46 protein-coding genes, 1 rRNA gene, 1 other RNA gene, 4 pseudogenes and 1 other annotated feature (2 of these 53 cut by a window edge) are annotated in these 57,671 nt (G+C 36.8%); of the genes and pseudogenes, 40 read left to right on the plus strand and 12 right to left on the minus strand.

From position 1 onward, the window contains the following. The 5 genes and pseudogenes from rrf to EHR_RS06230 form a co-directional block, all read left to right on the plus strand. Positions 1-17 (plus strand): 5S ribosomal RNA (gene rrf, locus EHR_RS06210) (it extends 99 nt beyond the left edge of the window). A gap of 623 nt (positions 18-640) precedes the next feature. Next, positions 641-1,861: a metallophosphoesterase family protein gene (locus EHR_RS06215; RefSeq protein ID WP_010737063.1), complete on the plus strand. Its 1,221-nt coding sequence runs from the start codon at positions 641-643 to the stop codon at positions 1,859-1,861. Continuing rightward, a pseudogene (locus tag EHR_RS06220) lies at positions 1,858-4,577 on the plus strand (ATP-binding protein). Before EHR_RS06215 ends, EHR_RS06220 begins: the two are co-directional and overlap by 4 nt. Beyond that, a pseudogene (locus tag EHR_RS06225) lies at positions 4,561-5,505 on the plus strand (3'-5' exoribonuclease YhaM family protein). Before EHR_RS06220 ends, EHR_RS06225 begins: the two co-directional pseudogenes overlap by 17 nt. Before the next feature lie 151 nt (positions 5,506-5,656). After that, on the plus strand, positions 5,657-5,872 hold the full coding sequence (locus tag EHR_RS06230) for a hypothetical protein (protein ID WP_010720908.1): 216 nt from the start codon (positions 5,657-5,659) through the stop codon (positions 5,870-5,872). A gap of 175 nt (positions 5,873-6,047) precedes the next feature. On the opposite strand, the gene EHR_RS06235 is transcribed toward EHR_RS06230, so the two are convergent. The 3 genes from EHR_RS06235 to EHR_RS06245 all read right to left on the minus strand — a co-directional run bounded on the left by EHR_RS06235 (position 6,048) and on the right by EHR_RS06245 (position 7,999). After that, the gene (locus tag EHR_RS06235; protein ID WP_052312482.1) at positions 6,048-7,112 is read right to left on the minus strand and encodes a peptidylprolyl isomerase; all 1,065 of its coding nucleotides are present in this window, start codon (positions 7,110-7,112) and stop codon (positions 6,048-6,050) included. A gap of 121 nt (positions 7,113-7,233) precedes the next feature. Beyond that, the gene (locus EHR_RS06240; RefSeq protein WP_010737067.1) at positions 7,234-7,572 is read right to left on the minus strand and encodes a YtxH domain-containing protein; all 339 of its coding nucleotides are present in this window, start codon (positions 7,570-7,572) and stop codon (positions 7,234-7,236) included. Beyond that, positions 7,565-7,999, minus strand: a complete 435-nt coding sequence (locus EHR_RS06245) for an HIT family protein (RefSeq protein ID WP_010720905.1) — start codon at positions 7,997-7,999, stop codon at positions 7,565-7,567. Before EHR_RS06245 ends, EHR_RS06240 begins: the two co-directional genes overlap by 8 nt. Before the next feature lie 135 nt (positions 8,000-8,134). Between EHR_RS06245 and EHR_RS06250 the strand changes: the two genes are divergently transcribed. The 4 genes from EHR_RS06250 to trmB all read left to right on the plus strand — a co-directional run bounded on the left by EHR_RS06250 (position 8,135) and on the right by trmB (position 11,830). Continuing rightward, complete coding sequence (locus EHR_RS06250) at positions 8,135-8,872, plus strand: ABC transporter ATP-binding protein (protein WP_010720904.1); 738 nt, start codon at positions 8,135-8,137, stop codon at positions 8,870-8,872. Continuing rightward, the gene (locus tag EHR_RS06255; RefSeq protein ID WP_010737068.1) at positions 8,865-10,076 is read left to right on the plus strand and encodes an ABC transporter permease; all 1,212 of its coding nucleotides are present in this window, start codon (positions 8,865-8,867) and stop codon (positions 10,074-10,076) included. The genes EHR_RS06250 and EHR_RS06255 overlap by 8 nt, the downstream gene beginning before the upstream one ends. A gap of 179 nt (positions 10,077-10,255) precedes the next feature. Continuing rightward, positions 10,256-11,038, plus strand: coding sequence for a phosphotransferase family protein (locus EHR_RS06260; RefSeq protein WP_010720902.1), 783 nt, complete (start codon positions 10,256-10,258; stop codon positions 11,036-11,038). A 138-nt stretch (positions 11,039-11,176) separates the two neighbouring features. Continuing rightward, positions 11,177-11,830 (plus strand): tRNA (guanosine(46)-N7)-methyltransferase TrmB, encoded by a 654-nt coding sequence (gene trmB / locus EHR_RS06265; RefSeq protein WP_010737069.1) that lies wholly within the window; start codon positions 11,177-11,179, stop codon positions 11,828-11,830. A 111-nt stretch (positions 11,831-11,941) separates the two neighbouring features. Here the strand turns inward: trmB and ade are convergent, their stop codons facing one another. Continuing rightward, a complete protein-coding gene (gene ade, locus EHR_RS06270) occupies positions 11,942-13,678 on the minus strand; it encodes an adenine deaminase (RefSeq protein ID WP_010737070.1) in 1,737 nt (578 codons plus the stop codon). 127 nt (positions 13,679-13,805) lie between these two features. Here ade and comGA point away from each other — a divergent pair, with 127 nt between their 5' ends. The 11 genes from comGA (at position 13,806) to EHR_RS06325 (ending at position 22,513) form a co-directional block, all read left to right on the plus strand. Then, positions 13,806-14,735: a competence type IV pilus ATPase ComGA gene (gene comGA / locus EHR_RS06275; protein ID WP_010737071.1), complete on the plus strand. Its 930-nt coding sequence runs from the start codon at positions 13,806-13,808 to the stop codon at positions 14,733-14,735. Beyond that, on the plus strand, positions 14,692-15,741 hold the full coding sequence (comGB, locus tag EHR_RS06280; RefSeq protein ID WP_010737072.1) for a competence type IV pilus assembly protein ComGB: 1,050 nt from the start codon (positions 14,692-14,694) through the stop codon (positions 15,739-15,741). The genes comGA and comGB overlap by 44 nt, the downstream gene beginning before the upstream one ends. Then, on the plus strand, positions 15,738-16,034 hold the full coding sequence (gene comGC, locus EHR_RS06285) for a competence type IV pilus major pilin ComGC (RefSeq protein ID WP_010720897.1): 297 nt from the start codon (positions 15,738-15,740) through the stop codon (positions 16,032-16,034). Before comGB ends, comGC begins: the two co-directional genes overlap by 4 nt. After that, positions 16,015-16,473 (plus strand): competence type IV pilus minor pilin ComGD, encoded by a 459-nt coding sequence (gene comGD / locus EHR_RS06290; RefSeq protein ID WP_010737073.1) that lies wholly within the window; start codon positions 16,015-16,017, stop codon positions 16,471-16,473. The genes comGC and comGD overlap by 20 nt, the downstream gene beginning before the upstream one ends. A 28-nt stretch (positions 16,474-16,501) precedes the next feature. Continuing rightward, positions 16,502-16,774: a hypothetical protein gene (locus tag EHR_RS06295; protein WP_014834442.1), complete on the plus strand. Its 273-nt coding sequence runs from the start codon at positions 16,502-16,504 to the stop codon at positions 16,772-16,774. Continuing rightward, on the plus strand, positions 16,749-17,183 hold the full coding sequence (comGF, locus tag EHR_RS06300; RefSeq protein ID WP_010737075.1) for a competence type IV pilus minor pilin ComGF: 435 nt from the start codon (positions 16,749-16,751) through the stop codon (positions 17,181-17,183). Before EHR_RS06295 ends, comGF begins: the two co-directional genes overlap by 26 nt. Beyond that, positions 17,152-17,523 carry a competence type IV pilus minor pilin ComGG gene (comGG, locus tag EHR_RS06305; RefSeq protein WP_010737076.1) on the plus strand — a complete coding sequence of 124 codons (372 nt, stop codon included), beginning with the start codon at positions 17,152-17,154 and terminating at the stop codon, positions 17,521-17,523. Before comGF ends, comGG begins: the two co-directional genes overlap by 32 nt. 165 nt (positions 17,524-17,688) lie before the next feature. Then, complete coding sequence (locus tag EHR_RS06310; RefSeq protein WP_010720892.1) at positions 17,689-18,696, plus strand: class I SAM-dependent methyltransferase; 1,008 nt, start codon at positions 17,689-17,691, stop codon at positions 18,694-18,696. Between the two features lie 24 nt (positions 18,697-18,720). After that, entirely contained in the window at positions 18,721-19,905 is a 1,185-nt protein-coding gene (locus EHR_RS06315) for an acetate/propionate family kinase (protein ID WP_010737077.1), read from the plus strand. 223 nt (positions 19,906-20,128) lie between these two features. Beyond that, positions 20,129-21,343 (plus strand): immunoglobulin-like domain-containing protein, encoded by a 1,215-nt coding sequence (locus tag EHR_RS06320; RefSeq protein WP_010737078.1) that lies wholly within the window; start codon positions 20,129-20,131, stop codon positions 21,341-21,343. A gap of 243 nt (positions 21,344-21,586) precedes the next feature. Beyond that, positions 21,587-22,513, plus strand: coding sequence for a toxin Cry1Ac domain D-VI-related protein (locus tag EHR_RS06325; RefSeq protein WP_010737079.1), 927 nt, complete (start codon positions 21,587-21,589; stop codon positions 22,511-22,513). A gap of 40 nt (positions 22,514-22,553) precedes the next feature. Here EHR_RS06325 and EHR_RS06330 read toward each other — a convergent pair whose 3' ends face one another. The 5 genes from EHR_RS06330 to EHR_RS06345 all read right to left on the minus strand — a co-directional run bounded on the left by EHR_RS06330 (position 22,554) and on the right by EHR_RS06345 (position 26,960). Then, a complete protein-coding gene (locus EHR_RS06330; protein WP_010737080.1) occupies positions 22,554-24,326 on the minus strand; it encodes an IS1182 family transposase in 1,773 nt (590 codons plus the stop codon). Between the two features lie 142 nt (positions 24,327-24,468). After that, a complete protein-coding gene (locus tag EHR_RS06335; RefSeq protein ID WP_010720888.1) occupies positions 24,469-24,936 on the minus strand; it encodes a universal stress protein in 468 nt (155 codons plus the stop codon). Between the two features lie 70 nt (positions 24,937-25,006). Continuing rightward, positions 25,007-25,294: a hypothetical protein gene (locus EHR_RS06340; protein WP_010720887.1), complete on the minus strand. Its 288-nt coding sequence runs from the start codon at positions 25,292-25,294 to the stop codon at positions 25,007-25,009. Positions 25,295-25,408: 114 nt separating this feature from the next. Then, positions 25,409-25,603, minus strand: a non-coding RNA gene (gene ssrS / locus EHR_RS13775) — 6S RNA. 61 nt (positions 25,604-25,664) lie between these two features. After that, the gene (locus tag EHR_RS06345; protein WP_010720886.1) at positions 25,665-26,960 is read right to left on the minus strand and encodes a replication-associated recombination protein A; all 1,296 of its coding nucleotides are present in this window, start codon (positions 26,958-26,960) and stop codon (positions 25,665-25,667) included. 264 nt (positions 26,961-27,224) lie between these two features. Between EHR_RS06345 and EHR_RS06350 the strand changes: the two genes are divergently transcribed. From EHR_RS06350 to EHR_RS06410, 13 genes and pseudogenes are all read left to right on the plus strand, one after another. Beyond that, positions 27,225-27,734, plus strand: a complete 510-nt coding sequence (locus tag EHR_RS06350; RefSeq protein WP_010737081.1) for a DinB family protein — start codon at positions 27,225-27,227, stop codon at positions 27,732-27,734. Positions 27,735-27,958: 224 nt separating this feature from the next. Continuing rightward, positions 27,959-28,600 (plus strand): DNA-3-methyladenine glycosylase, encoded by a 642-nt coding sequence (locus tag EHR_RS06355; protein WP_010737082.1) that lies wholly within the window; start codon positions 27,959-27,961, stop codon positions 28,598-28,600. Then, positions 28,597-29,085 (plus strand): DUF3013 family protein, encoded by a 489-nt coding sequence (locus tag EHR_RS06360; RefSeq protein ID WP_010737083.1) that lies wholly within the window; start codon positions 28,597-28,599, stop codon positions 29,083-29,085. The genes EHR_RS06355 and EHR_RS06360 overlap by 4 nt, the downstream gene beginning before the upstream one ends. Positions 29,086-29,097: 12 nt before the next feature. Beyond that, positions 29,098-30,044 (plus strand): annotated as a pseudogene (gene prmA, locus EHR_RS06365) (50S ribosomal protein L11 methyltransferase). Further along, a complete protein-coding gene (locus EHR_RS06370) occupies positions 30,045-30,797 on the plus strand; it encodes a 16S rRNA (uracil(1498)-N(3))-methyltransferase (protein ID WP_010737085.1) in 753 nt (250 codons plus the stop codon). A 206-nt stretch (positions 30,798-31,003) separates the two neighbouring features. After that, on the plus strand, positions 31,004-33,217 hold the full coding sequence (locus EHR_RS06375) for a RelA/SpoT family protein (protein WP_010720880.1): 2,214 nt from the start codon (positions 31,004-31,006) through the stop codon (positions 33,215-33,217). Positions 33,218-33,228: 11 nt separating this feature from the next. After that, positions 33,229-33,675, plus strand: a complete 447-nt coding sequence (gene dtd / locus EHR_RS06380) for a D-aminoacyl-tRNA deacylase (RefSeq protein WP_010737086.1) — start codon at positions 33,229-33,231, stop codon at positions 33,673-33,675. A 306-nt stretch (positions 33,676-33,981) separates the two neighbouring features. Next, positions 33,982-35,241, plus strand: a complete 1,260-nt coding sequence (locus EHR_RS06385) for a cytochrome P450 (protein WP_010737087.1) — start codon at positions 33,982-33,984, stop codon at positions 35,239-35,241. 306 nt (positions 35,242-35,547) lie between these two features. Beyond that, on the plus strand, positions 35,548-36,495 hold the full coding sequence (locus EHR_RS06390) for an aldo/keto reductase (RefSeq protein ID WP_010737088.1): 948 nt from the start codon (positions 35,548-35,550) through the stop codon (positions 36,493-36,495). Positions 36,496-36,684: 189 nt separating this feature from the next. Further along, positions 36,685-36,894: a binding site (T-box leader), on the plus strand. A gap of 55 nt (positions 36,895-36,949) precedes the next feature. Continuing rightward, positions 36,950-38,242, plus strand: a complete 1,293-nt coding sequence (gene hisS, locus EHR_RS06395) for a histidine--tRNA ligase (protein WP_010737089.1) — start codon at positions 36,950-36,952, stop codon at positions 38,240-38,242. A gap of 14 nt (positions 38,243-38,256) precedes the next feature. Beyond that, positions 38,257-40,023, plus strand: a complete 1,767-nt coding sequence (aspS, locus tag EHR_RS06400) for an aspartate--tRNA ligase (RefSeq protein WP_010737090.1) — start codon at positions 38,257-38,259, stop codon at positions 40,021-40,023. Between the two features lie 448 nt (positions 40,024-40,471). After that, positions 40,472-41,347 (plus strand): YitT family protein, encoded by an 876-nt coding sequence (locus EHR_RS06405; protein WP_010737091.1) that lies wholly within the window; start codon positions 40,472-40,474, stop codon positions 41,345-41,347. Positions 41,348-41,785: 438 nt separating this feature from the next. Next, positions 41,786-43,735, plus strand: a complete 1,950-nt coding sequence (locus EHR_RS06410) for an acyltransferase family protein (protein ID WP_014834446.1) — start codon at positions 41,786-41,788, stop codon at positions 43,733-43,735. 448 nt (positions 43,736-44,183) lie between these two features. Here EHR_RS06410 and EHR_RS06415 read toward each other — a convergent pair whose 3' ends face one another. Further along, positions 44,184-44,465, minus strand: a complete 282-nt coding sequence (locus tag EHR_RS06415) for a GIY-YIG nuclease family protein (protein WP_010737093.1) — start codon at positions 44,463-44,465, stop codon at positions 44,184-44,186. After that, complete coding sequence (locus EHR_RS06420) at positions 44,455-45,189, minus strand: tRNA1(Val) (adenine(37)-N6)-methyltransferase (protein ID WP_010737094.1); 735 nt, start codon at positions 45,187-45,189, stop codon at positions 44,455-44,457. The genes EHR_RS06415 and EHR_RS06420 overlap by 11 nt, the downstream gene beginning before the upstream one ends. Positions 45,190-45,317: 128 nt before the next feature. Here EHR_RS06420 and EHR_RS06425 point away from each other — a divergent pair, with 128 nt between their 5' ends. From EHR_RS06425 to EHR_RS06440, 4 genes and pseudogenes are all read left to right on the plus strand, one after another. Beyond that, positions 45,318-45,944, plus strand: coding sequence for a lysophospholipid acyltransferase family protein (locus EHR_RS06425; protein ID WP_010720870.1), 627 nt, complete (start codon positions 45,318-45,320; stop codon positions 45,942-45,944). Positions 45,945-46,144: 200 nt separating this feature from the next. Beyond that, positions 46,145-47,271 (plus strand): annotated as a pseudogene (locus EHR_RS06430) (exonuclease SbcCD subunit D). After that, entirely contained in the window at positions 47,271-50,405 is a 3,135-nt protein-coding gene (locus tag EHR_RS06435; RefSeq protein ID WP_010737096.1) for an SbcC/MukB-like Walker B domain-containing protein, read from the plus strand. The pseudogene EHR_RS06430 and the gene EHR_RS06435 overlap by 1 nt, the downstream one beginning before the upstream one ends. 15 nt (positions 50,406-50,420) lie before the next feature. After that, entirely contained in the window at positions 50,421-53,615 is a 3,195-nt protein-coding gene (locus EHR_RS06440; RefSeq protein WP_010737097.1) for a DEAD/DEAH box helicase, read from the plus strand. Between the two features lie 119 nt (positions 53,616-53,734). Here EHR_RS06440 and EHR_RS06445 read toward each other — a convergent pair whose 3' ends face one another. Further along, the gene (locus tag EHR_RS06445; protein WP_010720866.1) at positions 53,735-54,442 is read right to left on the minus strand and encodes an HAD family hydrolase; all 708 of its coding nucleotides are present in this window, start codon (positions 54,440-54,442) and stop codon (positions 53,735-53,737) included. A 778-nt stretch (positions 54,443-55,220) separates the two neighbouring features. Here EHR_RS06445 and spxA point away from each other — a divergent pair. The 3 genes from spxA to EHR_RS06460 all read left to right on the plus strand — a co-directional run. Continuing rightward, positions 55,221-55,619 carry a transcriptional regulator SpxA gene (gene spxA / locus EHR_RS06450; RefSeq protein ID WP_002296384.1) on the plus strand — a complete coding sequence of 133 codons (399 nt, stop codon included), beginning with the start codon at positions 55,221-55,223 and terminating at the stop codon, positions 55,617-55,619. 387 nt (positions 55,620-56,006) lie between these two features. Continuing rightward, positions 56,007-56,654 carry an adaptor protein MecA gene (locus EHR_RS06455; protein WP_010720865.1) on the plus strand — a complete coding sequence of 216 codons (648 nt, stop codon included), beginning with the start codon at positions 56,007-56,009 and terminating at the stop codon, positions 56,652-56,654. Between the two features lie 99 nt (positions 56,655-56,753). Continuing rightward, positions 56,754-57,671 carry the 5' portion of a competence protein CoiA gene (locus EHR_RS06460; RefSeq protein WP_014834449.1) on the plus strand. 75 nt of this gene lie beyond the right edge of the window, so only the first 918 of its 993 coding nucleotides appear in the window; it begins with the start codon at positions 56,754-56,756; the stop codon falls past the right edge of the window.

Genomic DNA, 57,671 nt, shown 5'->3' on the forward strand with positions numbered 1-57,671 from the left:
GTAGGACGTCGCCACGCAAATGGTGAAAAGCAGATGAATTTAGTTCATCTGCTTTTTTGTTTGCTTAAATTAAGAAAAATAAAAAGTTAGGAATAATCGTATTTGGGATTGTTCCTAGCTTTTTTACAAACAAAGGTATATTAAAACAATGAAGATAGAAAAGCGAGGCATTCCTCCTATTTAGCTGGTTTTTAGTAAAAGATAAAAGGTGACAAAATTAAATATAGTTAACAGGTTGTTTGACGAAGTGAGGCTGCCAAGTAAAAAAATTGCACTGAAATTTGCAAACAGATTAAAGATAGACAGCTGGAAATACAAGTTACGCTACATATCAAAAGACAGTGTGTTAATTCCCCATTTTCTTTTTCTATACTTTTAGAGAAAAAGGAGTAAATAATCCTCATGCTTCTACTTTTACCATAAAATACAAAAAAGTTAGGCATAAAGCAAGGGGAGAATTGGTCGGAGTAATCTATTCGAGTGAATGCGAACAAATTTTCGGTTTTTGATGAAAAAAAGCAATGAAAATGGTATGATAAAAGGGCATATAATTTTATAAAGCAGTACCTATTTTATAAAAATTATTCAAATAAAGCCGGATAAGGCATAAATTCATCTTGAGTAAAAAGGAGGACACTCGATGGTTAAATTCATCCATGCAGCTGATTTACATATCGATCGCTCTTTTGAAGGACTAGTAAATTTAGATAAATCGGTACAGGAAAAATTATTAGAGGTTAATTTAAAAGTTTTAGCAAATATTGTAGACAAGGCTATAATAAATGAAGTTGATTTTGTTTTACTTGCGGGAGACACCTTCCATCAAAATCGTCCTTCATTAAAAATCCAAAAACATTTTTTTGATCAAATCGAACGATTGAATGAAAAAGAGATTGCTGTCTATTTGACATTTGGAAATCATGATTATTATCAATCAGAGCGCTACTGGTTTACTTTTCCCGAAAATGTCCATTTATTTACTTCGGAAGAGGTAGAAACAAAGACATTTTTATCTAAAAAAGGGGAAAAGGTCGCCATCAGCGGGTTTAGTTATTTACACCAGTGGATACAGGGAGATAAAGTTACTGAATTTCCTTTACGACACTCAGTGGATTATCATATCGGTCTGTATCATGGCGAAATAGGGAGCAATCAGCGGGGAAACTATGCACCTTTTCAGCCGTCTAAAATGCAGGAAAAAGGCTATGATTATTGGGCATTAGGACATATCCATGTGCCAATGTCTTTAAACGAAAAAGAAACAATGAATTATCCAGGGGCACCTCAAGGCCATACCCAAAAAGAGCAGACAGCTAGAAATGTTTTATTGGTTGAATTGACCTCCAGTGAATGCCAGACGATTCCGCTAGAGGTCGCAGAAGTATACTGGGAGAGTAAGACCGTGTCTTTAAAAACTGCTCTGACTACGCAAGACGTGTTACAAGTGATTCAAGAGCAGTTAACTATGGGAAATCCAAAACTGACGTTGTTAGATTTAAAGGTAACAGAGTATCATCACTTGAACCAAGAAGTGATTGATCGAATCTATTCTGGCGAATTACTTGAGTATTTAATGGAAAAAATAGCCAACCTATCTACAAATTTACTTATTTGGCGTATATCTATTAAGGAAGATGAAAGAATGAATCGAGTATCGTTGAAGGTCTCACAGACATTAGTTGACCAACTCTTTGAAACTTATCGGGTAAGTGAAGATTTCCATCAGATTTTAGGTGAGATGTACAGTCATCCTGATGCGGTTCGCTTGATGAATGATTTACCTGAATATCAGGAAGGTACCTTGACTAAAGCCAAGGCAATACTGGAGCAAGATTTTGTGTTTGAGGAGGAAAGTATATGAGAATCCTTCGAATCGAAATAGCTGCATTTGGTAAGTGGAGACAAAAAACATTTGATTTTATTTCTGGAAATCAATTGATCTACGGTGAAAATGAAGCAGGCAAGTCAACGATTTACCAATTTATTCAGGCTGTATTATTTGGCTTCCCTTCAAAAGGAAAGAAGAAAAAAGACTATACGCCGAAAGATGGGGCTGCCTATGGTGGGAAAATTTGGTTAGAACATCCAGTTCATGGAGAAATACTAGTTGAACGTTACAAACAGCAAAATCGTGGGAAATCTAAAGTCCTTTTTAATGAGCAACAGGGAAGTGATGAATTATTAGAGAAATTACTATCTCCACTAACAAAGGATTTATTTCAGCAGGTTTTTACTTTTCAACAAGAACAGTTAACTGAACTAGATCATCTACGAGAAAAAGAATTACATGATGCACTGATCTCATTAGGGATTACGGGTAGTTCGTATGTTTTTCAAAAAAGACAAGAATATTATCAGCAAGCCCAACAGCTTTTTAAGAAAAAAGGGCAGAAACTGCTTATCAATCAGAAATTGAATGAGTGGAAGAACCTTCAAGAAAGAGTCCATCAAAAACAAGAGCAGGAATCTTTTTTCGGTGAACTCGTTCGACAAGAACAAGCCTACAGTCAAGATCAAAGAGAGCTACAAAAAAAACTCCAAGAGATAAACGAAAAAATTTCTCAGATCAAGCAGCAAGAGCTGAATTATTCTTTATACGAAGAGTGGCAAACACTTAAAGCCAATATCTTACCACAAGTTCCTGAAGAACAGTTGCTTTTAGACTTAGAGGAATTCACTAAACGCTATCAGCAGATGACGGAACGCCTAGATGAGCTCGAAGCTACTTTAGAAAAACATAGCGGAATGGATCAACAGTCGGCACGATATTATTTCTATTTGGAACAAGAGCAAGTACTAAAAGAATTGCAACAACAGCAAACACAAATCGAACATTGGCTGAATGAATGGCAAAGACTCCAAGTGGAAGAACGAGAAATTGATTCAGAATTAAAAATTTTAGAACAAAGCTGGCAATGGCAACGGACACAAGAGCCACAAGAATTTTTGCATACCGAAGAATGGCAGCAACTGTTTTCTGAAAATCGTTTGTTGAAAGAACAAGTCAATCAATTATCAATCAGATCAGAAATCGTCTTAGAGCAGCAGCGGACGATTGAAGCGGAGATCAACCAATTAGAAGCCACACATCCAGAATTATTACAGTCGGCACCTTCAGAAGTTCGTTCAAAGAACAAAACACCGTTTGCTATTATCGGCGGATTCTTTTTTGTAGTGGGGATCTTCCTACCAATGCCTTGGAAACTAGGAGTCTTTTTATTAGCCTTAGGTACATTGGGGTATTCATTTTATGAAAGGAAATCACTGAATGGTCAGAAAAGTGATTTATCAGAAATCAAAGGTAAGTGGCAAGAAAAACTAGGACAATTAGACAATACGTTAGCCCAAATCGAAGAGATTAATCAAAGTAAAAACAAGCTAGTGATTGAACAACAAAAAATCCAACAAAAAGCCTTCGATTTTACAAAGGTCCATCACTTAGGAACGATGAATACCTTAGAAGCGATGAAGGAATATGGGCATGAAGTATCCGATTATCAAGACTTGTATAGCCGCTTGATCAAGAAACAAGAACGAGCAAATAAGATTCAACAAAAGTTGATACAGATTGATCGTCAGTTTGAATTGATTAAGGAATGGTTACCGTTACAAGATAAAGGAATCGCTGAAAAAATGGTGCTTTTAACGAACTTCATCCAAGAAATGGAACAATTGAAATTCGCTAGAAGTTATCAACAAAATACACTATTGAAACAAGAAATCAACCAATTGAAAAAGAAACAAAAAAGTTTGATCGAACACTATAGCGGACAGATGGAACAGGTCGGACTTGCTTATCCATCCGAAGTAGCTGCTTATTTGCAAAAAGCGCAACAAACAAAAACACAACTTCAACGACTAAAAGAGTTGGATGAGATTCTCGCGCCACTTTTTCCAAAAAAACGGACACGGGAGCAATTAAGTATTGAACTGTATCATAATCAAGAGAAACAACGGCAGTATCAGTTTGAAGAAAAACAATTGATCGAACAACGTCAGCGGTTAAAGATCCAAATCGAGGAATTACAAAAAGATGGTACGTTGGATGAGATGTACCAAGAAGAAAGTTTATTGAGAGCACAACTGCAACAACTGATGGAACATTGGGGCGGTCTAATGGTCGCTGGGACTTTTTTAGGGGATCTGTCTACAGAAATGAGTGAACGTCAATTACCACAATTGTTAAAAGCTGCTGGTCACTATTTAGGAGTCTTAACACAAAATCATTACCAAGAGATTTTATTGAGAAATGATACTTTGACACTAACAGACGGTGTAACTGATTTTCCCATTTATGAATTATCTACAGGAACGAAAGATCAACTAATTATGGCCATGCGTTTTGCCTACCTATCGTTAGAATCAAAACGTTCGATCTGTCCAATCATCATAGATGACGGTTGGTTGCATTATGACCATCAAAGAAAATATCAATTAGCCAAATTGTTAGCTGATTTCGGTCAAAATTATCAAGTTATTTGTTTTTCTTCTGACCAAGAAATGGTAAGCTATTATCAGGAGCTTCAACAATCTGTGAATATATTAAAGGATGTATAAAGAATGAAAAAAATTCGTGAATTAGTTGTCGATGAACAATTTGAATTGTTTGTTTTAATTAAAAATGCTGATGTCAGAGTTGCGAAAAACGGAAAAAATTTATTGCATTTACTTTTCAAGATACGTCTGGAACGATTGATGGCAAATATTGGGATGCTTCTGAAGAAGAAATCAACAAGTTTACTGCTGGGACAGTTGTTTTTCTTAAGTGGGAAGCGGGAAATCTATCAAGGAAACCCACAAGTAAAGATTTTGCATATGCGATTGACTAAACTTGAAGAGCCAAGTGATCCTAGTTTTTATATGGAAAGGGCTCCTTTGAAAAAAGAAGAAATGGAAGAAGAAATCAATCAATTATTATTTGATATAACAAATGCTCATTGGAATCGGATTGTCCGTCATTTACTAAATAAATATCAAAAGCAATTTTTTGAATTTCCCGCAGCAAAACGGAATCATCATGCTTTTGCGAGTGGATTAGCTTACCACACATTGACTATGTTGCATTTAGGTAAAGCGATTGCTGATGAATATCCAGAATTGAATCGATCGTTGTTATACGCAGGAATCATTTTACACGATCTCGGAAAAGTGATTGAATTATCTGGACCGATGAGTACGGAATATACTTTAGCGGGTAATCTAGTGGGGCATTTGGTACTAGTAGATGAAGAGATCACGAGAGCATGTATCGCATTGAAAATAAATGAAGCAGATGAAGATGTTTTGGTATTAAGACATATGGTCTTAGCACATCACGGCTTATTAGAATACGGATCGCCGGTTCGACCACGTATCATGGAAGCAGAAATCTTACACCAGATCGATAATCTCGATGCTTCAATGCAAATGATGTTGACGTCGATTCGTCAAACAGAACCTGGAAAATACACTGAACGGATTTTTGGAATGGAAAATCGTAGTTTCTATGTTCCCAAAGAACTATAGATAACTAAAGGCACGTAGCCTAACACGAACTACTTGTGAGCCTACGTGTCTTTATTATTGGAAAATTTATTTTGTTATTGATAAAAATCTACAATAGTGTAAGATTGTAGTCAGATGAGAAACCGTTTTACTAATAGGGGGAAAATAGTTAATGAATCATTATATCCAATCTCTTGGCGTTCAAAGAGATCCGCTATTTTTCTGGGTATTGGGAATTTTCTTCTCAGTATGTTTGTTGTATATGGCTTATAAATTGAGAAACAAATCCAAGATTGCTTTGATTACTTTAACGACTACGGGCGTCTTTATTTGTATTTTTGCTATGTTTGCAACGATCGTTACACTGATGACCAGAATCAGTTACTAAAAAACAGCTCTTTGTCAAAGTGAATAGGTAGCGAAAAAACATCAAAGTCAATCATTTACTTTGGTGTTTTAATCTATGCTTATCTTTTATAAAAAATAAGGTGGAAATTACGATCCTTCTTAGAAATTATAGCGTCAACAAAAAAACAGACCAGGATAGGTCTGTTTTTTTCATCTTATTTGCTTGATGATTCAGTTGTTGATGATTCAGAAGTTTTTGTTGATTCAGTTGTTTTAGATTCAGAAGATTTTGTTGATTTTGTTTTAGACTCAGATGTATTGGTATTAGCTGTTTCCATAGTAAATGGCGTTAATACATTTTTAAAGGCATCATCTGTGACTTTTACATTTTCTTCTTTTAATACTTTAGCGATAATTTCTTTTTGTAGGTCTTGATCACTTTCTTTTGTATCTCGGGCGATTGATTCTAATTGTTTCTTGTATTTATTCATGTCATCGCCTTTATTTTGGTTTTTGACCATTTTTACAACATAATAATCTGTTGAGTATGAAGTTGTATTTGTCGCTGAGATAACGTCAGATACTTGACCGTCTTTTAATTTGAAGGCTGCTTCTTTCACTTCAGTTGGAACATCTGTCGTTTGAGAATCAAATTTGATTTTTCCGCCATCTTTTTTAGTTGCTTCATCGGTTGATTTTTCTTTTGCCAATTTCGCAAAATCAGTTCCATCATCTGCTGATTTTTTCACTTCTTTTGCTTCATCTTCACTGCTTACTTTAATGATTTGTGCTTCAACTTCTGGATGGAAAGTTTTCCAAGCTTCTTTTAAATCTTTTTCTGTCACTTTGACGTTAGCACTTATACCAGCTTTTAATACTAAACTGCTTCTAAGTGCTTGTTTATATGAGTCTTCTGTATAACCAGCTGCTTCTAATTGTGATTTAAAGGTGTCACCGTAAGTTTCTTCATTCTTTTTGTATTCAGCATTGACATCTTTATCCGTTACTTTATCGCCATATTTATTTTCAAAGGCTTTGTAAATAATCATATTTTGAACTAATTGTTGGTTGTTTTGCGTATGTTTTGCTTCATTATAAAAATCTTCAACCGTGATAGTTCCGCCTTTCATTGTGGCGATGTCTTTATTTGTACTACCTGAACAAGCAGCTAATGCTAATACAGCTAGCGCACTAGTTGCAGCTAAAATTATTTTTTCTTTTTCATTAAAATTGCTCTCCTGTGATTTATTATTATTCTTACAATAATAACTATACCATATCTATTTATTAATAAAAACGTTCTCGTGATAGTTTCAAATAAAATTCAAATTTTGATCACATTCCTAACTAAAAATTAAAAAAACAATAAAATTAAAATCAAAAGTGTTATAAAATTCCGCATTATTGCATGTCTTGTGGCAAATCATTTGTTAATTTTTCAACTTGTTCTTGGATTTGTGCAATTCTTGGTTCTGCTTGAAATTTAAAATTTTCAATATCTTTTTTCATTGATTCTTGAAAAGCGGGGATCAAAGTATTAGCTGTTTCTTTTGTGTCAACTAATGCTTGTTTGAAATTATTAAGACTGTTATTTAAATCATTTGTTAATTCCGTTGCTTCGTCTAGTTCAGCGATCAATTTTTTTCTGGTTTCGTCCCCGCTTCTAGGAGCAAATAACAATCCAGATATAGCTCCAACGGTCGTTCCAAAAACGATTCCTTTTAAAAAGTTTTTAATCAATGTTCTTCACCTGCTTTACAATGGTATGTTGAATTTGTTGCAATTCTTCCGCACTATATTCTGACTGATGGTTACCAAAGTGGATCGAAAAATCATCTTCTTTACTATAGCGAGGGACCAAATGGACATGTGAATGAAATACAGATTGATAAGCCAATTCACGGTTATTATTCAAGATATTCAGTCCTTGCATCTCAGGAAAAGCTTCTTCAATTGAACGAGCGATTTTAGGGATACGTGAAAAGACATCAGCTGCTAGTACTTCGTCATATTCAAAAATATCAGAAACGTGTTGTTTTGGAATAACTAGTGTGTGTCCTTTTGTAGCTTGGGATATATCTAAAAATGCATAGACTTTTTCGTCTTCGTAGATTTTATAACTAGGGATTTCTTGCTTAATAATTTTACAAAAGATACAGTTTTCCATAGGAAACATCCTTTCCATCAAAAATATTATTTATGTTAACTTTACCATATGTTCAAAGATTTGTATGAAAAAAAATAAATTGACTTCGTTTTCTTCATGGTATAATAAAAACAATCGAACGACGGAGGAAAAATTATGAGTCTAATTGTGGAACATGTAACAGGTGGCTATGGACATCTACCTGTTTTAAAAGATATTAGTTTTAGTGTACAGCCTGGCGAAATGGTAGGATTGATCGGTTTAAATGGCGCTGGAAAAAGTACAACGATCAAACATATCATTGGCCTCTTAGAACAAAAAAAAGGATCTATCACGATTAATGATCTGAGTTTGAAAAAGAATACTGAAGAATACCGAAAACAAATCGGTTTTATACCTGAAACGCCTTCTTTATATGAAGAACTAACTTTAAGAGAACATATCGAAGTGACTGCGATGGCCTATGATATTCCAATCGATATAGCGATGCAACGAGCTGAGAAATTGTTACATACGTTTCGTTTGGAGAATCGCTTGGAATGGTTGCCAGCCAATTTTTCAAAAGGGATGAAACAAAAGGTGATGATCTTGTGTGCTTTCTTGATCGAGCCTTCTTTGTACATTATTGATGAGCCTTTTTTAGGATTAGATCCATTAGCAATCAATGCTCTTTTAGAACTAATGGTAGAAATGAAAAATGAAGGTTCAGGGATCTTGATGTCTACGCATATTTTAGCTACGGCAGAAAAATATTGTGATCGTTTTGTAGTTCTGCACAATGGAGAAATACGTGCAGATGGAACCTTAAAAGACTTACAGGAGGAATTCCGACTACCTGATTCTTCACTGGATGAAATTTATATCTCCTTGACAAAGGAGCAGGATCATGAATAATTTCTTTCAATTGCGATTAGCAAAACACCAGAAAAAAATGATGAAGTATTTGCGTTATGTACTAAATGATCATTTTGTATTGGTTTGCTTATTTCTATTTGGCGGAGTCGGCTTTTACTATTCAAACTGGTTAAAAACGTTAACGACTCCTTTTCAAATGGGTGGGATTATCCTTACGATCTTTTGGTTTATTTGTTTGTTTTTTGGTAAATTTGCCACTTTCACGCAAGCGGCCGATCTGGTTTTTCTACTACCGAAAGAAAAGGAGATGCATCAGTATCTCCAACGAGCTTTTCTTTATTCCAGTCTATTTCCTGTTCTGTTCTTAGGACTAGCTTGTGGCTTTTCAATGCCCCTCGTGGTTGTGACAACCGGGAAGCCTTTTTCTTTTTATTTCGTTTATTTACTGATTCTCTGGGGATTGAAGAGTAGTCAACTACAAATCAAACGAGTGGAGCTTTTCCGAATTGAAGAGAAAAAATTGATGGTATGGAAAGCTTCTTGGTATCTTTCGACATTGCTGATCTTGTTGCTTACGGTCTATGGATGGCTCTGGCTTGGATTGTTAGCTATGTTGATTCAATTAAATATTTACTTTTGGTTTTTATGGAAAAATATGACGTATCGGTTGGATTGGGAAAAAATGATACAAAAAGAAGAGCAACGTTTACATCAAATCTATCAATTCATCAATCTTTTTACTGACGTGCCGGAAATCACTTCTAAAGTCAAAAGAAGAAGGTATTTAGACCCGTTGCTTCAACATACGAAGAAAACGAAAGATAATACTTATTATTATCTTTATGTCAGAAGATTTATTAGAGGTTCTGATTTCAGTGGTCTTTTCTTACGCTTAGTGTTGATTGGAAGTATCTTGATTGCGGGTATTGAAGATGTTTATTTTATAACTGCTATTGGGGCGCTTTTTATCTATTTGATCGGATTCCAAGTGATTCCTTTATACAATCAATTTCGTTACATGACACTTGTCCAACTTTATCCAATCACGGAAAAGCAAAAAGAGGTTGCGCTGCAAAAGTTATTGTTAAATCTTTTGCTGATTGCCGCTAGTCTTTTTGGATTGATTGGTGCGATCGTATTAAATGGTCTAGACAAACTCATACCGATTATCAGTTATTTGATTGTCATCGGCTTGTTTATTAAAATCTATACACCGACTCGGATCAAGAAAATGAACGAATAAAAGAGGTGAAAAAACGAGAGAATAAGGCAGATTTGCTTTTTCTCTCGTTTTTTTGATAAAAGATGGTTTTTTAGAGAGGAATACAGGAAAAAAGAACGTATATGTGCTTGACGTTCGGGGCTTAGGCGACTAGAATAATAAGTACTGCAAATCATAGAGTTTAGAGGACGGGAGAATGCATGATGGAGTTTCAGTTAGACCAAGAATGGCGTTTACGCCCAATCAAAGGTGATACGGGAAAAACATACATAGGCATGCGCGATGAAGATAAGGTCTTTATTAAACGCAATACGACTCCAATGCTTGCTGCACTATCCCGAGAAGGAATTACACCAAAACTGGTATGGACGAAACGGACAGGAAATGGCGATACCTTAACAGCACAGGAATGGCTAGAAGGACGTTTATTAACTCCGACCGAGATCGGCCAGCGAAATGATGTTATTGATGTCTTGTATCATTTGCATCATTCTGCTTCACTTAAAACGATGTTGACTCGGATCGGTGGTAGAGTGATGACACCAGAAAAAATGTTGCAACAATATGAACTGGAGTTACCTGAGACACTCAGAAAGAATCGATTTTTACAAATCGTTCACCAGTTTTTGCGTCAACAAATTCCACAGATGGATAAAGAGAACTTTGCAGTTGTACACGGAGATGTCAATCATCGGAACTGGTTAGTGTGCAAAAATTATTTGTATCTAGTTGATTGGGATTCAATTATGTTTGCTGATCCAGCGGTGGATATTGCCACGATTTTAGGGAATTATGTTCCATTATCTAATTGGAATCAATGGCTCGTTACTTATGGGATTCGCCCAACGGATGAGATATTAGAAAAATTACATTGGTATGCTGCGATGAATCTTTTACAAGAGATTACCCGATATTGTCAGCGTGAAGATCATCGACGAATGAATGAAGAGATCTTACAGTTGAAAAGAATTTTTAGTGGTTGAGCAAAGAGTCAAAAAGAATGAGTACGGTGTACGAATAAAGCATTTATTGTCGATTATTTATTCAGAGTTAAGATCAGAAGAGTAGAACATCACTTGTCTGATCTTTATTTTTTTAGGAAAGAAAGGAATGGAGTTTTCATGCGTGTACGTAATCGCCCAGGTGCTGCTGAAATGCTAGCAGCGCATCCAGATCTAGTAATAAGTGAACCAACCAAGTGGAGAGGTAAGTGGAACGAACTATTTGGCAATGAGCAGCCGATCCATATTGAAATTGGTATGGGAAAAGGTCAGTTTATCACAGGAATGGCTGAGGCTCATCCTGAAATCAATTATATCGGGGTAGAAATGCAAGTCAGCGTTGTATCAATTGCTTTAGATAAATTAATTGAACAACCATTACCAAATTTAAAACTATTGCATGTTGATGGTTCAGCGTTGACGGAATATTTTGCAGATAGTGAGATTGATCAAATCTATTTGAACTTTTCTGATCCGTGGCCTAAAAAAAGACATGAAAAACGCCGGTTAACGTATCATACATTTTTAGCGGTGGATGAACAAATTCTACGCCCTAAAGGAGAAATCCATTTTAAAACAGATAACCAAGGACTATTTGAATATTCATTAGCTAGTTTTTCTCAATACGGCATGATCATCAAACAAGTATGGTTAGATTTACATCAAAGTAAATATGAAGGAAATATCATGACTGAATACGAAGAAAAATTTTCTTCAAGAGGTCAAAGAATCTATCGTGTTGAAGCTCAATTTCCAGATAAAACGAAGAAATAATGACTTCATTTAATCAAAAGCAACCGAAACATTTTTGTTTCGGTTGCTTTTTTGGTTGTAGATGCAGCTGTTCGAGCAAGAAAAAATTGCTGGGACAAAGTATGTTCGTATTTATCTTATAGAAGGTTCAATCAAGCTAAATTTAGAAAATGAAAATAATCCTTTATCCGTGATCTTCAACTCGGGAATGACAGATAATGTTAGAAATGAGAGTGTCAAAAATGGATCGAATGATTGACTGGCACCTAGCGCATGCGCTTCTTTAGTTAAGGAAACTAACTGCTCATTCACAGCTAAAAAAGGCTCTTGTGACATTAAACCACCGATTGGTAATGGCAAACAAGCTAACTCTTGACCATCTGCAACAGCGATCATTCCGCCACCTTTTTTGATTAATTGGTTTGCTGCTATTAACATATCTTCGTCATTCGTTCCCACCACGACGATGTTATGGGAATCATGCGCAACAGTTGTTGCAAGAGCTCCTTTCTTTAGTTGAAATCCCTTAACGATCCCAACGCCAACATTTCCTGTTCGATGGTGACGTTCGATCACAGCAATTTTTAGTTGGTCGTTGGCAATTGAAGGAACAAAGACACCGTTTTTTGTGTCTACTTCTACGAGACAATCATTGGTCAATAAACTATTAGGAATGACTTCGATCATGTGGGCTTTTTCAGTACAAAGTGGTAAAGCAAAAGAATCGACCGTTAATGGTTTCACATCCATTTTTGGTAATTTTTGAGCATAAGTATTTTTTTGTCTCGGAAATTGTTCCAGATTCAATTGTGCATCCTCTACCACGATTTTTCCATTAGAAAAGACAGTATTGATTGGAAGAGTCGTTAAATCATTGGTTAAGAAGAAATCAGCTTGATAGCCAGGTGCGATGGCGCCTAGCTGACTTAAGCCAAAACATTCGGCAGCGTTTAGTGTGGCCATTTGAATAGCTTGTAATGGTTCCATTCCTAAATGGATTGCTTGGCGTATGATGTGATCGATAGAGCCTTCTGCAACCAGATCATCGATCAGTTTATCATCCGTGACAAATAAACAACGTCGTGAATTTTCTGGTGTTACAACGGGAAGGAGTGCTTCGAGGTCTTTTGCAACTGTCCCTTCTCGAATCATTAAATACATCCCTAAAGCTAGACGTTCTTTTGCTTCTTGTGCGTTAGTCGCTTCATGGTCGGTTTTTATACCAGCCGTCAAATAGACGTTTAGCTCATCTCCTTGAATACCAGCTGCATGACCATCGATTTTCATATTTTTCTCATGCATCAATTGTAATTTATCAATGATGGTTTTTTCGTTATTTGCAACAGCTTGGTAGTTCATCACTTCAGCAAGTCCCAACACTTCAGGACGATCAAGAAAAGGAATGAATGATTGGGCGTCTAGCACTGCGCCGCTTGTTTCAAATGGTGTTACAGGAACGCAGGATGGCAGCATGATAAAAATATTCATTGGTACGGATTGGGCATCTTCAATCATAAAATCAAGCCCAATACTTCCTGCTACGTTTCCTATTTCATGAGGATCAGTAATTATCGAGGTGACGCCATGTAATAAAGAAATTTTTGCAAACTCGCTTGGAGATAAAAGTGAACTTTCGATATGCACATGCCCATCAATAAGTCCTGGTACGAGGTATTGATTTTTTGCATCATAGATTTCTTTGCCTTCGTATTGACCGATCCCCACGATTTTACCGTCACAAATCGCAACATCACCGGTTAGGATTTCTTTTGTAAAAACGTTGACGATTTGTGCATGTTTGATTACCAGATCAGCTGGTTCTTTTTTCCCAGCGACTAAAATATGCTTTGTTCGTAATGATTCCACCATGTTCCCTCCAAAATAAATTTTTAATAGTATAACATAAATTCGGATTTTGCCCATCTTTTAGCATTTAATGATACAAAAATAAAATAGTATTAGAAAAAAGACGTATGTTTTTTATGGAGGGGATAAGATGGATATAAAGGAGATATCAGATGATCTCATTAATGAAAGTTATAAAAAACGTGTTCAAGATATCTATATAATGCCTAATCAAACTGATTTCAATATTTATTACCGCTATAGTAAAAAACGAACATTCCAAAAAAGTATTGCATCAGATATTGGACAACAATTAATCTCACGCTTTAAATATTTAGGAGAGATGGATATCGGTGAGAGAAGAAAAGCGCAATTAGGTGCAATGACTTACGTCTTAAAAGAAAAAGAGGTCAGACTGAGACTGTCTTCTGTAGGTGATTACTTACAAAGAGAAAGTTTGGTGATTCGATTACTTTATGATTTGTCTGAAAAACAGTTCCGCTGTTTTTGTCCTGAGGATTTAAAGGTGATCAATGAGCGGAGTAAAAAGCGTGGGCTCTATTTGTTCAGCGGACCAGTTGGATCAGGAAAAACTTCTTTGATGTACTATTTGGCACAAGACAAAGAGGTACAAGTAATTACAATAGAGGACCCAGTAGAAATTGAAGAAACAGCCTTTTTACAATTACAAGTAAACGACAAAATCGAACAAACGTATGAGGAATTGCTGAAGCTTGCATTACGTCATCGTCCAGATTTATTGATCATTGGAGAAATCAGAGATAGCAAGACAGCGAATGTAGCAATTCGAGCAGCGTTGACAGGTCACCGTGTATTTGCGACGGTTCATGCCCGCCATTTAGATGGAACCGAAGCGAGAATTCTTGAATTAGTTGGCAGAAGCGATGAGTTTTTTGAATGTTTATCTGGCGTAATCTACCAAGAAATCCTTTTAGACCAAACACAAGCAGCAGCGGCTTTATGGGGTTACAACTTTACCTACAATGATTTTGAGAGGAAAGGGTGGGACCAAAGCTATGAAGAAGCAAAAAATAGTCGCTGGCGATCGTTTGCCTTCTAAGAAAATGTCACTGAACCATCAAGCAAAGTATATTCGACTGATGGGGGAGTTACTTGACCATGGATTTAGTATTCAAGAAGCAACGGAAATATTGTTGAAGATCACACCTGTCCCCCATATTTATTTACAGCAAGGACACCGTTTATTGCAAGAAGGACATTCTTTTTATGAGGTTCTACAAGCATTGGGTTTTACTCAAGACAAGCTTGTGCAAATCGAGTTAGCCAGTGCGCATGGGAACTTGATCCAAACATTGAATGGGATGGCAGAACAATTTCGTCTCGTAGCAGAATTTCGAAAAGAATTAAAAAAGATGATCAGTTATCCGTGTTTACTGTGTTTGTTTTTATTAGGGATCTTAGTTGCATTACGCCAATTTATTTTGCCACAGTTATTAACTTCGGAAATGGTCATGGATACGCATTGGGGAATCCGATTTTTGCAGTCCTTTCATTGGTATGTTCTTCTTGTTTTACTGTCTGTTGGTTTATTATGTCTGTTTATCAAGATCAGGCTCCTAAAAATGGATATGATTCAACGAGGGGAATGGTTCAGCAACAAACCATTGATTGGTTCGCTGTTTTCCCTCTACCAGTCTTCTTATATCGCTTTAGAATTTGGAAAATTATTCTACGAGGGATTAGAATTGCGCCAAATTATTTTTTGTTTGAAAGAAACAAAACAAGGGAGTTTGATCCAACTATTAGCATTTCGTCTGACAAAAGGGTTAGAATCAGGAATTTCTTTAGCACAGCAGTTTGAGACTTATTCATTTTTAACGGCTGAATTTAGTCAAATCGTTTTACAAGGGGAAGCAAAAGGAAACTTAGGTAAAGAACTTTTGTTTTACAGTAAATTAGCAAGACAGCATTTTTTCCAAAAGGTAAACCGTGGACTTTCATGGATACAGCCAGTCCTTTTTCTAGGAATTGCCAGCTTGATTCTATTGATTTATGCAGCAATTTTACTGCCGGTTTATGGCAACATTGAGGAGGTTTTATTATGAAATATCTAGTCAATTTCAGACGAAAACAATTAAGGAATGTTGAAAGTTTTACGTTGATCGAAATGCTGATCGTCTTATTAGTAATCAGCGCATTAGTTCTCTTGTTCATCCCTAATATTTCCCGCTATCGAGATCATGTCAATCGAGAAGGCAAACAAGCAGTGATGCAATTGGTCGATGCTCAAAAAGAATTGTACTCTTTGCAAAATAATGGGAAAGTCCCAACGATCGCAGAACTCTTAAAGGAGGGATATATAAAGCAAGAACATGCAGATGCCTATAACCGCAAATAAACCAATTTGCCTTACTGGTTATACTTTGATTGAAACCTTATTTGTTTTGACGATCACTTTAGGATTATTTCTATTCCCTTCACTTTCAGTCTCAGCTTGGCAAAAGCAGATGACAATAGAGCAATTTTTTGCACAATTTGAAAGTCGGATATATGCCACGCAGAAAATAGCCATTGTCAGCCAACAAGCTACAAGAATCTTTTACGATCAATCAAAGAATCAAATTGTTTTTGACGTACCTAATCCAAATCTCGGTTGGTCAACTTTAGAGGTGCCAGATGAAATTACTGTCCAACAGATGGAAAAGCTCATATTCGCTTCGGGAACCGGCAATGAAAGTTCATTGCAAGCCTATCGGTTCTATTGGACAAATAAAAGACAAACAATCGTTTATCAATTTCAGCTAGGGAGTGGCCGATATATTAAAAAAATCGAATAGACATGCTTTTATTCTATTAGAAACAGTAATGGCTTTATCCATTACCTTATCGTGTATCTTTCTTGTCAGTCACGGGAATTTGTATTTATTAACAGCAGAAAAGCAAAATAATCAGGAAATCTTATTACTTCGCAGACTATATGAAGATGTAAAAACCTACCGAATGTATGAACAAATACCGAACCGAACGTTAAATGGACCAGATAGTCAGACAACCATAACCGCTAAAAAGAAAAAGATCGAAAAAGTGAAGCTCACACAAGGAGACAAAGTGATTGAGATTACCAAAATACCAGAATAAAGCTGCCTTTACACTGATTGAATGTTTGATTTCGCTTGCCATTTTAAGTGCTGTTTTACTTTCAATCAGTCTTTTAATCACGCAAACAACGAAAGTGGAACAATATTTACAACAAAAGGATCAAAAAGAGTGGCTGATTTTTTTAGCTCAGTTTGAAGAAGAAATAAAAAAAGGAAAAAATGTCGTCATTAAAGATAACCGTATTTATTATGAGATGGAAAAGAAAACCTATTTATTTGAACAATATCATGCGTTGATACGTAAACGAGAAGTATCAGGGGGACACCAACCTGTGTTAACACAAGTCAAGCATTGGGAAGTGAGAGATTCTACTGCAGCTATCACATTTTTAATCGAATTTATAAACGGAGAGAAGTATGAGGGGATTTGGACCAAGCCACTATCATAAAAAGCATAACAAGGGGTTCAGTAGTAATATCTTATTCTCAACCTTACTATTGTTTTTAGTTTGTAGTTCATTATTGTCGATCATTGTACAAACTTATCGCTCGACAGTAGATTTGAGCCAACGCATCAAAAATTATTATGTAGCAAAAATAATCAAACAAATGGTTTTATCTGAAAGTAACGAGTTGAAAGAACAGGGAATGTATCAATATAATTTAGGAAAGGCTCATTACAAAAGAAAAGCGAATCAGCTAACGATCGAAATTCAGATCGAATCTCAGCATTTTCAGTTCATAGAAATGCTTAACAGTGATACAGAAAGTAACACAGAAAGTGAGTGAATCCATGAAAACGCACTCTTTTCTGTGTTACCGCTGTTTACATAACGTTTATGTTTTTTATTTCACAAACAAAAAAGTGTGAAAACGATTGAAATTTTGCTCATAGTTCGTTAAAATTAAACAGGTAAAATAATTGTTATAATATATCTAGAAATGAGGTGCACCATGTTACCAGAAAAAATGGAACAGGGGTTTGAACAAAACCTAAAAGCGATTCAGCTTTTACAAAATGCATTGGGAACTTCCTTTTTAGAAGCCTATGTCGAAAATGCTGAAAACTTAATCGACAACTATCAAGTACGAGTGGTAGATGGAGTACCGTCTGAAGAAATCAAGCAACAGATTTCTGCTTTGTATAAAGAACTCAGTCAACTTTCCTTTGAACCAGAAGAGTGGCGCCGTCTGTCACAACTACTGTTACTAAAGGGGAGTCAGACAGAACATCTTCAAGCGAACCATCAACTTACTCCAGATAGTATTGGTTTTTTATTTGTCTTTTTAATTGAACAGCTATTCACAAATAAAGAAGAGCCAATCAAGATTTTGGACATTGCAGCAGGAATGGGCAACTTGTTATTAACAGTTCTTTTAAACCTATCAAGTGCGGGATACCAAGCGGAAGGGATGGGTGTAGATATTGACGATACGTTATTAGCGGTTGCTGCTTCAACAAGTGATCTGACTCAGGCGAATGTTCAATATTTTCACCAAGATGGCTTACAAGAATTACTGATTGATCCAGTGGATGTAGCTATCAGCGATTTACCGATTGGTTATTATCCGAATGATCAAAAAGCAAAAGAGTTTTTAACAAGCACCACACAAGGGCATAGTTATGCCCATCATCTGCTATTAGAACAGGCAATGAAGTATGTCAAACCAGATGGATTCGGTCTGTTTTTGATGCCAAGTAACTTCTTAGAAACAGAACAAAGTGAAGAAGTCAAAAGATGGTTTAAAGAAGAAGGATATCTTCAAGGAATGATCCAATTACCAGATGAATTATTCCGTAACAAGCAATCACAAAAAAGTATTTTGATCTTGCAGAAAAAAGGAACAAAGGCAAAACAAGCACAAGAAGTATTACTTGTAAAACTTGATTCACTAAAGAAACCAGAGAAGGTGACTGAATTTTTTAAAGAATTTGAAACATGGAAATCGTCTTCTCTTTAATCACGCACTAAGAAGGAGAATTATATGTCTAAAACAATTGCTATCAACGCTGGAAGTTCAAGTTTAAAATGGCAGCTATATCAAATGCCAGAAGAAACCGTAATTGCTAAAGGAATTGTCGAAAGAATCGGTTTAGAAGATTCAATTTTTACGATCAAATATGGTGAAGATCAAAAATTCGAGAAAATCATGGACATCGATGACCATGAAGTAGCAGTAAAAATGTTGTTAGATCAACTGATTGCATTACAAATCTTAAGTTCTTACGATGAAATCACTGGGGTAGGACATCGTGTGGTTCATGGTGGAGAAACTTATGCTGATTCTGTAATCGTGGATGAAGCTGTGATGGATCGCATTGAAGAATTGGCAGAGTTTGCACCATTGCATAACCCTGCTAATCTAATGGGTATCAAAGCATTTAAAAAAATCTTACCTGATATCCAAAGTGTGGCTGTGTTTGACACGTCATTCCACGCAACAATGCCAAAAAGCAGTTATTTGTATAGCTTACCTGTTTCTTACTATGAAGATTTCAAAGTAAGAAAATATGGCTTCCATGGTACAAGTCATCGCTATGTAGCAGAACGTGCGGCTAAGATGTTAGAGAAACCAATCGAAGAGTTGAAATTGATCACTTGTCACTTAGGGAATGGTGTTTCAATTACGGCAGTAGATGGTGGAAAATCAGTTGATACTTCGATGGGATTCACACCACTGGCAGGTGTAACAATGGGAACACGCTCAGGGGACATTGATCCAGCTGTTTTACCTTATCTAATGGAAAAATTAGAGATTGATATTGATGAAATGGTCAACATTTTAAACAAAAAATCAGGTTTGTTAGGTCTAACAGGTTTATCAAGTGACATGCGTGATCTTGAGAAAAACTATGAACAAGAACATATCCATTTGGCATATGACATCTTTGTAGACCGTATCCGTAAATATATTGGTGGATATGTGACAACGATGAACGGCGTTGACGCAATTGTTTTCACTGCTGGAATTGGCGAAAATGATGGGCACGTCCGTAGTGAAATCATTAAAGGGATGACATGGTTTGGTTGTGAAATTGATCCTGAAATGAATAAAAAACGTGGGGAAGAATTAGATATCTCCACAAAAGATTCAAAAGTCAAAGTACTTGTCATTCCAACTGATGAAGAATTAATGATCGCTCGTGACGTGGAACGTTTACGTAAATAAATATTCTAATGAAATAGTTGTTAGCCTTTTTTAGGTATGAAATAGTGTAACGAACGTATCATAATTTTAAGAATAAATTTTTTCCGAAGTGAACATTGTTCACTTCGTTTTTTTGTTTTGTCTATAAAAAGTGATTGATTGAAAAAAAGAAATGTTCTTTTTTAAATCAATAAAAAATATAGAAATAAAATAAAGTATTATGAAAAAAAGGGAGGAGATTGAATTGAGAAAAACAAATCGATTAACGATAACGATTATGAGTGTACTAATATTAGCTAATTCATCTATAACTGCCAGTCCATTTGTATACGCAGAACAAAATGAAGTCTCAGGAAAGAAAACAATGAAAAGTGAAATCAGCCAGGCAAATATTTCAGGTGAACATTCAGATGTGAAACAAACGAACATTCCTAATGATCAAAACGTTAAGAAAGCGACTGAGGCAGTGAAACTTCTGTTTGATGAAATAGGAGCAAAAACAAGTAATACCCAAGCAAAAATTAATGAAGTAAAGCTACAAGTAATGGAATTAACAGAAAGTGTACAAAAAACAAAATTATTTGAAAAAATTGTTCAAGCGCAAGAAATGTATGATTCAAAACAGACTAAAATGACAAATTCTAAAGAAAAAAATGGACAAAAAGAATTTGACGAAAAAACTCCTTCCTGTACAATCGACCCCTATATTTATGGGAACGTATACATGACTGGTGCTTATGAAGGGGAAATCAATCAATTTAAATTGATTGTTGGCGATAAAGAATATACCCCAGGTTTTACTTTGTTACCAAATAATCAGTTCAAACTTTATATTGGAAAGAAAATTCCGCCTTCAATTTTTTCAGTCACAGTAAAAATCTTTGATAAAAAAGGAAAAGAGACAAGTTCTCAAAACGTTTCAGTTCAAGCACCGAAACTCACCATTAACAATTACACATTAGGAGAAAACTATGTCAAAGGTGAGTTTATTGGTGATGTTGCTAAATTTAAATTGAGGGTGGGGACCACAGGAAGCACGAAAGAATACACTCCAGGTTTTAGACGATTAGCGAATAATCAATTTGAAGTCTATGCGAAAGATAAAATATTACGTGGAAGTAAAAGAGTCGTTTTGGTTGCTCTGAATTCAGAAGGAGATTTGTTAAAATCTGGTTTAGTTAGAGTCCAATCTCCCTACTTAGATATAAATGACTATAAATTAGGAAATGAATATATTACAGGTACCTATGCTGGGGCAGTAAAGAAATTTAAGTTAGTAGTGGATGGAAAAGAGTATTTTCCAGGATTTAAATTGTTAAAGGATAATCAATTTGAAGTCTACGCGAAAAACAAGGTATCGGCGCTAACTAAATCTATTACTTTGATTAGTTTAGATGAACAAGAAAAAGAAATCGTTAGTAAGCAAGTGGTTTTCATTGATTCAACGAATAAAGACTGACTATTTTTATAGCTGAAGCATTAACGACTCGTATAAAAAGTTACTTGAATAGAAATAGAAGAACAGCCAGTGTCACAAACAAAAATTTTTTTACCGAAGTGAGTAACTTTAACATTGTTTTTTATTTTATAAAATAGTCTATTTAAAAAAATGACATTTTTTTTTAAATAATTAAAAAAAATAGCGAGCCCGAATAGGTTATTATTTCCTTAAATCAAATAAACAAAAAAGGGTGGTTTTTAATTGAAAAAGGGGAACTTGAAAAAGAATTTAGTGTCGTTTTCAACTACGAGTGCATTAGTATTATCTAGTTTATCTGGAGTAGTGACACCAATGGTCCATGCAGATCAAAATGGGGCGGGAGAAGGCATCACTATTACTACTTCGGAAAAAAATGAGAAAAAAGAAGAAGCAAATCAATCAAATCAATCAAGTCAGGCGAGTGAAACAAGTCAAACACACGCTTCAGAAGAAAAAGAAAATAAAAAAGTAGAAGAAACAACAACATCTTCCACTACAAAAGAACAGAACGCATCAAGTGTGCCAGTACCGGAACAGAAGAATACACTTGCAGATGAAGTGATTCAACATGCTACTGATGCAGTCAATAATCTATTTGATGGAAATGGAGCAAAAGTAGGCAATACTAAAGCTCAAATTGATGCGGCGAAACAACAAGTCGAAAGCTTACCAGATAGTGATCAAAAAACAGCGTTATTGGAAAAAGTCAATCAAGCACAAAAAGCATACGATACATTGATGCAAAAATGGCAAGTTGCGAATGAGACGATGGATAAACACTTTATTGATGGAGATATCGGTAATCCTAAAGGTAGTTTTACAACAGAAGAAATGATCGATCTTGCAGAAAAACTAGGTGAACTTCCTTATATAAACATTCCATTTTTAGAAGGCTATACGACCAATGAATTGCATGAAAAATACGATCAGTTAATTGCTGTATCAAACGCAACGCCAGTGGTGGATCGTCTGTTTTTTAATGGTAAACCAAGTACAAACAATACTCAAAATGATATTAATACTGCATTGAATCTTGTCCACCGTCTTGTGGATGGACCTTATAAAGACAGACTATTAGCGAAAGTACAAGAAGCACAAAAAGCTTATAATGATGCGCACATTATTGTACTTCCTAAAGGAAATAAATAGGCGAATTGATGGCAAAGAAATATTTTTATCATGAAATCGATTAGGTTAGAAAAAATGATTGATTGGATAAATAATCTAAAAAAGAGCTTGGAACAAAAGAACGTGCCAAGCTCTTTAGCATATGTAAAAATAAATAAAAGAGAGTGGGACAATAGTTCTTTCTCAAAAAGAAAATAAGTTCGATTTTGATGTTTATTGTCAAAATCGAACTTATTTTTTCTGTTTTGCGCACTTTCCTCTCCATATATTTTCCTAATTTTCTTAAATTTAATGCCATCAGTGCCAAACCAATATCAATCGTTGCTCCTTGTTTCCCACGCAAATGGAAACGATGGAACGCCAAATGAGCCTTTAGATGTCCGAACACGGGTTCGACATCCATTTTTCGTTTCCGATAAATCGAACCAGTTTTCTCCTCTAAAAGCTTTTTTCTGCATTCTGCTTTGAAATAGCGCCAATTATTATTTACTTGAATTTTTCGCTTTTGTTCACTTTTCGCACGCGTACATTGACGACGAACTGAACAGTTCCGACAATCCTCACATTCATAGATTTTGAAATCTCGAATAAAGCCACCTTTATCTTTTCTGCGACTATAATTTTTGAACGGTACCGGACGATTCGCTGGGCAAATATAGGTGTCTTGTTCTTCAAGATAACGCCAATTCTCCACGTTAAACGGATTATCCTTGTACTTCTTTTTATTTTCTTTGTGATAACTGCCATATGTAATTAAGGGAGTTTTATGTAGAACATCGTTGATATACATGTAATTTTCTTCGCTACCATACCCTGCATCTGCCACAATGTACTCCGGTAACTCCTTATGTCGGTCTAAAAAACTGTCTAAAAATGGATTCAATGTTTTGGTGTCTGTGGGATTTGGAAATAATTCATAGCTCAAAACATACTGATTTTCGGTGGCGATTTGTAAATTATAACCTGGCTTGAGCTGTCCATTTCGCATATAATCGTCTTTCATCCGCATAAAGGTGGCATCAGTATCTGTTTTTGAAAAGCTATTTCGTTCTTGAAATAGTTGAGCATACCGTTCATACTTTTGTTTTCTTGGCAGATAATCCGTTTGTACCTGTCGGAGATATTTTTTATACATTCTTCTTTTTTTCTTTAGTTGACTTTGCTTTTCTTTGCATTTTTCATGTGTTAATTGTACTTGTGTTTCATGGAGTTCAGCTTCTAAATGATGAGCGACTTCTTCTAACTGGTCGCTCGTCAATCCATCGGATTGACTTTCTTCTTTTAAGCAAGGAAGAATTTCCTCTTGATAAAGCGTTTGATAAAAAGCTTCTGATTTTTCATCTAACAACCGTTCATACCGAGTGGTGGCTTTACGCCAAACAAAGCTGAACTTATTGGCGTCTGCTTCAATTTTCGTACCGTCAACGAAGATGGCTTCATTATCTATCACTTGATTGGTTATCAGTTGACGGCGAAACAACACAAAAGCCTCTGCTAGAAGCTGAGCTGTCGTTTCCTGACTTCTGAATCGATTGATCGTGCGGTAACTCACTTGTTCATGATTGGCTAGCCAACGCATACGGTAACTATCGTCTAATAAAAATTCGATCTTTCTGCCAGAAAAAACACGTTGCGTGTAGGCATAAAGAAGAATTTTCAACATCATTTTGGGGTGATAGGCTGGACGTCCCAGCTGTTGTTCAATTTGGTTGAAGAGCGCTTGCGGGATTGCTTCTACTAACGAGTGAACCGCAAAGGCAACATCCGTTTCTGGAATATAATGTTCTACATCTAGTGGTAAAGTTGTTTGGTTGATGGTATAATTTTTAAACATAAGGCACACTCCTTTGATTTTTGTTTAGGCACTTTAATCATACAAGGTTGTGTGCTTTTTGTGTACCTTAAAATCAAAAAAAAATGGGGCAATAATCAGATTTTTTTCTGACTATTGTCCCACTCTCTTGTTTAGTAATTAATCATTCTTTTTCAGGTAATTTATTCTCTAAATCAGTACGTACCACTAGAACATCACAAGTAGCGTTACGAATCACATATTCTGAAACAGAACCAATAAATAGACGTTCAACAGCATTCAATCCTGTTGCACCTAACATGATTAAATCTACATGGTTATCCTCAGGAATTTCTTTAGCGATGATTTGTTTCGGCGAGCCGTATTCAATCACGGTAGTAACATTGTTCAATCCCGCTTTTTTAGCATTTGCTTCATAATCAGCTAGCGTTTGCTTCGCCATTTCAGTTGCTTGCTCTGCCAACATGCCATCAAATGATGAAACGGTTTGGAAAGAACGAGTATCAATCACGTGTGCTAATAAAAGTTCTCCATTATTTCTGATAGCAACGTTTACGGCTTTTTTAAAAGCTAATTCAGCTTCATCAGAGCCATCTACGGCAACCATAATTTTTTTGTACTGTTGTAACATAAGCATTCACTCCTTCAGATAAATCAATCATTTATAATTCTATTGTAAAACAAGTTGAACAAAAAGAGAATTATTTACTGTTTGGTTTGACCATTTTCCGAGCGAAAGTAAAACTGAAGACAGAAGCAACAATAATGACCAAGAGCAGGTAAGCCAAAGCAATAAATCGTTGATTGAAAAAGGCGACAAAAATACCTAATACCCCTAGGAAAGCGTAAATGGCACCATAGAATTGTAAATAGCCACGATTTTTTTCTGTTTCTTCTATTAATACGAAAAAGATGGGTTGTTTTTTTAATAAATAATAGCTAACAAATAATAATAATAATGCGGCAATGCCCATTAAAAGTTGAATCATAGAAATTCCTCCAAAAGTCTAAAGATTGGTCAAATAATGTTTTTCAAGGGATCTACTCGAAAAAAAAGGAGCTGTACCAAGTAATTGGCATAGCCCCTTAATCTTCAAAAAATGGTAATCTCCGTTAATGCCGTTGTTCGTCCTGTAGTATTGATCCCGCGAATTCAAGCAGGTGGGTCCCACGGTCGTAGCCTCGAACTACCAAATGATAAGGCATGTTACCAGCAGTGACACAAGACGGGTCCCAAGATATCAATAAAAATGTTCGGTCAACACACAAAGAGGACAATTCGAACATCACAGATTTCCCACCTCTATAGTAGCATATGGAAATAAAAAGAGCAATGAGAGCGCTCATGGAAAATCAAGTCTATGTCGTTGGCTTATTGCCTCCTGATTTTTTCCATTCTTTGATTCGCTGATATTGTTGCCCAAGGGCTTGTTCATATTTTCCTGTAGTCTTCGGATGATAATAAGACGCTTGTTTTAATTTGTCGGGTAAATATTGTTGGTTCACCCAGGCTTGATCAAAATTGTGAGGGTATTGATAACCAATCCCACGATTCAATGCCTTGGCTCCTTGGTAATGACTGTCTCGTAAATGATCGGGCACTTCGCCAGCGTTGCCTGAGCGGATATCAGCAATCGCTTCATCTAAAGCGGCATAAGCAGAATTTGATTTAGGAGAGAGACAAAGATCAACTACGGCATCTGCTAAAGGAATCCTTGCTTCGGGAAGTCCTAGACGTTCAGCAGCTAAGACAGCATTGACAGTTCTAGCTGCGGCAGCAGGATTTCCTAGACCGATATCTTCATAACCAATCACCATCAAGCGCCGACAGATACTTGCCAGATCACCAGCCTCAACTAAGCGGGCTAGATAATGAAGTGCTGCATCAACATCGCTTCCTCGGATCGATTTTTGAAATGCTGAAATCACGTCATAGTGAGCATCTCCATCTTTATCATGAGTAAGTGCTTTTCGTTGGATACATTCTTCAACGATCGTTAGCGTTAAGTGAATGATCCCCTGTTCATTTGGCTCGGTCGAACGAGCCGCTAATTCCAAGCCGTTGAGTGTGCTTCGAAGATCGCCGTTCGTTGCCCGTGATAGATGAAGCAAAGCGTTTTCGTCTAATTCAATAGCTAGATTACCAAGCCCACGCTCTTTATCACTTAGAGCTGATCGAACCGCTTGCTGGATATCTAATTCGTTTAAGGGTTTTACTTCAAAAATCTGTGTTCGACTGCGAATAGCAGGATTAATCGTGATATAGGGGTTTTCAGTTGTTGCGCCAATCATGATGATCCGTCCATTTTCCAGATGAGGGAGCAAAAAATCTTGTTTCGTTTTATCAAGACGATGGATTTCATCAAGTAAGAGAATGACAGTGCCACTCATCTTGGCTTCTTCGGCAACTACTTGTAAGTCTTTCTTGGAATCAGTTGCTGCATTGAGCATGCGAAAGGCAAATTTGGTTGAGCCAGCAATCGCACTAGCAATACTGGTTTTACCAGTTCCTGGTGGACCATATAAAATCATGGAAGACAGCATTTTGGCATCAACCATTCGTCGAATAATTTTTCCTTCACCAACTAAATGTTCTTGTCCTACGACTTCATCGATCGTTCGTGGACGCATCCGATAAGCTAAAGGTTGCTGCATAAAACGGCCTCCTTTTTTTATTTTTCGTTCGTTAATTATACCATACATTAGGACAATCCACTTTATGGTAACGCTAATTTAGAACGCCGTAAACCGTAAAGTGAAAGGAAACGAGTTTACTCATATTCAGGCTAAGTTTAATAGGGAGGATCCTTATTGAAAGGACTGGGGGACTTTTAAAATAAAGCACCAGCTTCCTCGTTTATTCTGATTTGAGGTAAAATAAAGGGAGTGAAGACATAGATGGCTTGGAGGAGGAGAAAAATGAAAGCGACACGATTATTGAGTGAAACATTGTTACGAGCACAAGAACGGTTTGAAGAAACGTTAGACCAGCTAGATGTAGCAGAAGCAAATACGATGCCGGCACCTTTGATCAAATCAGTAACTTGGCTGATCTGGCATACTGCTCGAGAATTAGACCTTCAAATATCCGATTTGAAAAATAGTGAACCACTGTGGTTTAGTCAAGACTGGTCTGGAAAATTTGCATTAGATCTGCCTGATGATACGCAAGATTGGCAACACACACCTGCGGAAGCAAAAAAAGTCGTCGTAACAGACAAAAAACTACTTACAGATTATTTAGCTAATAGTGTTTCATTGACGATTGAGTACTTGGAACAAGTGGATGAAGGAACACTTGATGAAGTCATTGATTCCAACTGGACACCTCCTGTCACACGTGAAGATCGTCTCGTGTCGATCATTGATGATGCAGTGATGCATTCTGGTCAGGGGATCTATACTCGCCGACTGGTGATCGGTAAATAATGAATGCTAAACCTTGTTCTGGTTTGAACGGTCTATGTAAAATCCTATAAAAGGCTGTGACAGAAGTGTCTAGTTCTGAAAAATAAGCCGGAGAATCCGAAGATAGTTCTTCCTATTTTTGGGATTTTTCGGCTATTCTTATCTGCCTGTCTATTACTGTAGGTTTTTCTTGGTTTCCATAGCTTATGCTTTCAATATTGTGTATGATAAGGGTGGTGAATAAAATGACAAATAAAGAGCAATTAGATGAACTTTTATTGAATAAAACAACACCCGAAGTTGCCAGAGATCTTTTAGGGATGTATTTAGAATATGTTACGCCAACTGGTACCGTTGGTGGTTACATCGTTGATGCAGAGGCATATCTTGGTCCAGAAGATGAAGCGGCTCATAGTTTTGGGATGCGCAGAACCCCACGAGTGGCAGCGATGTATGAAAAGCCAGGAACGATTTATCTTTATACGATGCACACCCACCGTATTTTAAATATTATTACGCAACCTGAAGGGATTCCACAAGGGGTAATGATCCGTGCGATCGAGCCTGCAACTGGTGTGGCTCAAATGAGCATTAACAGAGGCGGGAAGACTGGTCCTGATATTAGTAACGGTCCCGGAAAATTGGTAGCGGCATTAGGATTACCACAAGAACTTTATGGACAATCGATTTTAGACAGTCCGTTGCATTTTGTTTTTGAAAAAACAAAAATACCTAAGAAAATCATGGCTTTGCCAAGGATCGGTATTCCTAACAAAGGAGAATGGACGGACAAACCATTACGTTTTGTGGTGGCTGGAAATCCATATCTATCATTACAAAGAAAGAACCTGGTGGAGGAAGACTGGGGTTGGAGGAAGAGAAAATGAAAAAAACAAACTTACTTGACTACTTAGACAAAACAATCGAAAAAACGATCACTGATTATGATGTGGCATTAGACTGGGATACGAAAAACCATACGATTGAAATCATTGTCCGACTATTTGCAGAAAATAAAGCGCATTTGGAAATCGATGATGCCCAAGGTGTAGTTTCCGAAGAAGAAATCATTGAATTTGAAGATGGTATTTTATTGTTCAATCCACAAAAATCCCATTTTGATGAAAAAGATTATCTAGCGGTTATTCCTTATGAAGGGAAGAAAGGGATAGCCAAATCGGTCATTGATGCATTGATTGAGTATATGAACGAAGTATTAGCGCAAGGGCAAAGTGATCTCTTAGATTTTCTTGATGCAGATGATGAAACGGCAGTGTTTGAGTTGAATTGGGACAATCAACAGTTAGCAAAACTAGTCGAAGAAAAACAGCAAAATGAGACGGACGTCTATTTGCCTTATCCAAGTTATTAAGGAGTGAATGTCATGAAATGGAATGAAGTAAAAGTTGAAACCGCCAGTGAAGCAGTGGAAGCTGTGGCTAATATACTAATGGAAGCAGGAGCAAGCGGTGTTGCGATTGAAGATGCTTTAGACGTTGAAAATTTCAAGTCTGATCAATATGGGGAAATCTTGAATAAAGAAGATTTTACTTCATTAACAGAAGGCGCACTGGTGATGGCTTATTTCCCTGAAACGATTTTTTTACCAGAAATTTTGCCTTTTATCAAAGACCGTGTAGCCCAACTCCCAGAATTTGGCTTGGCGATCGGTAAAAATATCATCACCGTTAGTGAAGTGGAAGAAAGCAACTGGGCAACTGCTTGGAAAAAGTATTATCACCCAGTACGGATCACCAGAATGTTAACGATCGTGCCTAGTTGGGAAGCGTATCAAACAAGTGATCCATTAGAAAAGATCATTACATTAGATCCTGGAATGGCATTTGGAACAGGGACACATCCAACTACCTCTTTAACATTGCAAGCATTAGAAACGGTATTGCGTGGTGGAGAAACACTTTTAGATGTAGGAACTGGTTCAGGCGTCTTAAGTATCGCAGCGAAATATTTAGGTGCTAAAGAGGTTTATGCTTATGACCTTGATGAAGTGGCTGTTCGTGCAGCGAAAGAAAATATGGATATGAATGAAGTAGCCAAAGATGTTCACGTAGCTGCTAATGATTTATTGAACGGCATCACAATCGAAAGTGATGTTATCGTGGCGAACATCTTAGCAGATATTATTTTGTTGATGATCCCTGATGCTTGGCGCTTATTAAAACAAACGGGGCGCCTGATCGTATCTGGTATCATTGAAGAAAAAAACAAATGGTCATTGACGCCATGAAAGAACAGGGCTTTGTCGTTGATCAAATTTTCCAACAAAAAGATTGGTATGCAATTATCTTGAAAAAGCCTGAGGTGGAATAAATGCAACGTTACTTTTTAGAAGAGGCGTATCAACCAAATACACGCTTCGAACTTTCGGGAGAGGCATTTCATCATATCGTACGGGTCATGCGCATGGCGCCAAAAGATCAAGTCTATTTAGCATTCAACGATCAAGTATCGATTCGTGCGGAGATCACAGAAATCAGTGAAGATACCGTTTATTTGAGCGAGCTTGAAAAAGAAAAAAGCCAAAAGGAATTACCCAATAACATCACGATTGCCAGTGGTTATCCAAAAGGGGATAAACTAGACTGGATCGTTCAAAAAGGAACAGAATTAGGTGCGCATGGATTTATTGGCTTTCCAGCTAAAACATCTATTGTAAAATGGGATGCGAAAAAAAGAAACAAACGTCAAGAACGTTTGAACAAAATTGCTCAAGAAGCAGCTGAACAATCTCATAGACAGATTGCGCCCCAAGTGGAATTATTGGAAAGTCAGCAAGCTCTTTTTGATCGACTATCTGCTTATGATGTGTTGTTGATTGCTTATGAAGAGTCAGCAAAACAAGGAGAACTAGCCAATTTAGCTAAGGTATTCCAAGAACTCACTGATGGTAGTCGGATTTTAGCCATTTTTGGTCCTGAAGGAGGTCTTGCTCCTGAAGAAGTTGAAGCCTTTGTTGAAAAAGGTGGAATCTTATGTGGATTAGGACCACGGATTTTACGTACGGAGACGGCACCTCTTTATCTTTTAAGTGCGGCAAGTTATCAGTGGGAGCTCACTCACTGATAATAACTGAATAAAATCAGGAAAAATTGAAAAAATTCCGAACAATCTGTATAATAAAAACAATTATTTTATTGTAAACAACGGATGACATCAAATGAATGGTGTGCATGAGTTTGTTTCTAGTTATGTTATAAAAAAGAAGAATGGTTTTTAATATTATTCGGAGCAACAGCTGTTGTTCGTAACCTTTGAAAGGGGGATGTTCCATGCCAAAAGAAGAATTATTGACAGGTCCTGGAGTGATTAAATTGGTTAGCCAATACATGGGACCTGATCATGTAGCATTTGTTCAAAAAGCTTGCGATTATGCAACGGCTGCTCACGATGGCCAGTTTCGTAAATCAGGCGAACCATACATTATCCATCCTATCCAAGTTGCTGGGATCTTAGCTGATTTAAGAATGGACCCCCATACTGTTGCAACTGGTTTTTTGCATGATGTTGTAGAAGACACCGACGTTACTTTGGATGATTTGAAAGAAGAATTTGGTCCAGACGTTGCAATGTTAGTTGACGGTGTAACGAAACTAGGGAAAATCAAATACAAATCACATGAAGAACAATTAGCAGAAAATCATCGAAAGATGTTATTAGCTATGGCGCAAGATTTACGTGTAATTATGGTGAAATTAGCTGATCGACTACATAACATGCGTACGCTAAAACATCTTCGTGAAGATAAACAACGTCGAATCGCCCAAGAAACTTTAGAAATTTATGCACCATTAGCTCATCGCTTGGGGATCAGTCGAATCAAATGGGAATTAGAAGATACTGCACTTCGCTATCTCAATCCTAAACAATATTATCGAATCGTGCATTTGATGCAAACGAAACGAGAAGAACGAGAAAAATATGTCAACGCCACAGTCGAAGATATTCGTCTAGCAACAGAAGAACTAGATATCTATGCAGAAATCTATGGACGTCCTAAACACATTTATTCCATTTATCGGAAAATGAAAGACCAAAAGAAACAATTCAATGAAATCTATGATTTACTCGCAATACGGGTAATCGTTGACTCTATCAAGGATTGTTATGCTGTTTTAGGAGCAATCCATACCAAATGGAAACCAATGCCAGGGCGGTTTAAAGATTATATTGCTATGCCTAAAGCAAATATGTATCAATCCTTGCATACAACAGTCATTGGACCAGCTGGAAATCCGGTAGAGATCCAGATACGAACTCAAGAAATGCACGAAATCGCCGAGTTCGGGGTGGCTGCACATTGGGCATACAAAGAAGGTAAAAATGATAAGGTCGAACCAGATGGTATCACGAAACAATTAAGCTGGTTCCACGAAATCATTGAACTACAAGATGAAAGTTATGATGCTTCAGAATTTATGGAAGGTGTCAAAGGAGATATCTTTAGTGATAAGGTCTATGTTTTCACTCCTAAAGGGGACGTGACAGAACTGCCAAAAGGTTCTGGACCTTTAGATTTTGCTTATAGTATCCATACAGACATTGGAAATAAAACAACGGGTGCCAAAATCAACGGCAAAATGGTTCAATTAGATTATAAGTTGAAAAATGGAGACATCATTGAGATTTTGACTTCACCTAATTCGTTTGGTCCAAGTCGAGATTGGTTGAAATTAGTTGCTACGAGTAAAGCTCGCAATAAAATCAAACGTTTCTTCAAAGCGCAAGACAGAGAAGAAAATATCATCAAAGGACATGAAGCAATCACAAAATGTATCATCGATCTAGGCTTTGCACCAAAAGAAATTTTAGCAAAAAGTAAGCTGCAAGATGCTTTAGAAAAGCTGAATTATCAAACGGAAGATGATATGTATGCAGCTGTGGGTTATGGTGAAGTCAGTGCATTGACGATGGCGAACCGTTTGACTGAAAAAGAAAGAAAAGAACAAAAGATCGAGCAACAAAAACAAGAAGCTGAAGAAATCATGAACCAACCGAAAAAAGAACCGGAAAAAATGAAGGTTCGCCATGAAGGTGGTGTCGTGATTCAAGGTGTCGATAACTTGTTGATTCGGATCAGTCGTTGCTGTAACCCGATCCCTGGAGATGATATCGTGGGTTATATCACTAAAGGAAGAGGAATCTCAATTCACCGAAGAGACTGTCCGAATGTCCAAGTAGACAAGCCGAATGTGGCAGAACGTCTGATTGAAGTCGAATGGGAAGATACCTCGAATACTAGAAAAGAATATGATGCTGATCTGGAAATTTATGGTTATAATCGTTCCGGCATGTTAAATGATGTCTTACAAACGGTAAATACCATGACTAAAAACTTAAACAGCGTGGAAGCGAGAACCAACAAAGACAAAATGGCAACGATCCATTTAACAGTAGGGATCCAAAATCTTGCTCACCTAAAGAGCATCGTGGATAAAATCAAAGCTGTACCAGATGTGTATAGCGTGCGACGAACCAATGGTTAGGAGGAAAACACGTGAGAGCTGTTGTCCAGCGAGTAAGTAAAGCTTCAGTGACGATCGCTCAACAAGAAGTTGGGAAGATCGATCAAGGGCTGGTTATTTTACTAGGTATTCATGAAAAAGATACGCAAGATGATGTTGATTATTTAGTAAAAAAAATTGCACAAATGCGTATTTTTGAAGATGAACAAGGAAAAATGAACCGTAGTGTAGAAGATGTCGAAGGACAAATTTTGAGTGTGTCCCAATTTACGCTGTTTGCAGATACTAAAAAAGGAAATCGTCCAAGTTTCATCTCAGCAGCTCGTCCCGAAACAGCTATTCCACTATACGAGGCTTTTAATGAAGGGATTAGAAATAGAGGGATTACCGTAGCAACCGGCCAATTTGGAGCTGACATGGCAGTATCTTTGATCAATGACGGTCCGGTTACTATCATTATTGATTCTCAAAATAAATAAGAGATGCTAGTATATTCATAATTGATTGAAATAAGATGAGCAGGACTCGTCAATTTCTTTAACCGATCCTCAGAGATTCGCACAAGCGATGAATCTTTGAGTGATCGGTTTTTTGTGTGCCTACTCGAAAAGTGTCATACAGATGGGGGAACCTATTTTTTAAGGAAAAAAGAGTGATTTTAGAGGAGAAATAGTTCTAAAATCGAGTCCATTTGGTCTTTTTGGTTTTAGAACACTTTTTTTGTCAGCTATCTAAAAAAAGATAAGCTAATAATAGATGAAGTGTTCTATTGGAGGAGATAAAAGATGAAAGAGGTACCAGTAGTCGATATAAAGATAACCGAGATTAAAAAAAGATATGAGCAAGGTTATCACTTGTTAGAGGAATTACGTAAAGAGGCAAATGCGCCAGTAGTGAAAGCAAAAATCTTCAATAAAGAAGCGATTGTGATCTATGGAAAAGAAGCCGCTCAAATTTTTTATGATCCAAGGAATTTCAAACGAAAAGGAGCAATGCCTAAATTAGTATTAAAAACGTTGTTTGGGAAAGATGGTGTTCAAACACTAGACGGTGCCCAACACCATCATCGCAAATCGATTTTTATGGATTTGATGACACCGGAAAGAATGGATACGTACCATCAAATTTTAGAAAAAAATTTGTCTCAAGCGTTAAACGAACAACATGGACAATTTGAATTATTTGATTTAAGTAAACAAGTACTATTTACTTCGATTTGTGAATGGTCAGGAATCAACTTAGCAGAATTGACCGATGAAGAAATCAATCAGTTCGCTGATTACCAAATTTCTATGATCAGTGGGACATTTACGTCGCCAATCGATCATATCAAAGGGGTTGAAAATCGTAAAAAATCTGAACAATGGGCTCAAAGGTTGATTGAGGATGCACGAGCAAACCCTGTTCCAGGTAAAGAAGATGTCGCTTTATATGCTTTTGCCCAAGCAACTGATCTTGATGGTAATTTGTTGCCAATCGAAGTGGCTGCGGTGGAATTGCTCAATATTATTCGACCAACTGTAGCATTGACAGTCTGGGCAGCTTTGATGGGACATGCTTTATTCAGTCGACCAGACTTAAAACAGCAGTTAAAAAATGACTTTACAGAATTTCAAGATCCGTTTATTCAGGAAATGCGTCGTTACTATCCATTTTTCCCAATGTTGCCAGCAATTGCTTTAAAAGATGTGTCAGTTGACGGCTATCTTATTCCTAAAGATAGTTGGGTTATTTTGGATCTATACGGGACGAATCATGATGAGCGTACAATCGATGCGCCAGATTCATTCATGATCAAACGTTATTTAGGGAAAGCAAAAGATCTTTCTTACGAAGAGGAATATGAGATGATTGCTCAAGGTGGAGGAGACTTTCGACAAATGCATCGCTGTGCAGGAGAATGGATCACTTTACACAGTTTACGGGTCTTTTCTGACCAATTAGTCAATCATTATGAATTTTCAGTACCTGAACAAGATTGGACGATCCCTAGTAATCAATTTCCAACTTATCCTAATAGTCGTGTACTCTTATATAAAGAATAGTGCGTAGAAAATAAAAAGTCTGAAATATAAATCTCATTCTGTAGCGCCCCCCAAAAAAAGTTAGACTAAAAAAACTAACTTTTGGGGGGCGCTTTATTTTTTATTCTAAAGCAAGTAAACGGTGTTCAAGAAGCAACTCCTCAGCAATAAGCGATGATTTTCTAAAATATGAGAAGCTATTTTAAAAAATCCTCTCTTATTCGCTCGGAGCTGATCGCTTCTTTCACAACCTCTTGTTTCAAAAGTTCTTTTAGTTTAGCTTTTTTTCTTTTTGTTTTAGACTAAAGAAAAAAGGAGGAATTGCGAATGGCAGAAATAAGAATTGGACATTCACAAGTTTACGCTGAACAACTTGGCTTAGGAGCGAATGCGATCGGTGGTCATAATCTTTTTGCTAACTTAAAAGATGAAACTGGGAAAGAAGTTGTACGAACCGCTTTGCAAAACGGCATCAATTTAATTGATACTGCTTATGCTTATGGAAATGGACGTTCAGAAGAACTGATCGGTGAAGTCCTGCAAGAAAATGAATTTGATCGTTCACGGGTGATCATTGCCACTAAAGCTGCCCATGTTCCTGGACAAAAAGGGGTATTCAATAATTCACCAGAATTTTTGACCCGTTCTGTAGAAGAAGCACTCCGACGTTTACAAACTGATTATATTGATATTTTTTATATCCATTTTCCAGATAAAGAAACGCCAAAAAATGAAGCAGTCGCTGCGTTGCACAAACTAAAAGAAGCAGGGAAGATCCGTGCAATCGGAGTCTCTAATTTTTCAATGACTCAACTGAAAGAAGCAAATCAAGATGGCTATGTTGATGTTGTTGAAGATAAATTTAGTTTGATCCATCGTGAAGCTGAAAAAGAACGTTGGCCTTATCTTGAACAACATAACATTAGTTTCGTCCCTTATTTTCCACTTGCTTCCGGCTTGTTAACGGGAAAATATCATTTAAATAGTCTTCAAAGTATGGCTCCAGATGACCCTCGTAAGAAGAATCCGGATTTTCAAGGAGAGAGGTTTGAAAAAATCATTCAGGCTGTCGAACAACTTGCACCGATTGCGAAAAACAATCAAGCTAGTATTGCTCAACTCGTTTTAGCTTGGTATATGAAAAATCCACGGATTTCTGTCGTGATACCTGGAGCGAAAAAACCGGAACAAGTTAGAGATAATGCTCGTGCATTAGATATTCATTTATCGTCCACTGATTACCATACCATTGATCAACTCTTTAAAGATTTTTAGAAAAATACAGAGAAGGTCGTGACAGAAGAAGTTAGCTCTGAAAAAATGAGCGTGTGCTGGAATGAAGGATGCTAGTAATTAAGGAGATGTTTCATTCAGTTAGTCGGTTAGCACCTTATTAATTCTCAGTTGATTTACAGATTTTTCTTGACTTTACGCCTTGTTTTTAGTAGGTTATAGGTAATATTGAAAATATCAATGAAAGAGCGAGTAAGTTTCTGAAGCTTTACAAGAGAGGATCATCAAGGCTGAAAATGATCTAAAGTTTTAGGTTCTAAAAGACACTCTGGAGATGGACGAGTGAAAAGCCGTCCCGTGTACGAGCGTTAATCGTTAGAGGAAAGAGCAATCTTTCAAAAATAGGTGGTACCGTGTATGAATTAGTCATTCACCCTTGTTCGTAATGAATAAGGGTGGATTTTTTTTTACATAGAAAAGTAAAGGGGAGAAAAAAATGAGTTTCCAAAGACCAAAAGGAACAAATGATATTTTACCTGGTGAGTCAGAAAAATGGCAGTTCGTGGAAGAAACAGCGCGTTTATTGTTTAGAGATTATCAATACAATGAAATCCGCACGCCTATTTTTGAACACTATGAAGTCATTTCTCGAAGTGTAGGGGATACAACGGATATCGTGTCAAAAGAAATGTATGATTTCTATGACAAAGGGGAACGCCACATCACTTTACGTCCAGAAGGAACAGCACCGATCGTTCGTTCTTTTGTGGAACATAAATTATTTGGACCAGAATATGCAAAACCTTATAAAACATTTTATATGGGACCAATGTTTCGTTATGAACGCCCTCAAAAAGGTCGTTTACGTCAATTCCATCAAATCGGAGTAGAAGCTTTTGATTCTGACAATCCAGCAACTGACGTGGAAAGTATGGTTATGGCCCTTGATTTCTTTAAACAATTAGGAATCACTCAAATTCGATTAGTGATCAACTCGCTAGGAGATAAAGAAACGCGTCAAGCATATCGTCAAGCATTGATCGACTATCTTTCACCATTTGAAAAAGAGTTGAGTGAAGATTCACAACGTCGTTTGCATGAGAATCCGTTGCGGGTGTTAGATAGTAAAGACAAACGAGATCAAAAGTTTGTTGCTGATGCACCATCGATTTTAGATTTCTTAAGCGAAACAGCACAAAAACATTTTGATATGGTCGTTGCTATGTTGGATGCACTTAATATACCTTACGAAATCGATAGCACGATGGTTCGAGGGTTGGATTACTATACACATACAATCTTTGAGATTATGAGTGATGCACCAAAGATGGGCGCACAAGCGACGATTTGTGCAGGTGGACGTTACGATAATTTGGTTGAAGAACTAGGCGGACCTCAAACACCCGGTTTTGGTTTTGCGATGGGGATCGAACGCTTGCTGTTAACAATGGAAGCAGAAGAAGTCGTGATTCCGGCATTTAATGAATTAGATGCTTATGTCGTGGCTTTAGGCGAAGAAACGAATATCGAAGCATTGAAACTGGTGCAAACGATCCGCAATTTTGGGTTTTCAGCTGATCGTGATTTTATGGATCGTAAAGCAAAAGCACAATTCAAAACGGCTGATAAAGCGAATGCTAAGTTAGTGTTAGTTATTGGCGGAGATGAGCTGGAAAACCAAACGGTCACAGTCAAATCAATGGCTAATAGAAAAGAAAAAAGCTTTAGTTTAACAGAAGTTTATGAACATTTTGATGAAGTCTATGATGAAATGACTTTATTCGAGTAGGAGGAAAAAGAAAAATGGCACAAAGAACAACTTATTGCGGTTTGATTTCAGCAAAAGAACTAGATCAAACTGTTACATTAAAAGGGTGGGTACAAAAGCGAAGAGACCTAGGGGGAGTAATCTTTATTGATTTACGTGACCGAGAAGGAATCGTCCAAATCGTTTTCAATCCTGAGGTCAATAAAGAAGCATGGGAAATCGCGGATAAATGTCGGAGTGAATACGTGATTGAAATCACTGGTGTGGTTCGTAAACGTGAGGAGCTAGCCATCAACCCTAAAATGGTTACTGGTGAATATGAAGTATTCGCAAACGAAATTGTTATCTTGAACAAAGCAAAAACACCACCGTTTTTGATTGAAGACGATCAAACAGTCGGAGACGAGATCCGTATGAAATATCGTTATTTAGATTTGCGTCGTCCAAAAATGACGAAAAATATCAAAATGAGAAATGAAACAACGAAAGCAATCCGTCATTATTTAGATAATAATGATTTCATGGATATCGAAACACCTTATTTAGGAAAATCAACGCCAGAAGGGGCTCGTGACTATCTTGTTCCTTCGCGTGTTTACCCAGGGCACTTCTATGCGTTACCTCAATCACCTCAGTTGTTTAAACAATTATTGATGAACGCAGGGTTTGATCGTTACTACCAAATCGTTCGTTGTTTCCGTGACGAAGATCTTCGTGGTGATCGTCAGCCAGAATTTACTCAAGTAGATATTGAAACGACATTCTTGACGGCAGAAGAAATCCAAGATTATACCGAAGGCTTGATTGCGAAAGTGATGAAAGATGTTCGTGGAATCGACGTTACTTTACCGTTTCCTCGCATGACGTATGACGAAGCAATGAATCGCTACGGTAGTGATAAACCAGATACACGTTTTGAGATGGAGTTGATCGACTTAAGTGAAATCGTCAAAGATGTTGATTTCAAAGTCTTCCAAATGGCTCTTGAAAAAGGTGGCGTCGTCAAAGTTTTAAATGCTAAAAATGCTTCAAGCAACTACTCTCGTAAAGATTTAGATAATCTTGGGCAATACGCTAGCCAATTTGGTGCGAAGGGATTAGCTTGGCTAAAAGTAGAAGAGGACGGCTTGAAAGGTCCAATCGCTAAATTTATGGGAGATGCAACAGAAGCAATCGTTCAAGCGACAAACGCTGAAGTTGGAGACATTTTATTATTTGGTGCGGATACAAAAGAAATCGTAGCTGCAACACTAGGGGCAATCCGTACACGCTTAGGAAAAGAATTAGGCTTAATTGATGAATCAAAATTCAATTTCTTGTGGATCACAGAATGGCCACAATTTGAATATTCTGCAGAAGAAGGACGCTACGTATCCGCTCATCATCCATTTACGATGCCAAAAGAAGAAGATCTTGAACGCTTGAGTACAGATCCAGCTAGTGTCTATGCAGAAGCATATGATATCGTATTGAATGGCTATGAGCTAGGCGGTGGCTCAATCCGGATCCATACTCGTGAAATCCAAGAAAAAGTCTTAGAAACTTTAGGCTTTACGAAGGAACAAATGGAGGAACAATTTGGTTTCCTATTAACTGCATTGGATTATGGGTTCCCACCACATGGCGGTATTGCTCTTGGCTTGGACCGTTTTGTGATGTTACTTGCTGGTGAAGAAAACATTCGTGAAGTTATTGCTTTCCCTAAAAATGGTAGAGCAGCAGATGTCATGAGTGATGCACCAAGTACGGTATCAGATGCCCAATTATTTGACTTGAATATTGATGTAACTAGCATGGATTAAGTTTATTCGTATTGAACAAAAGACTAGTAACTCAATTCCATTGATCGTTTTATAAATAATAAGTACGGGAGTCTGGACTAGGTGTAAAAAGACTCTCGTACTTGTTTATGTTGTCTTGATTTAATTCCAAAACGATTTATAATTAAGCCATAGCGTATAATGTCAGTTGAGTTTTAACCCATATTTTCAATGGATGCTACGTTTAGTGATGCGATAGGCGAAGAATGAATCCTTCTTTTTGGTTAGTGTAATGATGGATCATTATAGAGTAGTCACTGAACGTAATCGTTCGTTCTTTCATTATATACTACGTATCTTTACTCACTATCCAAATTAAAATTAAGAAAGGAAATTCCGGGAAAAGAGAGAAATTGACTTCCAGACAATGATTGTCTCTTCATACGAATTCATATGAAAATTACGAGATCGTAACCGGAAATACAAAGCAATGAAAAAAACTTTCGAAAATTGGGCGCATCATGATTATACGACCAAGCTTTCGGTATCTATCGTTTATGCATTGATTGCATCAGTAGCACTAAACTTTTTTTATCAACCAGGACATATTTATTCAAGCGGAATCACTGGCTTGGCACAAATACTGACTACTTTATCTAAATCGTTGATTGGATTCGAATTACCCGTCTCAACGACTTTATACTTATTGAATATTCCTTTATTTGTTCTTGCTTGGGTGAAAATCGGTAAGAAGTTTACGATTTTTACATTTATCACCGTGACATTGACGTCACTTTGTATCCATATCCTTCCTCTAACGGTTCTTTCAACTGATCCAATCATCTGCGCGATTTTTGGGGGTGCTGTGATGGGGTTAGGGATCGGGTTAGCCTTAAGAAATGGCTTATCCTCAGGTGGTTTGGATATCGTCAGTATCACTATTCGTAAAAAGACAGGAAAATCGATTGGTTCAATTTCGATTTACTTCAATGCATTGATCGTTTTCGTAGCTGGTATCCTTTTTGGCTGGCAATACATGTTTTATAGCGCACTTTCGATCTTTGTCAGTGGGAAAGTAACCGACGTGATGTATACGAAACAAAAGAAAATGCAAGTGATGATCGTAACGAAGCATCCCGAACGAGTAGTCAATGAAATCCAAAACTGTATGCGTCGTGGAATCACGATCATCAATGAGGCAGAAGGAGCTTACAAGCACGATAAACAAACGGTGTTGATGACGATCGTTACACGCTATGAGTTGCCTTTGTTAAGAGAAGCGATGAAAGCTTCTGATCCACAAGCGTTTGTCAGTATCGCCGAAAATGTCCAAATTCTTGGTCGGTTTTATGAAGAGGGCGTTTAGTGCAAGTGCAACTTATTGACAGAAAAAGTGACATATCCAAATAAATGAATCGATCAGTGTGGCTGGAAACAACTTTATTCTACAAATCGTTTGATAAAGTTGGGCATTGTATAGCTTGATTTGTATCTGGAGGGTGAGAATCTTCAAACAGTTTATCCTGTTTTGAGATTTTCACCCTTCATTTTGCTAAATTTGTCGTAACGATCTTAGTAAAGTGATTCTTTCAGTTAGATGTAATCTTACTGAGACTTCAAGGTTATTTTTAGTTATACGTTGTTCATAGTTGAATTTTTATTAAAGTTGCGGAAAAAGTTATTCTTTTTTTCAAAGTTTTATGGGAAGATAGAAATGATAGCGAAAATCACATGAATTTTTCTTGCTATTTTTGTACAATACACGTATATTACAAATGAAAAAAGTTTATGAAAAGTTGGAATATTGAATGGAAAAACAAAAAGGTTAAAAAATAGTCGCTACATTACTGGTTTTGACGGTATTCGTTCTTTGGCAGTAGTAGGAGTGATTTTGTACCATTTGCTCCCTACAAGTTTGAAGGGTGGTTATTTGGGCGTCCCGATATTTTTTGTTGTATCAGGCTATTTGATCACTGATTTATTACGGCAAGAATGGGAACAAAATGGCAAAATCAATATTTGGCAGTTTTATGTCCGACGAATGAAAAGGTTATATCCAGGATTAGTGTTTTTACTAATCACTGCATCTGCTTATATTACGTTATTTCAACGAGGGTTATTGAATAACTTACGAGGAACAGTCGTTAGTAGTTTATTGTATGTCAACAACTGGTGGCAAATAAAAAATGGTTTGTCTTATTTTGATCGATTTGCCAATGAATCACCGTTTACCCATATTTGGTCATTGGCGGTGGAAGGTCAAAACTACTTAGTTTGGCCCATTCTTTTTGTTTTGTTAATGGTTTTTGTACGTAAAAAGAAGTGGATCGTTTATACAGTCTTAGGAGGATCACTTATTTCTGCGATCCTCATGATGATCCTATTTACGCCAGGCGGTGATCCAACTCGAGTATATTATGGAACAGATACGCGATTGTTTTCAATTTGGTTAGGAAGTGCTTTGGCTTTTATCTGGCCAAGTACCCGATTGAAAAAAAATATTCCAAAGCAAGCAAAACGGGTGTTGAATCTAGCCGGATTGATTTCACTGATCGCATTGATCCTCTTCTTTTTCTTGTTAGATGATCATTATAGTTTTGTCTATTATGGGGGCATGCTGTTAGTTAGTCTCTTCTGTGTCGTTTTAGTTGCGGTAACAGCGCATCCAGGCGCAAGTGTGAACAAATGGTTAGCCAATCCCGTGTTTTCTTGGATCGGTAAACGAAGTTACGGCATCTATCTGTATCAATTTCCAGTCATGATTTTTTATGAAGCAAAAGTTGCGAATATTGCGGATCATGTTTTGCTTCATACATTGATCGAGATTTCATTGATCCTGATCATTAGCGAACTTTCTTATCGCTACATTGAACGTCCTTTGGCACGATTCGATTATGGACAAACGATTCAAGTAGTCAAAGGCTGGTTCACTAAGCCGATTATCAGCAAGCAAAAACCTTGGGTCATTCCGGGAATATTGATGGTGTTGATCGCTCTTGTTGGTTTTGTTACAGCACCTAAGAATTCAGTGACTGCGGATCAAAAAAAATTACAAGCACAAATTGCTGAAAGTAAAAGATTGGCGGAGGAAAGCCAGAAAAATGAAGATAATAATTCCAACACCGTTGATCAAGCAGTTCTTGATAAATATGGGCTAACAGCTAAACAAGGAAAGAAAGCGCAGAAATTAGAATTGACAGCATTTGGGGACTCAGTCATGTTAGATGCAGCGACTGATTTGAAGGAGTTATATCCTAAAGTTGTTGTTGATGGAGACGTTGGTCGACAATTATATGCGAGTGAGCCATATATTGAAGAACTGAAAAAACAAAACCTATTGAAAGATACGGTTTTGATTGGCTTAGGAACAAATGGAGCCTTTTCTGAATCGCAATTTGATAGCATCATGAGTGCCTTAGGAGATCGTAAAGTTTACTGGGTAAATGTCCGCGTTCCTACAAAACGTTGGCAAAACGATGTGAATGCCTTGTTAGCACAAATGGCTAAAAAATACGATAATCTTACATTGATCGACTGGTATGATTATAGTAATAGCCACAATGATTGGTTTTATGATGACCAAGTACATCCAAATCCAGAAGGAATGAAACACTATATCCATTTAGTAAGTGAAACTTTATTAGGGAAAGATAAAACGAAGAAAACTGTTTCAAGTGAATCAACCCAAAATGATACGAATACTAATAGTGGTAGTGTAGCTAGTTCTGCTAATGGAAATGGTAGTACGGAATAGTTGAATAAGAGATAAGACATCTTGATTTTCCGGCTCTTTGTCAATAAGGACTGATAAGTGGTATAAAATTAAATCCGGGTCAGAATGAACCTCATTCTGACCCGGATTTTTTGTTATTTCACGTTAATTAATTGATTGCTCAAAAAGATCCTAATATTCATGTTCTCAAATGATTTAAGTCCGTAAGCTACACGTTTGATTGTCTTTATATGGGGATTCTTCTGGAAGCTTTCGTAAGCAACCTCGATACATCATCAGTCCCATAAATTATAGAGCCGATTTTCCTCCATCAATAAGTGCTGAACTCATTTGAAAGGATCTCAAGATGTCTTTTCAATTGTTTGAAGTAGGTAACAATCAACAGCCAAAAAACTAATTTTTGTGTTTTTGTTTAGTTCTCGTACATTCCCTTAAAAGGTCGATTCAGCCCCAATAATATTGCCCCAAATTATTGTTCTGGCAACATGTGAGAGGGCTGTGTCTTTAAATACCGTTCTTTTTGAGTGCGCGTGAGTTTTTTAAAGGCTGCTTCGGCTTTTGTTGCGTCACTCCTAGTTGCAAACACCTCAGCATGGATCATTTTGACGGGGCGCCTTTTTTGTAATCGGGTATATTTAGCTCCTGTCCCATGATTGTGTTCTGCTAATCTTCTTGAAAGATCCGTCGTATAGCCACCGTAAAACGTGCCATCTTTACAAGCTAAGACATAAAAATAATGCTCATTGGCCATAAAGAATTTCTCGGATTTCATTTGTATAGTTCCCATCAGGCATGTATGTGATCAACGGTGCAGCAACTTTAAAGCCATCTAACTTGCCTTCTTTGATTCCTTCGATCAACAAAATATTTGCCTCTTTCCCCATTTTTGGATAAACGAATTGAATTTTTTTAGGGGCGATACGGTGCTTTTCTAGTAACTGAATAATTTCTAAAAAGCGGTCTGGGCGATGGACCATTGCAAAGCGTCCATTGGTTTTTAATAATTTACTAGAAATTTGGATCACATCTTCAAGAGTAGTATGGATTTCATGTCGAGCAATCGCTAAATGCTCATTTGGATTTTTTTTATTGGTTGGTAATCCCTTAAAATAAGGGGGATTACAGACGACTAAATCACATGAATTATGACGAACAACGGATAAACTTTCTTTTAAATCAAGCGTATGGATGGTCATTTGGTGTGTTAGCTCGTTTAATTGGATACTACGTCTTGCCATATCCGCTAAACGTGGTTGAATTTCGATGCCATCAATCAACGCATTCGTTCGTTTGCTCAAAAAAAGACCGACTGCACCATTTCCTGCACAGAGGTCAACGATTTGTCCTTTTTTCGGTACACGTGCAAAATGAGCAAGTAAAACAGCATCTAGTGAAAAAGAAAAAACGTGAGGACTTTGAATGATTTTAATATCATTTGCATATAATTGATCGATCCGTTCATCTTCGTGAAGCATGGGTTCCCTCCAAAATGAAAAAACTAAGTGATTGTATTATACTATTTTTATAAAAAAGAACCAAGGTACCTTGTAAAGTTTCCTAAATTTAGGCATACTATGACCATACACCTAGAAAGGAAGAGACTATGTTCTATCGATTTATGAGAGGGCTAGTCCGAGTGATCTTAGCAGTGATCAACGGCAATGCCCGATATGAAAATAAAGAAGTTTTACCACAAGACGAGAATTATATTTTGGTAGCGCCACATCGAACTTGGTGGGATCCTTTATATCTTGCTGTAGCAGCTTCGCCTAAAGAATTTAGCTTTATGGCAAAAGAAGAATTATTCAAAAATCCAGTATTACGCTTTATTTTGACACATGCCCATGCGTTTCCAGTAAAAAGAGAAAATCCAGGACCTAGTGTCATCAAAACGCCTGTTAAAATTTTAAAATCTACTCATTTAGGTTTGATCATGTTCCCAAGTGGAACAAGACATGCAACGGAATTGAAAGGCGGAATGGCATTGATTTCTAAAATGTCAAAAGCAAAAATCGTTCCTGCTGTCTACCAAGGACCATTGACTTTGGGTGACTTATTCAAGCGCAAACGGGTGGTTGTGCGTTTTGGTGAACCGATCGATTTGTCTGATATCAAAAAAACAGACAAAGAAGGAATGGCAGAAATCGAACGTAGAACACAAGCCGCTTTCGATCAACTAGACAAAGAAGTCAATCCTGACTTTAAATATGAAATCAAAAATAAAAAGTAAATGATTCTTTTTCAATAAAAATCAAAGCGCAAGGTAATGATAAAAGTTGCGGTTCTTTCTAAGCATGGGACTATCTATGTTTATACGGAATCAGCAACTTTTTTTCATCGCCTATTTGTTTTAGTCCGTAATGATCCTAGGTATCATGTAATGAGGGGAAGTGTTATAATAATTAGAAGGACATTTTTTGAGGTGATGAGATGCGTTTTTTACATACAGCTGATTGGCATATTGGAAAAAAACTACAAGGATACGATCGAATCAAGGAACAAGAGCATGTTTTAACCCAGATCTTAGCAATTGCAAAAGAAGAAAATGTTGATGCAATCGTGATTGCGGGAGATCTTTATGATCGAAGTGTTCCGTCGGTGGATGCCATTGAAGTGTTCAATCAATTGATGGTCGAATGGAATCTACGGGAAGGATTTCCGATTTTTGCGATATCCGGAAATCATGATAGCGGTATTCGTCTTTCGACAGGAACACCTTGGTTCAGTCAGTCCGATTATTATTTACAAACTAGATTGGCAGAAGCCTTTCAACCAATCATATTCAAGGATACGCAATTTTTCCTTTTGCCTTATTTTGAACCAATCTCAGCGAGGATATATTTTGAAGATGAGCAGATACGCACCATTCAACAAGCAATGGAAAAAGTCATTGAGAAAATGAAAACGCAGTTTGACTCAACGAAAAAACAAGTATTAGTGAGTCACTTTTTTGTGACCGGGAGTATGAAATCAGATTCAGAAACCAAAATTGAAGTAGGCGGATTAGATGCTGTTCCAGGAGATTTACTTGAACCATTTGATTATGTCGCATTAGGACACCTCCACAATCAAGCAGCATTGAATCAAAAAAATGCCCGTTACAGTGGGTCGCCTTTAAAATTTTCATTGTCAGAAATCAATCAAAAAAAAGGTGTTTGGATCGTAGATTTAGAAGAGGACGTCTCTTTGAATTTTCGAGAACTGACCCCGTTATATGATATTGAAGAAATAACAGCAAGCTTTAAAGAGCTGTTGAATCCAGATTTTTATCAGACAATCAATCGTGAAAATTATCTCCAAATTTATTTGGAAGATCGAACGATTATCCCTAACATGATGAATCAATTAAGAAAAATCTATCCACGGATACTTGGTGTGGAACGTTCAAACGGTCGAGTAGAACTGAAACAGGGAAAACAAAAAAGATGATGACAAAGGATCCACATAAGATCGCACAAGGCTTTTTCAAAGAAATGACCAAGGAACAGTTGACGAACAAGCAGGAAATCTGGTTAAAAGAAACGCTACAAGAACTCACGGACAGGAATGATCAGTAATGAAACCCAAGAAATTACGACTAAAAAATTTTGGTCCTTTTATTGACGAGACAATTGATTTTGCGAAATTGACCGAAGCACCACTATTTTTGATTACTGGAAAAACAGGTGCAGGAAAAACGACTCTTTTTGATGGAATGACTTATGCATTGTTTGGTGAAACTTCTGGCAGAATCAGGACTGGTAAAGAAATGCGGTCTCTTTTTGCTACGCCTGAAGAAGAAACGTGTGTCTTTTTTTCATTTGAGCATCAGCGGCTGAATTATGAGATTGAACGTAAGCCAGAACAACTCTTGGCCAAACGTAAAGGTGAAGGCAATCGAAAGCAAGCAGCAAAAGTTTCTTTGACGATCTTTGATGAAGCGGGCAAAGAAATGCGCCAATACACGAAACGTAGTGAAGTGGATCAATTAATCAAAGAATTAATGAATCTGGATGCGAAACAGTTTTCTCAGATCGTTTTACTACCTCAAGGAGAATTTCGTAATTTTTTAATTTCATCAAGTAGTGAGAAAGAAATTGTCTTACGTAATTTGTTTGGCACGCAATTTTTCCAACAACTTAATGAACAATTGAAAGAAAAAGCCAAAGAACATCAAAAAAATTTAGATCATCTTGAGCAAGAATTGAGTTTGCTGCAAAAACGGTTTATCCCTTTGGACACAGGAACGGTTCCTGAAACCTTAAGTTTTGATGCGTTATTCACTTATTGGCAGGCAGAGCAAACAACATTACAAGAAAGACTTCTCCAAGAAAAAAATAAACTGGTTCATTTACAAGAACAACAAAAGAAATTAGAAGATACCTATTATCATTCGCAAACATTGCAAACACGTCAGGAAGAAAAGCAAAAATTAGAGCAAAAACATGCAGAATTGATCCAGCAAGAAAGTGAAATCAATGAAATAAAACAATGGATCACTCATTATGAATTTGCTGAACGACTGGTCGATACGTTGACACGAAGTCAAGAATACCAGAAAGAACAAGCAGAACTGATTGATAAAGAACAGACTTGTTCTGAAACATTCGTGCAACAAGAACAAGCGTATGCACGGTGGCATAAAGAGGAACCTGAAAGAAAAAATGCCCAACAAGAAATGGAACATGCAGCGAATCGATTACAAGTCATGAAGTCATTGATCCCAATTGCGGAAGAATGGCAAAAAAAGCAAAATGAAAGTGAAGAGTTACAAAAGGCTAAGAAAAAAGCAGAAGAAAAAGAACAAAAAATTCTTCAAGAACAAGTCCAGTTAAAAGAAGAAGAACAAAGACTAGCAGAACTGCTGCTTGACCAAGATCGCTTGCACAGTGATCAATTGTGTTACGAACAACTTCGGCATGAGCAAGAAAAGTACCAAACTATCCTTACAGAAAATCACCAGAATACAGAACAGTTAAAGATGAATCAAACCAAGTTGTCCGAACTGATCACAAAACTCCAAGCTCAACAAGTAATGTTAAGCAAACAAAATAATCAAGTTGATCTTTTAAAGAGTCAATGGGCAAGCCAACAAATTGCGAAGTTACAATTGCTATTATTACCGGGGCAACCTTGTCCAGTTTGTGGGTCAACGGAGCATCCTAAACAACAAAATGAGCATGTATTGCCCAAACAAGAAGAGTTTGTCCAACTGGAAGCAAACTTAGCAGAGGCAGAAACAAACCTTGAACAAATCAATCAAGAAATAGGGCGTAGTGAAGCAGAAAAAGCACAAATAGAACAAAAAATAGCTGACTTGGAAAACTTCGGAACAGAAAAACAAGTAGAGATCCAAAAAAGCAAAGAACGATTACAACATTTGATCCAGCAATCGTTTAAATTTGCCATAGCAGATGATCCTCTTGTATCCTTAGAAAAAATCCAGCATGATTTGGATTCGCGTGCAGAGGTCATCACACAGGCAAAAATCGCTACTCAAACACTAACTGAACGTTTAAGTCTTATCGAAGATCAGCGAAAGAAGATCACCGAACAAATCAGCCAAAACAAAGAAGAGCTCCAACAAGTACAAGGGGAGCTTGTTACCTTGACGAAACAGTTAGAAGGACAAAATACTCAGACTTTGATTGAGGATGTCAACCAATTAGAAGAAAATGTTGCGATGAAAGCCCAATGGTTAGCAGAAGAAAAAACAAAAGAACTTCATTTTTCTCAAGAAATCAGTTTGTTAAAAGCGCAAATGGCTAATATTCATGAACAACAGGCAAAAATTGAAAATAAAATTCAGCGTATCCAAGAGCAAATTTCAGCAAAAATAAAAGAGCAAGCTTACTTTAAAGAAGCAGATGAGGTATTGGCATTTGCTAAACAAACAGTTGAATACCAAGAGAAGAGTCAACTGGTCAACACATATGAGAAAGAACGATTAATCGTTGAAGACCGCTTAAGCCAGTTGAACCATGTTGCTTTAGCTGAAACACTTCCTGATTTAGAACAATTGGAGCAACAACTAGATGAGCTAAAAGCTGCGGTTCAAACACAACAGGAACATTGTTATCACTTGCAAGAGCAAGAACAGCAGAATCAGCAAATCATCGAAGAATTTTCTTCGATTTATCAAGCGAGTCAAGAACAATTAGATGAATTGATCCAACTACAACAATTATCGCAAACGATGAATGGGGAAAACCCTAGAAAAACCAGCTTGGAAAGATACGTACTACAAGTGTATTTACAAGAAGTACTACAAGTGGCAAATGTGCGATTGCAACGTCTGACGAAAAATCGTTACCAATTTGAGCTTGCAGATGAAGTGGGAAGTTACCGTGGGAAAACAGGGTTGGAGATCAATATCTATGATGATGAAGCAGGTCTGACACGTGGGGCTCATACGCTATCTGGTGGCGAAAGTTTTATTGCAGCTTTATCCTTAGCGTTGGCTTTAGCTGAAGTGATCCAGACACAAGCCGGTGGTGTGTTGATCGAAGCGTTATTCATTGATGAAGGATTTGGATCGTTAGATGAAGAAGCACTTGAAATGGCGATTGAAGCATTAGAAACAATTGAAAGTGAAGGTCGTATGATCGGGATCATCAGCCATGTGAGAGAATTAAAAGAACGAGTAGTACAACAAATCAGAATCGAAACAGAAGGTAGCGGACAAAGTAAAGTACGCTATCATCTTGGATAAGAGGGGGATTAACTGATGAAATGGAGCATTCCAGAAAAAGTCATTGCAAGAGGACGTCAATATCTGCAAGAAGGACGGGTATTATCGGTTGTCCCTGACCAAGAAGAAAAAGTTTGGCATGCGGAAGTCTTAGGCAGTGAATTGTATATGGTCGATTTAGATGGGACAGCCAAAGAAGTCGATTTCTGCCAATGCCCTTATTGGGAAGAACATCATTATTGTAAGCATACAGTGGCAGTCGAACTGTACTTGCGCTCTAAGAATCTTTCACGAATAATCAAGGCAGATCAACCTACGTTAGAACCAGTCAAAAAAAGTAGCGAAGGTGAAATTTTAACGAAAGGTTTTTCAAGACTAACTGTCAAAAAAAATTCACCACGGACGCAACCATTGATTGTGGAATATCAAGTAGAAACGATTGAGACCAATCATTATCATCCGGAATTAGCTATTTTAGCCGTTTATTTGCGGATTGGCTATTTAGATCAGCCAAAGAAAACGTATATCGTTAAAAACATTTTTGATTTTTTACATTCCTATATGGAAAATGAACGCTACACTGTGAATAAACAATACCAGTTCCATCTAGATCAACGAGCTTTTCAAGGAGAAGATCAAGTAATCTTAAAAACGTTAGCTGAGTGTGCCCAAACGCAACTTCTTTTAGGTGCAAACGGCCTACAAGTCAAAGGGAAATTAGATAAACGTTATTTGTTATTACCGATCGAACAAGCAAAAACATTGTTAGAACAGATGAACCAAACGACAAAACTCCAAATGAAGATCGGAGAAGTGAATTATCAAGGGGTTCGATTTTCTGATAATGAGCCTTCCTTAGAATTTGAAGTAACAAAAAAAGAAGAGGCCTATCAATTAAGCGCACTGAATGACTTTGAGTTGTTCTTTACTCATTATCAATGGGGAATGATCCAAGGAACTTTTTATTCATTAACAAAACGTCAACAAGCAGTCTATTTAACTTGGAAACAGCTTATGAGAAGATTTGAGAAACCAGAAGTATTGTTTCTTAAGCAAGAACTATCCTCCTTATTCAAAGAAATCATTCCATTGCTATCTGAAATTGGTCAAGTGAGCATAGCGGATGAAGTGAAAGCAGAAGTTGCTGACGTGCCAGTGGAATTTATTTTCTTCTTTAGAAAATCGAAAGGCAAGATCCAGGCGCGTGTTGATTTTGTCTATGATGAAGTCGTTTTTTCAACAGATAAAAAACATGAAGTTATTGCTGAAAATGCTTCTGAAGTATTAAGAGACAAAGCCCAAGAACAACGCGTATTAGACTTGTTCAAAATGTATCGCTACCAACGAAATGATACAGGCTATGAACGTTTATTGCCGACAGGAGAAGAGTTGTATACTTTTTTCCGTACAGAGTTAGCCGTTTTTCGTCAGTTTGGTGAGGTCCGCCTTGGGAAAAAACTTCGGGAATTATATTTAGATGCACATCGACATCAACCGAAGATTGAAGTGGAAGAAACCAGTTCATGGTTAGATATTCGTTTTGATGTGACTGGGATTGAGGAACAAGAAATCAATCAGGTCTTACAAAGTTTGTTGCGAAATGATGCTTTCTATACGTTAGAAAATGGGCAAGTACTGTCCTTTGATTCCGAAGAGTTTCAGCAAACAAGTCAAATCTTGCAACAATTCCGTGAATCGATCCGTTCAGAATCTGGAACGATCCATGTGCCTAAAAACCAAGGATTGATCATTCAAGATAAGTTAGCAGGAAGTTCAGCAACTTTTGGTGACTCCTATCAAAAAATGATCCAAGATCTAATACAACCTGAACAATATCAAGTATCCTTGCCAGCAGGTCTACAAGCTGAATTGCGTGATTACCAAAAACAAGGATTTCGATGGTTGAAAATGCTGGGAAATTACCAGTTTGGCGGAATTTTAGCAGATGAAATGGGTCTAGGAAAAACCCTTCAGACAATTGCCTATTTGCTTTCAGAAAAAGAAGAAAAAGGCGAACTCTCTGCTTTGATCGTCGCTCCTGCTAGTTTGATCTATAACTGGCAAGCAGAAGTGAAAAAATTTGCTCCTTCTTTGAGCATCCAAGTAATCAACGGGAATAAAAAGGAACGAGAAGAACTATTAGCTCGTAAGGCAGATATCAGAGTCACTTCTTATGCTAGTTTAAGACAAGATTTAGCAGATTATCAAAAACATGCGATTAATTATTTGATCCTTGATGAGGCTCAGATGGTTAAAAATAGTAGTACTAAAACAGCTCAAACGCTACGAGAATTAAGCGTACCGCAACGTTTTGCCTTAAGCGGGACGCCAATTGAGAATAATTTGGAAGAACTATGGTCGCTCTTTGCGACGATTATGCCGGGATTTTTCCCGAATAAGACCCGCTTTAGAGAGCTGGCACCTGAAGAAATTGCCCGAATGATTCGTCCGTTTGTGTTACGAAGGGATAAGCAAACCGTGTTAAGCGATCTGCCAGAAAAAACCGAGATGAATCTTTATTCTGCATTGACAGAAGAGCAAAAAACCGTGTACTTGGCTTATTTACGTCAGATGCGAGAAGAGATTTCTACTATGGACTCAGAAGCTTTTAAAAAGAATCGTATCGGTATTCTAGCTGGTTTGACACGATTACGCCAAATTTGCTGTGATCCAAGATTATTCTTGGAGGATTATGAAGGTGGCTCAGGAAAGCTAGAACAAGTCAAAGATCTACTGGTCGCAGCCAAAGAAAACAATCGGCGGGTTCTGTTGTTTTCTCAATTTACAGGTATGTTGACCATCTTACAAGAAGAACTAGCAGAATTAGGAATTTCTACTTTTTACTTAAGAGGAAGCACCAAACCGCAAGATCGTTTAACGATGGTAGATGCATTCAATGAAGGAGAACGAGATGTCTTTTTGATTTCATTGAAAGCTGGCGGAACCGGACTCAACTTAACGGGAGCAGACACGGTAATTCTGTATGATTTATGGTGGAACCCAGCCATTGAAGAACAAGCGGCAGGACGTGCGCACCGTATCGGACAAAAAAATGTGGTCGAAGTTTGGCGCATGATTGCAGAAGGAACGATTGAAGAGCGGATGGATTCGTTACAACAAGAAAAAAGAGAGTTATTCCAAAAAGTCATCCAAGGAAATGAAGACCAATTAACCAAATTAACGGAAGATGATATCCGGATGATTCTGAGTGTCGGAGACCTGGAAGACTAAAAATTTTGAAACAAAAAATAATTAAATCTTAAGACTCAATAATAAAAAACTCTCGAAACAAGATTATGTTTCGAGAGTTTTTTAGTTATTTGTTTTGCTAGGAGCTGTGCATGGATGCTTTAGCTGAAAATTACTTTCATCGTTTCTAATAATTGATCAAATGAGGTGATTTCGATATCACAGTTCAATGGACCATCAACTTTTCGCTCACGATGGTTAAACCAAAGCGCTTGCCAACCAGCTCTTTTAGCACCTAATACGTCATTGTCGTAGTTATCGCCTACATATAGAGTTTCTTCTGCAGTTAGATTGAAACGTTCTTCAGCAAGTTGAAAAATCTCTTTTTCTGGTTTCTGAAATCCTGTTGCTTGCGAAACGATCATATGCTGTGAAGGAATCCAGTTTGCTAATTGAAGTTGATTCAATTTTTTGGTTTGATGATCGGTGGGACCATTGGTAATGATTCCGAGCGGGATATTCATTTCAGTCAAGAAGTCCAATGTTTTCTTTACTTCCTCATGAAGACAGATATTATCTAATTCTTCTTCATAAACTTGTTGGAAATAAAGACCTTCTTCTTCAGTAATATGTGGATAATCTAAGTCTTTTAGTGATTGGCTGATTCGATGTGCACGCATATACTCCAAGGTCCATTTTCCTGCCATCACTTTAGGGAAATTTTCATCACTGTGATGACGGAACCGGAGATATAATGGTCCCATATCTATATCTGAAACAAGCGGCACTACTTTTTTTACCGCATTTCTAAATGGCTGTTGTTGATCGTACATCGTATCATCAACGTCAAAAACAACTGACTTAATCAAATTCTACACGCCTTTCGGTTTTCATCATTTTTTTCATAAATCCTCGACTATTGTATCAGAAAAATACCGGTTAAAACGTTGTTAAATAAAGGTTTTTATTACTATATTTCGCTTTTCTTGACAGAATAAGCTTTTTAAGTTTCAGTTTTTTTCACTAAAATAGTAAAATTGAATATCATTTGATTATCTGATGAATAAATTAATCCTCGATGAAACGAAATTCTGACTAATTTTAATAGAATAATCCTATTTTACTTGATAAAGAATGTTTTTTTTAATACAGAAAAACGAAAATGATTAAAATATAAAATAACACTTAATGATGACGATAAGGCGTTTTGTAGTGATTTTCATTTTATAACCATTGTAATATAAAAGGGTGCTTAATTAGCGGACAAAATAAGGGTTAGGTTCAATTAAAAGGACTGTTGTAATAGCAAACAAAATAAAGCAGACAGAAATAAAAAACATAATTTTTTCAAAGAAACCGTTTTTTTGTAGGATGAGTAATAAAATAATAGTACAACTTTAAAGCCTGTTTCAATGGCAGGTTATATTTGAATTAAATTTGAAAACTCTCATTTTTTAATTGCTAACTAAACGTAAAGCGTTGGTTTTACGGAATATAAATCTTAGATAACTTTCATTTTTTTGATAAAATATTATGAAAAAAGCTAGCTATTTAAAAGTTGATTATGTATAATAGAAACAGATGGAAGATTATAATGATCTTCTGTTACAAAAAAGTGACATTAGTCATGAAAAGGAGTAGTGCACGTTGTTAACACTATATACTTCCCCAAGTTGTACTTCCTGTAGAAAGGCCCGTGCGTGGTTACAAGAACATCAAATTCCATTTGTTGAACGAAATATCTTTTCTGAACCATTAAATAGTTCAGAATTAAAGGCAATCTTACAAATGACTGAAGATGGCACAGAAGAAATTATTTCAACACGTTCAAAAGTTTTCCAAAAACTAAACATGGATCTTGATGATTTACCATTGCAAGAACTGTTAGAACTCGTTCAAAATAACCCTGGATTGTTGCGTCGTCCGATTATGATCGATGACAAACGCCTACAAGTTGGTTTCAATGAAGATGAAATCCGTCGTTTCTTACCACGTGATGTACGTCAATTGGAATTGCGTCAAGCACAATTAATGGCTGGATTATAGAAAATAAACGTTAACTTAGAAAAACTATTTTTGTAGTTTTTCTAAGTTTTTTTTTACCAGAATAGAAAGTACATATAACTAGATGTAACATGTAAATGAATTTTATTCTTTTGCTGATAGCAAGATTTGAGAAGACCAAAATACTTGGTATCAAAAATTCGATTTATTGTTAAGGATTACTTTTTGAATGCCGTTTATTCGTTCTCGCATTAGGAGTGGCTTTTTGTCCTAAGCTCTTTTTTACGTTTAGCTAAGTGAAAAAAATGATGTCAAGGTTAAATTAAAAACTTATTTTGATTTTAAATGGTAATTTTTTTCTTTACATTTAAGCTTATTTCGCTACAATGAAGTTATATTGATAGTTGTGGCAAAGTGAGGTGTAGCCAGATGGAAATGGAACATATTAATGAAAATACGATCCGAGTAATGATCGGTCATGAAGATTTAGAAGAGCGAGGCGTCTCATTTTTAGACTTGCTTGGTAACCATAGAGAGATCGAAAATTTTTTCTACAGTATTTTAGAAGAAGTTGATATTGAAGATGAGTTCCGCAGTAGCGAAGCTGTTACATTTCAAGTGCTTCCTAAAGGAGACGGTTTAGAACTTTTTATTAGTAAAAACTTACCGAATGAAGAAATGCTCCAAGAAGACGAAGACTCTTTAGATTCTGATGATGTAACTGAATTTATCCAGCAACAAATCTTAAATAATGAAGAAGAAACGACTGAACGCATTTCCGATGAAACAGAACACCAAGCGATTTTTGCTTTTGAAGACTTTGAACAAATGATTCAACTAGCCAATGATGTCGAGTTGGAATCAGCCTGGACAGATTTGTATTTACTAGATGGTATCTACTATTTAGCCGTACATTTTTGGATGGAAGATTTAAACCAAACAGATGTCGCTAATGAAGTAGCTCGAATTTTAGAGTTTGCAGAAAGAAGCGATCGGACCATTGAAACATTGAACGAATATGCGCAATTACTTATGGAACGAAATGCTTTGGAACGTACAAAATTTTATTTTGCGTAAGCAGCAAATAATCAAAGAAACAATTTGAAGAATCTGATCAATGAAAATGATCAGGTTCTTTTTTGACGTATTTTCTTTTAGAAGGGGGGCAGCTAATTTATGATGGTTGCAATCGATAAACATGGAAAAAGATTTCTGGCTACAACATGTACGAAACGGCAAAGTCTTTTCTGCCCAGCTTGTAAGGAACCAGTGATATTAAAAACTGGGCAGCAAAAAACAGCACATTTTGCTCACAAAAATTTACAGGATTGTTTTGGTTTTAGTGAGAAAGAAACAACGGAGCATCTCCAACTCAAAAAATATTTTTTTGAGTGGTGTAGACAATTTGTTACTCATCCGCCTGTCTTAGAAGCCTATTTACCAACCCTTCGACAAAGACCAGATATCCTTTGCGGGGATCTAGCCATAGAAATTCAGTGTTCAGTTCTCGCTTATGAACGGATGAAAGAACGAACAAAAGGATATCTAAGCAAAAACTATCGTGTTTGGTGGATCTTAGGTTCTGCTTTTTTCAATAATGATCGTTTAAAAACGAGAGAAAAGTACTTTTGTATGTACAATGACACTATGGGCACTCATTTATGGAAAATCGATTGGCTAGAAAAAAGATTATATTTGTTTTGTCATTTGGCAGAATTATTTTCTGGAACAGTAACCTATGAAACAATCAGCTGGCCTTTCTTTAGTGAATCTCCTGTAAGTCTATTAGAAAAACAGATGGAGAATCAAAATCGGCAAAAAGTTCTTACTAATGTTGGCTGTCAAAAATGGTTACAAAAAAATTATACTATCGTCAGTCTAAATACGTTCATTTACAAAAACAATTCTATCTTAGAAAAAACATTTACTTTATTTATCTCCGTGGATGTACGCAGAAAGTCGATTTTTTTTATTTTCAAGAAAAAGTTTTCTTTTATCGTCTTTTATTTGAAGAAATCATCAGTGAACAAGCAGGCAGAAGCCAACAATGGAAGTATCTCAATTGGCTCCAAAAAATTGAACCAAATAAAACAA

Source organism: Enterococcus hirae ATCC 9790 (genome assembly GCF_000271405.2).
Classification (GTDB): Bacteria; Bacillota; Bacilli; order Lactobacillales; family Enterococcaceae; genus Enterococcus_B; species Enterococcus_B hirae.

Bases quoted from the DNA above. Each gene is read 5' to 3' on its own strand.
- EHR_RS06215 (WP_010737063.1), top strand. From the start codon at position 641: ATGGTTAAATTCATCCATGCAGCTGATTTACATATCGATCGCTCTTTT.
- EHR_RS06230 (WP_010720908.1), top strand. From the start codon at position 5,657: ATGAATCATTATATCCAATCTCTTGGCGTTCAAAGAGATCCGCTATTT.
- EHR_RS06245 (WP_010720905.1), bottom strand. From the start codon at position 7,999: ATGGAAAACTGTATCTTTTGTAAAATTATTAAGCAAGAAATCCCTAGT.
- EHR_RS06250 (WP_010720904.1), top strand. From the start codon at position 8,135: ATGAGTCTAATTGTGGAACATGTAACAGGTGGCTATGGACATCTACCT.
- EHR_RS06255 (WP_010737068.1), top strand. From the start codon at position 8,865: ATGAATAATTTCTTTCAATTGCGATTAGCAAAACACCAGAAAAAAATG.
- EHR_RS06260 (WP_010720902.1), top strand. From the start codon at position 10,256: ATGATGGAGTTTCAGTTAGACCAAGAATGGCGTTTACGCCCAATCAAA.
- trmB (WP_010737069.1), top strand. From the start codon at position 11,177: ATGCGTGTACGTAATCGCCCAGGTGCTGCTGAAATGCTAGCAGCGCAT.
- ade (WP_010737070.1), bottom strand. From the start codon at position 13,678: ATGGTGGAATCATTACGAACAAAGCATATTTTAGTCGCTGGGAAAAAA.
- comGA (WP_010737071.1), top strand. From the start codon at position 13,806: ATGGATATAAAGGAGATATCAGATGATCTCATTAATGAAAGTTATAAA.
- comGB (WP_010737072.1), top strand. From the start codon at position 14,692: ATGAAGAAGCAAAAAATAGTCGCTGGCGATCGTTTGCCTTCTAAGAAA.
- comGC (WP_010720897.1), top strand. From the start codon at position 15,738: ATGAAATATCTAGTCAATTTCAGACGAAAACAATTAAGGAATGTTGAA.
- comGD (WP_010737073.1), top strand. From the start codon at position 16,015: ATGCCTATAACCGCAAATAAACCAATTTGCCTTACTGGTTATACTTTG.
- EHR_RS06295 (WP_014834442.1), top strand. From the start codon at position 16,502: ATGGCTTTATCCATTACCTTATCGTGTATCTTTCTTGTCAGTCACGGG.
- comGG (WP_010737076.1), top strand. From the start codon at position 17,152: ATGAGGGGATTTGGACCAAGCCACTATCATAAAAAGCATAACAAGGGG.
- EHR_RS06310 (WP_010720892.1), top strand. From the start codon at position 17,689: ATGTTACCAGAAAAAATGGAACAGGGGTTTGAACAAAACCTAAAAGCG.
- EHR_RS06315 (WP_010737077.1), top strand. From the start codon at position 18,721: ATGTCTAAAACAATTGCTATCAACGCTGGAAGTTCAAGTTTAAAATGG.
- EHR_RS06330 (WP_010737080.1), bottom strand. From the start codon at position 24,326: ATGTTTAAAAATTATACCATCAACCAAACAACTTTACCACTAGATGTA.
- EHR_RS06335 (WP_010720888.1), bottom strand. From the start codon at position 24,936: ATGTTACAACAGTACAAAAAAATTATGGTTGCCGTAGATGGCTCTGAT.
- EHR_RS06340 (WP_010720887.1), bottom strand. From the start codon at position 25,294: ATGATTCAACTTTTAATGGGCATTGCCGCATTATTATTATTATTTGTT.
- EHR_RS06345 (WP_010720886.1), bottom strand. From the start codon at position 26,960: ATGCAGCAACCTTTAGCTTATCGGATGCGTCCACGAACGATCGATGAA.
- EHR_RS06350 (WP_010737081.1), top strand. From the start codon at position 27,225: ATGAAAGCGACACGATTATTGAGTGAAACATTGTTACGAGCACAAGAA.
- EHR_RS06355 (WP_010737082.1), top strand. From the start codon at position 27,959: ATGACAAATAAAGAGCAATTAGATGAACTTTTATTGAATAAAACAACA.
- EHR_RS06360 (WP_010737083.1), top strand. From the start codon at position 28,597: ATGAAAAAAACAAACTTACTTGACTACTTAGACAAAACAATCGAAAAA.
- EHR_RS06370 (WP_010737085.1), top strand. From the start codon at position 30,045: ATGCAACGTTACTTTTTAGAAGAGGCGTATCAACCAAATACACGCTTC.
- EHR_RS06375 (WP_010720880.1), top strand. From the start codon at position 31,004: ATGCCAAAAGAAGAATTATTGACAGGTCCTGGAGTGATTAAATTGGTT.
- EHR_RS06385 (WP_010737087.1), top strand. From the start codon at position 33,982: ATGAAAGAGGTACCAGTAGTCGATATAAAGATAACCGAGATTAAAAAA.
- EHR_RS06390 (WP_010737088.1), top strand. From the start codon at position 35,548: ATGGCAGAAATAAGAATTGGACATTCACAAGTTTACGCTGAACAACTT.
- hisS (WP_010737089.1), top strand. From the start codon at position 36,950: ATGAGTTTCCAAAGACCAAAAGGAACAAATGATATTTTACCTGGTGAG.
- aspS (WP_010737090.1), top strand. From the start codon at position 38,257: ATGGCACAAAGAACAACTTATTGCGGTTTGATTTCAGCAAAAGAACTA.
- EHR_RS06405 (WP_010737091.1), top strand. From the start codon at position 40,472: ATGAAAAAAACTTTCGAAAATTGGGCGCATCATGATTATACGACCAAG.
- EHR_RS06415 (WP_010737093.1), bottom strand. From the start codon at position 44,465: ATGGCCAATGAGCATTATTTTTATGTCTTAGCTTGTAAAGATGGCACG.
- EHR_RS06420 (WP_010737094.1), bottom strand. From the start codon at position 45,189: ATGCTTCACGAAGATGAACGGATCGATCAATTATATGCAAATGATATT.
- EHR_RS06425 (WP_010720870.1), top strand. From the start codon at position 45,318: ATGTTCTATCGATTTATGAGAGGGCTAGTCCGAGTGATCTTAGCAGTG.
- EHR_RS06435 (WP_010737096.1), top strand. From the start codon at position 47,271: ATGAAACCCAAGAAATTACGACTAAAAAATTTTGGTCCTTTTATTGAC.
- EHR_RS06440 (WP_010737097.1), top strand. From the start codon at position 50,421: ATGAAATGGAGCATTCCAGAAAAAGTCATTGCAAGAGGACGTCAATAT.
- EHR_RS06455 (WP_010720865.1), top strand. From the start codon at position 56,007: ATGGAAATGGAACATATTAATGAAAATACGATCCGAGTAATGATCGGT.